Source organism: Sphingomonas sp. DG1-23 (assembly GCF_030730875.1).
Lineage (GTDB): Bacteria > Pseudomonadota > Alphaproteobacteria > Sphingomonadales > Sphingomonadaceae > Sphingomonas.
In genome coordinates, this window is the sequence record NZ_JAVAMA010000005.1 from 169289 (window position 1) to 225489 (window position 56201).

Consider the following 56201-nt stretch of genomic DNA (forward strand, 5'->3'; position numbering starts at 1 on the left):
CGGATGGGCGTGCTCGCCGCGACCGGGCTGATCGTCGGCGAGAGCCTGTTCGGGGTCGCCTTTGCCGGGATCCTCGCCTGGGCCAACCGCAACTCGCCGATCCCGCCGAACGACGCGCCGCTGGCGATCATGGGCGAGGGTTTCGAGAGCGTGGCGATGTGGCTGGCGCCTTTGTTGTTCTTCGGGCTGATCGCGCTGGCTTATGCGGTCACCCGGCGGATGGTGGCGAGCGTGCCGCCGGTGAGCGAACCGCCGGTGGATCAGGACATCGCGAATTATCGGTGATGGCCAAATCCTCCCTCGCTTTAGCGGGGGAGGTGGCACGCGCAGCGTGACGGAGGGGGCTGGGCCGCAAGCGATTAGCTCGCGGATATGCCCCCTCCACCACTTCGTGGTCCCCCTCCCCCGCTTCGCGAGGGAGGATGTAGAACCTCACCCCATCTGCTCGAGCAGGGCTTTGATCGGCACGAAGGCGAAGGCGACCGAGCTGTCGGCCACGCCGTAGGGGATGAACAATTTGTCGCCGTGGCGGATCGCGCCGCAAGTGTAGACCACGTTGGGGACATAGCCCTCGCGGTCCTGATCGGCCGCCGCCAGCAGCGGCTCCTTCGAGCGTGCCAGCACCTTGGTCGGATCGTTCTTGTCGAGCAACGCCGCGCCGATCGAATATTTGCGCATTGCGCCGACGCCGTGGGTGAGCACCAGCCAGCCTTCGTCGACTTCGATCGGCGGGCCGCAATTGCCCATCTGGACGAGCTCCCACGGATAGCACGGCTTGATCAGCAGCTCGCCGCCTTCCCAATGGGTGATGTCGTCCGAAGCGTGGAGGAAGATGTTCTCGCCGTCCTGGCGGCCGAGCATCATATATTGGCCGTTCACCTTTCGCGGGAACAGCGCCATCCCCTTGTTGCGCGAGGCGCCGCCGGTCATCGGGACGAGATCGATCGCGCGCCAGTCGCGCGTGCGCATCAGTTCGGACTGGATCACCGAGCCGTTATAGGCGGTGTAGGTGCCGATCCACTCCTCGCTGCCGTCGTCATGGGTGAAATGGCAGATCCGGAGATCCTCGAGCCCGTTCGACTGCGCCTTGGTGATCGGGAAGATCACCGTGCCCGACAGCGTCGAATCCCGGTGCCGATACACCGTCACCGGGCCTTCGGGGATCTTGTCCTCATCCTCCTCGCGCGCATCGGCCGCAGTGGCGAAGGGGGGTTCGGGAGCGAGGCTGAGTTCGTTCCTGTCGGTGATGATGCCCTCGCGGAACGAGACAGAGGAGATGTGCCCCTCGCCGACCGCGCGCAGCGACATCAGGATGCGCATGCTGCCGCGCGGCATCCCCGACTGATCGTAATGCGGCACCGCGCTGGGATTCATCAGCGCGGCAGCCGCATAGCTGTATTCGTGGCAGAAATAGGCGCCGAGCAACTGGCGCTTCTCGTCGCCGATCGTCGCGCCGTCGAGATTGAGCATTTGCTCGATCTCGTCATAGCGGGTCATGAACACCCGGCGCGTCTGCCAGTGGCGCGCCTCGAAATCCTTGAGCACGATCTCGAGCTGCGCGCTCGCCTCGCCGGGCGACATCGCCAGCACCTCGTTGACGATGCGCTCCGAACGGCTCGGCCCCGAGCCGTTCTGCGCCCAGGCGATATGGAACGGACGAACCACCACGCGCGAGGGATCGGCCCGGAGCCGCAGCGTGTGATTGAACAATTCCTGCATTCGTACCCCGCTGAATCCCTCGCGCCGGCGCGAAGGGTTCACGCGACGGCGGTGCGGCGGGTGCTTGCCACGTTTTCGGCGGGCTTTGAAAGTACGGAAATCGCACAATTGGCCAGTTGGAGCGCCAAAATAGACTCGGCGCCCTGATTCCGGTTCAAACCGTTGGGCATCAGCCCGTCGAAACAGCCGCCGTCCTGCGCCGTCGCGAGCGGAAGCTCGAGGTCGTTCGCGCCGAGATACCAGCGATAGGCTTTCATCGCCTCTCCATACCAGCGCCGGTCGCCGGTGACTTCCCACGCGGCGGCGCAGGCATCGACGGTGGCCTGCGCCTCGAGCGGCTGCTGGTCGAACGGCAGCGGCTCGGCATAGGGCCGGCCGAAGCTCTCGCTGCCGACCGCGCGGAATCGACCCTCGGGCGAAGTCTGGCGGCCGACGATCCAGTCGAGCGTCTCGAGCCCGACATGGATGAAATCCTGGCGACCGAGCGCCTTGCCGGCGCGGAGCAGCGCTTCGGGCAAGCGGGCATTGTCATAAGCGAGGACGATCTCGAACCATTGCCATTCGGGGCGGCGTGCCTGATCGAGCAAGGTGATCAGCTCCTCGCCATAGCGCGTCAGGATCGTGCGCGAGAGCGCATGGCCCGGATGCGCCTCGATCATCGCCGCGGCGCCGAGCATCGCGAAGGCATGGCTGCGCGGCGCCTCGAGCTCGAGCGCGATGGAAGCAGTATTGTCGAACAGCATCGACGCCCAGTCGCGGTGCTTCTGCGCGCGCGCGTCACGCGCGGTGACGCCCAATGCCCAGATCGCGCGGCCGTTCGAATCTTCCGAGCCGACATCCTCGCACCACGTACGATCGAAGTTCATGAAATTGCGGAAGCGGCGCTGATCGGGGTTCCACGCATATTGGACGAACCCGCCATAGATGGTGGTCCACTTGTCGCGAACGCCCTCGTCGATCCCTTCGATCTTGCACATCAGGATCAGCGCGCGGGCATTGTCGTCGATGCAATAGCCGTGGCGGCGATCGGGCACCGAATAGATCGAATGCTGGAGCATCCCGGTCGAGTCGCTCATCCGCTCGACGGCGGCGATATCGGGCTGGAGCGTGGCCAGCTCGGCGGTCGACCGGGCGAAGCGGCGCGGCCGCGCGGCGACGATCGCGGCCAGTTCCGCCATCGCATTTTCGGCGAGGCGCGGCCAGACCATCGTGCGGCCGCGGGCATAAGCGCGCTGCGCCAGCGCCAGCCGGGCCCGATCGTCGCTCAGCAGCCGATCGATCTCGCGCGCAAAGGCGGCGCTGTCGCCGAAATCGACGAGGACGCCATGATCGTCGCCGAGGATCTCGGTCGCATGGACATAGGGCGTCGAGATCACCGGCTTGCCGACGCCGACCGCGTAGGACAGCGTGCCCGAGGTGATCTGCGCCGGATTATTGTACGGCGTGACATAGAGGTCGGCCGCCTGGAGATAGCCGATCAGTTCATCATGCTCGACGAACGCGTCGATGAACTGGACGTGCCCCGCGACGCCCTTTTCCTCGGCGAGCGCCCGCAACCGGTCGCGATAGGCTTCGCCTTCGTGCGCGACGAGATTGGGGTGCGTCGCACCGAGGATCACGTAGAGCGCCCGCGGATGATGCGCGACGACCTGCGGCAGCGCCGAGATCACCGTCTCGAGCCCCTTGTTGGGCGCGAGCAGCCCGAAGGTCAGCACGACTTCGCGGCCTTCCCAGCCGAAATCGGGCTTGAGACTGTCGGGATCGACGAACGGGCGCTCGGGAACGCCGTGCGGGATCATGACGATGCTCTTGTCGTCGGCGCCATGGACGCGCTTGAGAATGTCGCGGCCCTTTTCGGCCATGACGATGATCCGCGACGAGCGGCGCAGCAGCGCCTCCATCACCCGGCGCTCGTCGGCGCTCGGGCGCTCGAGCACGGTGTGGAGCGTGGTGATCACCGGGATCGACAGGCGATCGATCAAGGCGATCAGGAACTCGCCGGCGGGCCCGCCATAAATGCCGTATTCGTGCTGGATCCACAAAGCCTGCGCGCCGCTGGCCTCGATCGCGCGGGCGGTGTCGACATAAGCGGCACGCTCGTGCTGCGGGATCGCGCGGGTGACGGCTTCGGGATAGTCGTACCTGCCGGGATGATCGTCCATCGCGAAGACGTCGACGCGAAGATCGGGATAACGCTGCTTCAGCGCGTTGTAGGTATCGGTCGTGTAGGTCGCGAGGCCGCATTTGCGCGGGAGAAAGTTGCCGATGAGCGCAAGATGCCTGATACCCGGAGCCAACATGAACGGCGCCATTTCTCTTCCTTCGCTACTGCAACAATTGGGTCGTCACGACCCTCTCGAAGCCTCCTCAACTCTTGCAAAGGAATATGGTTTCACTTTTGCTGCAATGCAACGTAGAAGAATCCGACGAACCGTTTCGTAAATCTGGCGTTCAGCCTCGGCCGCGATATCCGGGCACGTCCTGCGCGGGGATCCAGACGCCGGCCGGCGGCTCGCCCGACTGCCAGAAGACGTCGATCGGGATGCCGCCGCGCGGATACCAATAGCCGCCGATCCGCAGCCATTTCGGCTTCATTTCATCGAACAGCCGCTCGCCGATGCCGACGGTGCAATCCTCGTGGAACGCGCCGTGATTGCGGAAGCTGCCGAGGAACAATTTGAGCGACTTGGATTCGACGATCGTTGCGCCGGGGACGTAATCGATCACCAGATGCGCGAAATCGGGCTGGCCGGTGATCGGGCACAGCGACGTGAATTCGGGCGCGGCGAAGCGGATCATGTACCGGCTGCCGGGGCGCGGATTGGCGACGTAATCGAGCTCCGCCTCCCCGGGAGTGGCGGGAAGCGACGAGGTCTGGCCGAGATGCTTGGGTTCCATCGGCGCCATGTAGGTGATCGACGCGGGCTTTGCATCCTTCTAGGACCCGAAAGGATGGACGCACTTGTAACGACAGACTGGCTCGCGGACCAACTCGGCGCCGACGGACTCGTGGTGCTCGACGCCACCTACACCTCGACCTTGCCCGGATCGGCGAGGCAGGATCCACGCGCCGAATATGCCGGCGGGCATATCCCGGGGGCGCTGCTGCTCGATCTCGACACTTTGGTCGATGCGGGAGACCCGCTGCCGTCGATGCTGCCGCCGCGCGACCTGTTCGAGGCGCGGATGGCGGCGTTGGGGATCGATGCGGCAAGCCGGGTGGTGCTGTACGACAACAGCCCGCACCATACGTCGTGCCGGGCGTGGTGGGTGCTCGGGCGCTTCGGCATCGCGGCAAGCCTGCTCGACGGCGGCATTGCCAAATGGAAGGCCGAGGGGCGGCCGCTGGCGCAGGATGCGCCCTCCCCCGCGCGCTCGACCTTCGAGGCGGGAATGCCGCGAACGCAGGTGCGCAGCCTCGCCGAGATGCGGGCGACCGACGAGCAGATCGTCGACGCGCGCTCGGCGGCGCGGTTCACCGGCGAGGAGCCCGACCCGCGCAAGGAATGCTCCCCCGGCCATATTCCGGGGTCGAAGAACATTCCCTATGGCCGCTTCTTCGAAGCCGACGGCAGGTGGAAGCAGCCGGATGCGATCCGCGCGGTGTTCGCGGATGCCGGCCTCGACCCGAGCAAGCCGCTGGTCGCCACCTGCGGATCGGGGATCACCGCGTCGGTGATCGCGTTCGCCGGGCATCTGATCGGCCGCGACGTGCCGGTCTATGACGGTAGCTGGTCCGAATGGGGGGCGCATCCCGATACCGAAAAGGCTTTGGGACCGGCATGAGCGACGAGAAGGACGCGACCAAGGTCGTTCAGGCCGGGCGCCGTGACGAATGGACGCAGGGGGTGGTCAACCCGCCGGTGTGGCGCGCCTCGACGATTCTCTACGACAATGTTGCCGATCTGCGCGCCCGCGGCGCGGCCGATACCCACCACAAGCTCTTCTACGGCCGCCGCGGCACTCCGACGCAATGGTCGCTGGCCGAGGCGCTGACCGAGCTCGAGCCCGGGGCCGAGGCGACCCTGCTCTACCCCTCGGGCGTCGCGGCGATCGCCTCGGCCTTGCTCGCCGTGCTCGCGCCGGGCGACGAATTGCTGCTGGTCGACAATGCCTATGATCCGACGCGCGGGCTGGCGAGCGGGCTGCTCAGGCGGTTCGGAGTCACCACGACCTTCTACGATCCGCTGATCGGCGCGGGGATCGCCGAACTCTGCACCGAGCGGACCAGGGCGATCTTCATGGAGAGCCCGGGCAGCCTGACCTTCGAGGTGCAGGATATCCCCGCGATCGTCGGGGTGGCCAAGGCGCGTGGGATCACCACCTTGCTCGACAATACCTGGGCGACGCCGCTGCTGCTCCCCGCGATCGCGCTGGGGGTCGATTATTCGATCCTCGCCTGCACCAAGTACGTCGTCGGCCATTCGGACGTGATGCTGGGATCGGTGACCGCCGCGGAAGGGCAATATCAGCGGCTGCGCGCGGCGACCTATCAGCTCGGCCAGACCGCGAGCCCCGACGACGCCTGGCTCGGCGCGCGGGGGCTGCGGACGATGGCGGTGCGGCTGGAGCAACATGGCCGCTCGGCGCTCAAGATTGCCGAATGGCTCGAGGACCGGCCCGAAGTGGCGCGGGTGCTCCATCCGGCGCTGCCCGATTGCCCCGGCCACATGACCTTCGCGCGCGACTTTCGCGGGGCATCGGGATTGTTCTCGTTCGTGCTCAACGGCGGCGGCGAGGCGGCGCGCGCGGCGCTGATCGACGGCCTCAGGCATTTCGGCATCGGCTATAGCTGGGGCGGCTATGAGAGCCTCGCGATCCCGGTCGATCCGCAGCGTTATCGCAGCGCGACCAGATGGGAGGCCGAGGGGCCGATGGTGCGGCTGCAGATCGGGCTCGAGGATTGCGACGATCTCATCGCCGATCTCGAGGCCGGGCTCGCCCGCTTCGCCGCGGTGCGCGGGTGATGGAACGACTCGGGGCCTGGCTGGCGGGACATAATCTGCCGGGCGCCCACGAGCTTTCCGAAGCCGCGATCGCCGCCGGGCTGGCGGCGCTCGCGCTCGCTCTCGGCTGGCTGGCGGGGCGCCATATCGGCACCCGGATCGCGGCTGCCTGGGCCGAGCATGTCAACGGCAACGCCGCGCATTTCTCGTTGCGCGTCTGCGCGATCATTCGCTGGGGCACCGCCGCGATCCTGCTCGCGACCGTCGCGGCGAGCTGGCCATGGACCCCGCTGGCGGCGCTGGCGCTCGGGCTGATCGAAGGGTTCGCCGTCGCGATGCTCGCGGTCGGCGTGCTGCGCGGGCTCAATCTGCCGCGCTGGGCGGCGTGGACGCTGGCGGCGCTCGCCTTCACTGCGATCCTCAGCAACGCGATCGGCGGCTTCGCGGTGATCGAGGCGACGCTCGACCGGGTCGGCATCCAGGTCGGGCAACGGCGCCTCTCCTTGCTCTCCGGCCTGACCGTCGGGATCACCGTGCTGTTGCTGTTCGCCGGGGTGCGGCTGGTCAATCGCGTGCTGACCCATTCGATCGGCAGCGCCCGCGGCTTCGACGCGACCCAGAAACTGCTCGTCCAGAAGCTCGCGGCGATCGCCGTGGTGGTGCTGGCCTTCTTCATCGGCGTCGATCTGCTCGAGATCGACCTGACCGCGTTCGCGGTATTCTCGGGCGCGTTCGGTCTCGCGATCGGCTTCGGGCTGCAGAAGACGATCGGCAATCTGATCGCGGGGATCATCCTGCTGATGGACCGTTCGATCAAGCCGGGCGACGTGATCGTCGTCGGCGACAGCTTCGGCTGGGTCAACAAGATCGGCGTGCGCGCAGTCTCGGTGATCACCCGCGACGGCAAGGAGCATCTGATTCCCAACGAGAATCTGATGACGCAGGAAGTGGAGAACTGGTCGTACACCGACCGCAACGTCCGCGTCCGCATCCCGGTGACGGTCGCTTATGATTGCGATCTCAAGCTCGCCCAGGAACTGATGCTGCGCGCCGCCGCCGAAAGCCCGCGGGTGCTCAACAACCCGAAGACCAATGTCTGGCTGATGGCGTTCGGCGAAAAGGGCGTCGAGCACGAGATCCTCGCCTGGATCAGCGATCCCGAGAGCGGCGTCGGCAATGTGCGCAGCGACGTGCTCAACCGGTTGTGGCTGCTGTTCAAGGAGCACGGGATCCACATTCCCTACCCGGTGCGCGACGTGCGGGTGACGCAATGGCCGGGGGCACCCGACGGCCAGAGCAGCATAAGCTAGGAGACTATCGCAATCCTCCCCCGCCAGGGGGAGGTCAGGCGCGGCCCAACGGAGGGGGGAATCACTGGCCGCAGTGAGTTCCTCCGTCGCCTTCGGCGCCACCTCCCCCCGGCGGGGGAAGATAAGTGAAGCCCCCCCTCCCGCTTCGCCGTGACTGCGCCTATCTTGCGGCGGTGCGTTCCCGACCGATTACCGCCCGTATCGCCGATGGCGTCGCCTCGATCCCCTCGGCCGAGTGGGATGCCTGTGCGGGGCCCGGCAATCCGTTCGTCTCGCACCGCTTCCTGTCGATCCTCGAACGCTCGGGTTCGGCGAGTGCGCGGGCCGGCTGGCAGCCGCTGCCGATCATGGTCGCGGGTGCGGAAGGGTGCGCCGCGGCGGTCGCGCCGGCCTATGTCAAATCGCACAGCCAGGGCGAATATGTCTTCGACCATGGCTGGGCCGATGCATGGGAGCAAGCCGGAGGGAGTTATTATCCCAAGCTGCAGGTCGCGGTGCCGTTCACGCCGGTCCCGGGGCCGCGACTGCTGCTGCGCGACGCGACTGCCGCGCCGGCGCTGATCGCCGCGATCGAGGCGGTGACCGACCAGAACGGCCTGTCCTCGGCGCACGTGACCTTCGTGGAGGAAGCCCAATTGCACTGGTTCGAGGCGGCGGGATGGCTGGTCCGCGCGGGCACCCAGTTCCACTGGCAGAACCACTGTTATGCCGGCTTCGACGACTTCCTCGCGGCACTCTCCAGCCGCAAGCGCAAGGCGATCCGCAAGGAGCGCGCGGCGGCGCTGGAGGGCCTGACCGTGCGCCATTTGACCGGGAGCGAGATCAGCGAGGCGCATTGGGACGCTTTCTGGCAATTCTATCAGGACACCGGATCGCGCAAATGGGGCCAGCCCTATCTGACCCGCGCCTTCTTCTCGCTGCTCGGTGCCGAAATGGCCGACGCGACGCTGCTGATCCTCGCCGAGCGCGACGGCGTGCCGATTGCGGGCGCGCTCAATCTGATCGGCGAGGATGCGCTGTACGGACGCTATTGGGGCGCGATCGAGGAAGTGCCGTTCCTCCATTTCGAGCTTTGCTATTACCAGGCGATCGACGCGGCGATCGCACGCGGGCTGGCCAGGGTCGAGGCCGGGGCGCAGGGCGAGCACAAGCTCGCGCGCGGCTATGGCCCGGTGACGACCTGGTCGGCGCATTATATCCCCAATCCGGGCTTCCGGCGCGCAGTGGCCGATTTCCTGCAGCGCGAGCGCGCGGCAGTCGAGCGCGAGCAGGAGTGGCTCGGCGAGATGATGCCGTTCCGGCGCGAGGGGTGAGGTTTCGCGCGAAAGCGCGAAGAAGAGGTTCGCGCAGAGGCGCAGAGGACGCAGAGGAGGGTATGCGCGAAGACCGTCTCGCGCTGCCGGTAGCGTCCGATCTGTTGCTTGCGTGAGTTCCTGCCGCTGCCGCGGCGCGTGATTTCCTCTCCGTCCTCTGCGCCTCTGCGCGAAACTCCATTTGCCTTCGTGTGAACCCGATCAGGGCAAGGGCGAGGGCGAGGCTTCGGGCTCGGGGAGGTTGCTGGTGAACTGGCGGCCGTCGTTCAGGATGATGTCGCGTTCCCATTTCGGCAGCGGCAGCTCGCCCGGACGGATGACCGGCGCGGGGACGTCATGGTCGACGCGGTAGAGCCCGCTATTGCTGTGATCGTCGACATAGACGGGCACGAGCCCCTGCATGAAGCGCTGGGGGAATTCGGGGGGGCGGATCAGCCAGACATAATCGAACGCGTCGCGCGGGAAGCGGGTCAGCGCCCAGGGGACCGGCCGCCACCATTCGCGCGGGCATTGCACGTCGGTGACGATCTGCGACGGATCGTGGGCGAAACGCTTCGCCGCGGCATAGCGCACGGTGAGCAATTGCGCGCCCGGCATCGACCATTGATCGTTGGTGTAGGCAAGCTTGCGCTCGAGCGCGAGCGCGGGGACGTGCTGGAGGCGCGTCATCTTCCATTCGTTATAGCAGGTCTCGCCGACGAAGCTGACCAGCCGCGCGCCTTCGGGCAGATGCTCGAGCGCCTTCAATTCGCGATCGTACGACTTGTCGTAGAGGAAGAAGCTCCACGTCGTCGCGGCGATGCGCGCGGTGAAGAATGCCATGCCGAGTGCCGCGACCAGCGCCGCGCCGCGCATCGACAGGCCGGGCTTGGGCCGGATCGCAATGATCCCGATCGCCATCAGGAAGGGGACCAGCCGCATATCGGCATAGGCCGAGCCGAACACGATCCGCGGCAGCAGGATGTACACCGCGGCGAGGAACAGGAAGGTCAGGCCGAGATTGCGCGAATATTGGAGATTGGGGTCGCGGATCGCCTTGAACAGCAACAGGAACAGCACCCCGACCGAGGCGATGTCGAACAATTGCCAGCGATCGCGGAAGACCTGGACGATCCACAGCATCTTGGCGCGCCAGTTGAACCAGTCCGCGGTCTGGCCGGTGACATGACCGCCGCTGCGCCACATCAGCATCAGCAATGCCGGCGGAGCGAGCGGGAGGCACTGGATCCCGGCATGGAACCACGGCAGCAGCCATGCCCGGACGAAACCCTCGCCGCGATGCCTGTCGTGGCTGCGGACCAATTCGGCCGAGAAAGCGAGCACGCCGAGCACGCCCCAGCCGAAAGTGTGAGTGATCCAGATCAGCACCGAGATCGGCAGGAACACCATCGCGCGGAAGCCGAGCCTGCCGAGCCGGCCCAGCCGCAGCCACCAGCCGAAGCCGAGCAATGCCAGCCCCATCGACAGGGCGAAATTGACGAAGCCGAAATGGAAGGGGAAGGCGTAAGCCAGCGGCAGCGCGAACAAGGCGGTCGCCGGGATGCGGCCATGCACCTCGCGCGCGATCATCAGCAGTCCGGCGACGGTCAGCGCGGGGATCGCGATGACGATCAATTTGACCGCGAACTCGAGCCCGAACAATTTCGACAGGGGAATGACCAACAGGTCGACCCCGAGATTGCCCATCAGGCTCCAGTTGAAATTATACCATTGGTGCAGATGCGGCGCCTGCTCCCAGACCAATTGGACGCGGTAGCGCCCCATATGGCCGGGCAGGTCGACGAGCGGCGGGATGTCGGGCCAGAGCAACGGCACGACGGCCATGAAGGTGGCGAGCGCCACGAACCACCGTGTCTGCCACCAATGCAGCCTTTCGCCCCTGTCCATCGCGCCGCTTTAGTGCGGAGGATTGGTTCCAGACAAGCGATGGTTGTCGATCCGGTACAGCACATCCGAATCGTTGCGCCAGATCGGGGTCATTCCGGCGACGAGCCGCGGATCGAAAGCGGGCGGATCGATCAGCCAGACATAGTCGGCATGTGCGCGCGGCACACGGGCGAGCGCCACGGCGAGCGGCAGATAGCTGGGCTCGGCCGCGCACCAGTCGGCCATCACCATTTGCGAAGGGTCGCCGTCGAAATCGTGGAGGCCGGTCACCACGATCTTGAGCGGCGTGCTGCCGCCGAGACGCCATTGATCGTTGGAGAAAGCGGCGCGGCGCGCCGTCGCCAGGCCGGGCAGGTGACTGGTGCGGCGATCCGACCACGGCTTGGCGCAGTCCTGGCCGACGAAACTGACGAGGCGGCTGCCGCGCGGGACATGGTCGAGCGCGGCGAGATGGCGCTCCCAATTGCGGCCGTGGAGCCACAGGCTTGCCGTGTTGCCGGCGATGCGCGCACCGAAAAAGGCCAGTCCGATCATCGCCATCGCAGATTTTTCGCGGAAGGACATGGTCTCGCCGGCGCCCAGGCTGAGCAACGCCAGCGCGACGAGATAGGGCGCCAGCCGCATATCGGCGAAGGCCGACATGAACAGCATGAAGGGCAGGAGCACGAAGGCGAGGAGCAGCAGCAGGCTGGCCGCGACCAGAGCCGGCGATTTCGCGACCCGATCGCTGCGAAACCCGCGATAGAGCAGGATCGCGATCAACGCCGCCGACGCCATGTCGAATTCGGGCCAGCGATCGCGGAACACCATCGCCAGCCAGCCCGCCTTGAACTGAAAGTCGAAGAAATGGTGGGTGACGCTGTCGCCATGGCTTTCGTTCGATCGCCACAGGATCAGCAGCACGAACGGCAAGGCGAGCGGCAGACAGCCGATTCCTGCATGGAAGATCGCTGCGGGCCAGCCCCGGCCCTGCCCGCGCGCCCGCGCGAGCTCGGCGCCATAGATCATCAGGCACAGCGCACCCCAACCGACGATATGGGCAATCCAGACCAGGACCGCGAGCGGCACGAAGATCGATGCGCGCAGGCGAAACTGCTCCTGCCGGCCGAGCCGCAGCCACAATGCGAAGGCGTTGAGCGCCAGCGCCATCGCGAAGCAATGGTTCACGAAGCCGAAGTGAAAGGCGTAGTTGTAAGCGAGGGGCAGCGCGAGCAGCGCCCAGGGCTGGACCCGGCCATGCGCCTCGCGCGAGATCCACAAGATGCCGCTCGCAGTCAGCCCGACGGTCAGCAGGACCGCGGATTTGACCGCGGGCTCGAGCCCGATCAGCGGGCTGAGCCCCGCGACGATCAGGTCGACTCCGAGATTGCCGACGAACCGCCATTGATAGCTATAAAATTGCGACAGCGCGTCGGCGTCGGTGCCGAGCATCACCCGATAGCGGCCGATATGCCCCGCGAGATCGGTGAGCGGGGGCACCGTCGGCAGCAGCAGCGGGACGAGCGCAAGCAGGATCGCCAGTGCGGCGAACCAGCGCGTCTCCCACCAGACGGTTTCGGTGCGGCTCAAGGGTTGGGCTCCGTGGACGGGGGAACGAACGCGAACACTGCCGGCGCCTCGCCGGGAGGCGAGAGCGGGCGCAGCCATGCCGGCGGACGGCCACTGCGCAACGCGCCGCTCAGCCGGGCGGGATCGGCGACCTGCACGCCGAGCTCGTCGAAATCGCCGGGGCAGAGCGCGACATAATCGACTCGCCATTGCCGGGCGAGCCGCGGGGCATTCTCGATCGGGCCGAGGAAGAAGCGGTACATCGCCATGTTGCCGGCGCCGCCGCGATGATAGGGCGCCGCCACTACGCGATGCGGCGTCGCCGCGAGCGCCCAAGCGCCCATATCGATCGGCGCGATCAGCGTGCCCGGCGGCAAGGCAGCGAGACGCGCGAGCGCGGCGGGGCTGGTGCAATCGCCTGTGGCGGGTCCGGACGCGCCTTCCGGCGCCACGGCGCTCCCGGCGATCGGGTAGAGCAAGCCGGCGGAAACCAGCCAGGCCGGAAGCAAGACGATCACGCCCTTCGCGCGCGCGGCAGTGACCAATGCGGCGAGCGCCGGCGCGGCGAGCAGCGCGCCGGCATAGGCGCCGCGCAGCTGGATCAGGGTCAGGGCGAGCGCACCAAGCTGGAGCGCGAGAAGGACCAGCCAACGCGGGTCCCGCGACCGGCGCCACACCCAGATACCGGCAGCGATGCCCGCCAGCATCAGCCCGGCATAGCCGATCGCATGGCCGAGCGGCGCACCGATCAGCGGTTGCGCTTCGGCGACATTGGCGAGCCACAGCTGCGCGAGCAGCGGATCGACCCGACCATAAGGCTGCACGCAGCCGGGCGCGAGCGCGCACGCGCCGAAGAGGGCAACCGGGGCAAGAATCAGCGCGGCGATCCGTCGGGCGCGTGGCGACTGCATTGCGAAACCGAATGCGGCCAGCGCGAGCGGCGCCAGTGCGGCAAGCTGCGCCGCGCGCCAGAATATTGCAGTGAAGCCGTCGCAGCCCGGCCAGTCCCAGCCGCTGGTGCGCAGCAGTGCCGATGCGGCGGCGAGCGCGAGGACCAGGCCGACGGCATAGCCGGCGAGCCGCGCCTGGCCTTCGCGGCCTCCGGCGATCCAGCGGACGGCGATCGCGGTCCCGCCGATCGCGAGCAACGGCGCAGTCTCGATGCCGATGACCAAAGATGCCGCCGTCGCGAGGCCGGCGGCCGCGCCGGCTGCGAGATTGCCCCGCCCGATCGCAGCGCGCGCGACGATCAGCAGCAGCACCAGCTGGAGCCCGTGATGGTCGATCCGTCCCGGCATGAACAGGCTGGTCGCGGGATAAGCGAGCGCAGCGATCAGCGCGGCCACCGGCCCCGAAGTGCCGAGCGCGCGCGCGATCGCGGCGACCAGCGCCAGCGCGGCGGCGAAGAGCAATGCCGGCCACAGGGTCACGGCGACCAGTTCGGCGGCGTGCGTCCCGAGCAGAGGCGAGAGCAAGAAGATCAGCGCGCCGGGCACCAGATCGGGCAACCGCGACCAATGCATCTCGAGCCCCGGCGGCGACCCGAGCCGGTGCTGGGCGAGATCGCCGAAGCCCTGCCCGCCCAGCCAGTCGCGGATCTGCTGGAGGCGGACCACGTCGTCGGTGTCGGGCAGGCGCAGCGCGAAGAGGCTCGCCCAGACCTGCACGGTCCACGCGCAGGTCAGCAGCCCCGCGAGGAGCAGGGCGACGCCGAGGTCGCGGGCCGGGCGGGAGGGTTCGTCCACGCGGGCCGGCGTAACGCGTCATGGTTAAGCACGGGTTAGGGCATCCGGACGAAAGCCCCGGTCCGTCATCCCGATCTCAGGCGAAGGCGCGATACGGCACGCGATCCCGGCTTTCGCCGGGATGACGATGCGGTGACGGGTCAGCCGTCGCGTCGACCCAGCAGGCGGAGCCGCAGTGCGTTCAGCTTGATGAAGCCCGCCGCATCGCGCTGGTCATAGGCGCCCTGATCGTCCTCGAAGGTGACGACCTTCTCGCTGTACAGGCTGTTGGGCGAGCGGCGGCCGGTGACGATGACATTGCCCTTGTAGAGCTTCAGCCGGACGGTGCCGGTGACCTTGGCCTGGCTGTGGTCGATCGCGGCCTGGAGCATCTCGCGCTCGGGCGCGAACCAGAAGCCATTATAGATCAGTTCGGCATAACGCGGCATCAGCTCGTCCTTGAGATGCGCGGCCCCGCGATCGAGCGTGATCTGCTCGATCCCGCGATGGGCGAGCTGATAGATCGTCCCGCCCGGAGTCTCGTACATGCCGCGCGACTTCATGCCGACGAAGCGGTTCTCGACCAGATCGAGCCGGCCGATGCCGTGTTTGCGGCCGAGTTCGTTGAGCGCGGTCAGCAGAGTCGCCGGCGACATCGCCTCGCCGTTCAATGCGACGCCGTCGCCGCGCTCGAAATCGATCGTGATGCTTTCCGGCGCGTCGGGCGCGTCCTCGGGATTGACCGTGCGCGAATAGACGTAATCGGGGACTTCCTCCCACGGATCCTCGAGCACCTTGCCCTCGGACGAGGTGTGGAGAAGGTTGGCGTCGGTCGAGAAGGGCGCCTCGCCGCGCTTGTCGCGCGCGATCGGGATCTGGTGCGCCTCGGCGAACTCGATCAGCCGCTCGCGGCTGGTCAGATCCCATTCGCGCCATGGCGCGATCACCTTGATGTCGGGATTGAGCGCGTAATAGCCGAGCTCGAAGCGGACCTGATCATTGCCCTTGCCGGTGGCGCCGTGGCTCACCGCATCGGCATTGACCTGGCGGGCGATCTCGATCTGGCGCCTGGCGATCAGCGGGCGCGCGATCGAGGTGCCGAGCAGGTACAGCCCCTCATATTGCGCATTGGCGCGCATCATCGGGAAGACGAAGTCGCGGACGAATTCCTCGCGCAGATCGTCGATGAAGATGTGCTCGGGCTTGACCCCGGCCATCTCGGCCTTGCCGCGCACCGGGCCGAGCTCCTCGCCCTGGCCGAGATCGGCAGTGAAGGTCACCACCTCGCACTGATATTCCTGCTGGAGCCACTTCAGGATCACGCTCGTGTCCAGCCCGCCCGAATAAGCGAGAACGACTCGGTTGATCTTGTCGGACATGAGGCAGGCGACTCCTGAAGATGCGCGGGAAAACCGGGGGCGCTCTAGGGTCCCTGCACTCGCGGCGCAACTCTGCTAGACTGCGCGGCGGAGGACAGCATGGCCGAGATCAAGACCAAAGCCACGCCGGCGAGCGTCGATGGCTTCATCGAGGCCGTGGCGAATCCGCGCCGGCGCGAGGATGCGAAGGCGGTGCGCGCGATGATGGAGCGCGTGTCGGGCGATCCGGCGCAGATGTGGGGGCCTTCGATCATCGGCTTCGGCAGCTATCATTACCGCTACGACAGCGGGCACGAAGGCGACATGTGCCGGATCGGCTTCTCGCCGCGCGCGGCGCAGCTGGTTTTCTATGTCGGCGGCTTCGAGGGATATGAGGCTCTGCTCGCCCGGCTGGGCAAGCACAAGACGAGCAAGGCGTGCCTCTACGTCAACAAGCTCGCCGATGTGGATGTGGGCGTGCTCGAAGAGATCGTGCGGGAGAGCTGGACGAAAGGCGATGCGGCCTGCGGCTGAGTGCACGCTTTTTCACGCGCAGGGTGGAAAGATTGGTTCGCGCAGGAGGCGCAGGAGACCCAGAGATCGCTCGCTGCGTCCCATCGCTTCCCAGGGGAGCAAACCGATATCCTTATCAGAAAGCGGCGTTCCGCCGCCATCCAGACGTGCGATTGTCCAGAGCAACTGCCCGTTGGGATGCGGTCCCTGCGTCCTCTGCGCCTCTGCGCGAATAAGCCTTCGCGTGTCCGCGTTAATCTCTTGCGCAAGGCGCCCTACCCGGCCTCGCGCATCGCCTCGGGAGCGTCCGCGCGCAGCGCCGTTTCGGCCTCGGCCATGTAATCCCGCGTGATCGGCAGGCTGTCACGCGAACGCGACATCTGGAGCTGGTAATTGACCAGCCCGCCGTTGAGGAACGCGACGTATGAACCCGCGAGGTAGAAGGTCCACATCCGGAAGAAGCGTTCGTCGTAGAGCGCGACGATCTCGTCATGCGCCGCGACGGTGCGGTCGTACCACGCCTTGAGCGTATGCGCATAATGGAGCCGCAGCACTTCGATATCGGTCGGGAACATGCGCAGCCCCTCATAGCCGCGCGCGATCTCGGACAGCGCCGGAATATAGCCGCCGGGGAAGATGTATTTGAGCGTGAAGGCATCGGTGACCCCGGGCGCGCCTGCCCGGCCGATGGTGTGGAGCAGCATCACGCCTTCCGGAGTCAGCAGCTCACGGCATTTGCGGAAGAAGGTGCGATATTGCGGCGTGCCGACATGCTCGAACATGCCGACCGAGACGATCCGGTCGAACTGGCCGGTCATCGCGCGATAGTCGACCAGCTCGAAGCGCACCTTGCCGTGGACGCCGCGCTCGGCGGCGCGCTCGCGGGCGACTTTTAGCTGCTCCTCCGAAAGCGTGATGCCGACGACTTCGGCGCCGGTCTTCTCGTGGATGTAGAGCGCCATCCCGCCCCAGCCGCAGCCGATGTCGAGCACGCGCATCCCCGGCTGAATCGCCAATTTGGCGACGATATGGGCCTTCTTGTCGGCCTGGGCCTGTTCGAGGCTGTTCGCCGGATCGGTGAAATAGGCGCAGCTATATTGGCGGTCGGCATCGAGGAAGAGATCGTAGAGCCGCCGCGACAGATCGTAGTGATGCGCGACGTTGCGCTTCGCCTGCCGCGCCATGTTGTAGCGGCCGATCCGGTGCATGATGGTGTTGACCAGCCGGCTGAGCGGCTTCGGGTCGAGCGCGGCGGTGGCGTCCTCCCAGCGATTATTGCCGGTCATCAGCACCAACAGATCGAGAATGTCGCCCTGCTCGATCGTCAGCCGGCCGTCCATGAAACATTCGGCCGCGCCCAGCGACGGATTGCGGACGATCGCCGCGGCGGCGCCGGGGCCGAAGCGCAGCGTCACCGGCCGGATGGCCGCATCGGGTGCACCGAAGCTGCGGCTGGTGCCATCGGCGTGAAAGACAGTGAGTTGCCCGCGCTTGACTGCGCGTTCGAAGAAGCGATCGATCAACGCCATAGCCGTCCTACATCACAGCCCCCGCCGCGATGTTAAATTAGGTGCGTAACGACTTTCTGCAATGCGGAAAATTCCCGTCATCCCGGCGAAAGCCGGGACCTCGGCGGCGAGCGAGCGGCGGGTGGCACGAGATCCCGGCGCTCGCCGGGATGACGGTCTAGATCCCCGCATACCATTCGTAACCGTTCGAATCCTCCCAATAGCCGCCCTTGCCCGCACCGATCGCGGCGAGGCTCGCCACTGCCTCGATCCGCATGATGTATTTGGCCTGCTTGTAGCCGAGCTGGCGCTCGACCCGGAGGCGGAGCGGCGCGCCATGGCCGACCGACAGAGTGGCGTCGTTCATCGCCCAGGCGAGCAGGGTCTGCGGATGGAAGGCGTCGATCAGATCGATCGATTCGTAATAAGGCGTGCTGCCGAAGCGATCGGCGCAGTGGAGAACGATATAGCGCGCGGTGTCGCGAATCCCTGCCAGCTGCAACACGGTCTCGAGCCGCGGCCCCTGCCATTTGCCGATCGCGCTCCACCCCTCGACGCAATCGTGCCGGGTGATCTGCGCGCGCTGGGGAAGCGACTGGATCTGGGCGAGACTGAGGCTCAGCGGCCGCGCCACCAGCCCGTCGACGCGCAGCCGCCAGTCGGCGAAACGGTTCGCCGCCAATGCGTTGTATTCGGGCGTATCGGGATTGGCGGTGCCGTTGACCCGGAAGATCGGGCTGCGCTGCTCGGGGCGGAACTGGCGGGCGAGCGCGGCGCGGCCGGTGATCGAGCGCTGGAGGAAACGGTGCGCGTCCTCGGCGCTGAGCAAAGCAGGATTGTCGGTGAACGAATCGCAGCCGGCGAGCAAAGTCGCGCCGGTGCCGGCGAGGAGCGTGCGGCGGGTGATCACGCCTCGTCCTCGGGCACGCGCCATTTTCCGGTGACCATCGCGCGGACCTCGTTGATCGGGCCGGCGAGGATCACCAGCGTGAGGTGCACCACGACGAACAAGGTCATCGCCGCCATTGCGAGGAAATGAACCGACCGCGCCGATTGGCGCCCGCCGAACAGATCGGCGAGCCAGGGCCACATGCCGGGCGAGATCGCCAGCCCAGAGACGATCAGCAGCGGGATCAGCCCGAAGATCACTCCGGCATAGCTGAGCTTCTGAAAGATATTGTACGCGCTCGGATCGGCGGGATCGTGGAAGCGCAGCGCGAGGTGCGCCTTGAAGTCGGCGAGCAGGTGGCGCGGCGCCAGCTCGGCGCGGCGGATGCGCAAATCGCGCTGGATGTGCCGGTTGGTCAGCCCGATCACAAGGTGCGCGAGCAGCCCGAAGCCGAGCACCAGAGCGAAGAACAGATGCCAGTGACGCGCGCCCGCGAGGCTGTAATGGCTGGGGATCGTCGCCCAGCCGGGGAAGCGCGGCAATTCGAGCCAGGCCGGATCGAAATTGGCGCCGTAATGCCCCCAATAGAGCCGCGGATGCGCGTTGAAGATCATCAGCCCGCTGGGGATCAGGATCAGGATCGCGAGCGCGTTGATCCAGTGCCAGATGCGGGTGAACAGCCGGTGCCGATGGATGCGCTTGGTCACGCGCAGGTTATGCCGCGACGGCGGGACGAGCGCCAGTCTCTCCAATCCTCCCCCTTGCGGAGGAGGATTGAACTCAGCCGTACGCGCGCGCGAAGAAGACGAGGGTGGTCGCGCCGGTGACGATCAGCGTCCAGGCGCGCACCATGCCGGGTGAGAGTCGCTTGCCGATCAGCGCGCCGAGCCAGCCGCCGAGGATCGAACCGAGCAGCATCGGCAGGCATGCCCACCACCACACCATCGCGAAGCCGATGAAGACGAACGCCGCGGCGAGGTTGGCGACGGCGAGCATCAGGGTGCGGATCGCGAACAATTCGCGCGGGCGGATATTGGCGAGCAGGCCGTAGACCGCCGTGGTGATCAGCCCGACCCCGCCGCCGAAATAGCCGCCATAGATGCCGAGAAACGCCTGCGCGACCAGCAGGGTCGGCCGGCCGATGGTGACGCGGGCATGGAGCCAGTCGGCGGCGCGCTTGCCGAACACCATCACCGCGAAGGCGAACAGCAGCAGCCACGGGATCAGCACGTCGAACACTTCGCTGGGGGTGAGGACGAGCAACAGGCTGCCGACCAGCCCGAAACCGAACGTGATCGCGGCGAGCAATTTGACCGACATGCCGGCGACCGGGGCGAGCTCGTCGCGATAGGCCCATGCGCTGGTTCCCGCGCCGGGAAGCAGCGCGACGTTCGAGGTGGCGTTTGCGATGTTGGCCGGGAGCCCGAGCGCGATCAGTGCCGGCAGGGTCGCGAACGTGCCGCCGCCGGCGAGCGCGTTCATCGCCCCGCCGAGCACGCCTGCGCCGGCGGCGAGCGCCGCGGATGAAAAATCGAGAACCAGCCTGAACTCCCGTTCGCCCTGAGCTTGTCGAAGGGCCGTACTTGTTTTTCCACCGTTGGAAAGAACAGAACGGTGCTTCGACAAGCTCAGCACGAACGGTAAAGGTGTCGTATGAACGATGTGGTGGCAGACTATGCCGCGGCGGCGACGCCCGAATTGATCGCCGGCTATGACGCGCTCTCGCCCGAGCAGATCTATGCGCCGGTACGCGATTTTCTGCCGCGCGAACCCGCCCGGATCGCCGATATCGGCGCGGGTACCGGTCGCGACGCCGCCTGGCTCGCCGGGCAGGGCCATCGCGTGCTCGCGGTCGAGCCGGTGGCGGCGTTTCGCGATGCCGGGGCGGCGCTCCATGGCGAGCGGATCGAATGGCTCGACGATCAGCTTCCCGAGCTTGCCCGACTCCGGCAGTGCGCGCCGTTCGACCTCGTGCTGCTGTGCGCCGTCTGGCACCATCTCGACCCCGCGGGCCGCGCGGTCGCGATGCCCGGCCTCGCATCGGCCACGGCAACGGGCGGGCGGCTGATCCTCTCGCTCCGTCACGATCCGGATGCGCCGGGGCGCGGTACCTGGCCGGCCCCGCCACGAGAGTCGATCGGCCTCGCGCGTGCCGCGGGCTTCGATCTGACCCACCAGGCCGAAACGGGATCGGTGCACCCCGAAAGCCGGGCGCGGGGCGTTCGCTGGACGTGGCTCGTCCTGACGAAAGACGGACGCCCCTAGCCCAGAGCCGCCTGCTTCTCCTCGGCGAGCCGATCGAGTTCGGCGCGGCTCTTTTTCTCCGACGCGGTCTTGAGCTGGCCGCAGGCGGCATCGATGTCGCGGCCGCGCGGGGTGCGCACCGGCGCCGAATAGCCCGCCTCGAAGATGATCGTCGAGAAAGCGCGGATCCGCTCGGGCGTCGAGCATTCGTAGGGCGCGCCCGGCCACGGATTGAACGGGATGAGGTTCACCTTGGCCGGCAATTTGTACTTCTTGATCAGCCGGACCAGCTCGTGCGCGTCGGCATCGCTGTCATTCTTGTCCCTGAGCATGACATATTCGAAGGTGATCCGCCGGGCATTGTTGGCGCCGGGATAATCGGCGCACGCCTGAAGCAGTTCCTCGATCCCGTATTTCCGGTTGATCGGCACGATCTCGTCGCGGACTTCCTTGGTCACCGCGTGGAGCGAGACCGCGAGATTGACGCCGATCTCCTCGCCGGCGCGCGCCATCATCGGGACGACGCCCGAGGTGCTCAGCGTGATCCGACGCTTGGAGAGCGCGAGGCCGTCGCCGTCCATCACCAGCTTCAACGCGTCGCGGACATGCTCGAAATTGTAGAGCGGCTCGCCCATCCCCATCATCACGATGTTGGTGAGCATCCGGCCTTCGGGCTGTGACGGCCATTCGCCGAGCGCGTCGCGCGCGAGCATCACCTGGCCGACGATCTCGCCCGGCAGCAGATTGCGCACCAGCCGCATCGTGCCGGTGTGGCAGAAGCGGCAATTGAGCGTGCAGCCGACCTGCGACGAGACGCACAGCGTGCCGCGGTCCGCATCGGGGATGAACACCATCTCATAATCCTGGCCGTCATCCGAGCGGAGGAGCCATTTGCGCGTCCCGTCGGTCGACACCTGCGCCTCGACGACTTCGGGGCGCGAGATCACGAAGCGCTGCTCGAGCCAAGGCTGCATCGCCTTCGAGATGTCGGTCATCAGCGAAAATTCGGTGACGCCGCGATTGTACATCCAGTGAAAGATCTGCTTGGCGCGCAATTTGGCCTGTTTCGGCTCGAGCTGGGCGGTCTCCAGCGCCATCCGCAGGTCGAGCTTGGACAGGCCGAGCAAGTCGATGCGGCCATCGGCGCGCGGCTGGAATGCGCGGGGTACGGGCACGGGATCGATGTGCCCCGGAATGGGCATGAGGGCGGCCGACTCTGTCTGCATGCGCGCCATGTAGGCGATTTCGCGCCGCTTTTCCACTCCCCGGCGCGCTCCCGGTCTCGCGCCGAAAACCGGGGCCGGCGGTGCCCTTGTCCCGCGAATCGAACGATGCACCGCGGAACGGGTTGCCTCGCAGGACCCGGCCTGCCCAGCTTGCGTTCAACGGGGGCCTAACTGGAGTGACCTATGAAGTTTCGCAATTCGATGCTGATCCCCGCCGTGGCGCTGTTCGCGACGCCGGCGGCCTTCGCCCAGACCACCGAGTCGCCGGCGCAGACCAGCCCGGCACCGGCCGAAGCGCCCCCGGCGGCCGCACCCGGCACTTCGGGTTCCGGCACTGCCGCGGCTGCGCCGGTGACCGAGGCCGAAGTGACCCAGTTCGCCACCGCGGCGCTCGCCATCGGCAAGATCCGTCAGGACGCGGCGGTTCCCGAAGCCGACAAAAACACCAAGTCGGTAGCGGCGATCACCGCGACCGGCCTCACCGCGGTGCGCTTCAACGAAATCGCCCAGACGATGCAAGGCGATCCGGCGCTCAACAAGCGGATTCAGGACGCCGCTGCCAAGCAGCAGCCGGCAGGCGCGGCCGCTCCGGCCCAGCGCTGAGGTCCTCCGGGCGGCGGTGCGGTCGCCGCCCGGGCCTCCCGTGACGGTCTCAGGCCGTCACGCCAGCGCGGCGAAGCTCGTCGCCAGCGCTTCGAGCGGCGTATGCGGCTTCCTCCCTCCGAAAATTATCAGATTGCGATCGTCGCGCGCATCGCCAGGGTGATCGGCGCGATCCGAGGATCAGCGCCCCGCGCACCCCAATGCCGCCGCGTCGATCGCCGTGGCGGCGCCCTTGAGCGCATAGGTGTCGGCGAAGGGCGTGCCGGTGGTCGCGATCGTCTCCACGCTCATGCTGCGGCCGTCGCGGATCGCGGCGACCACGGCGACGTCGGTGCGGGCGTCGGGTGCCCAGGCGTCCGAATCGCCGGCGCGCAGTTCGAAGCGGCGCTCGCCGATCGCCAGGGTCACCCGGGCATTGGGCGAACGCGGCCGGCTGAGGCGGATGTGGAGCTGGCCGCGCAGCCCCTGCCCCGGCCAGTTTGCGATGCTGGCGAAAGGCTGGGCATCGCGACTGCGGGCGACCGGCCGCGCGATCGCGAAGCAGCGCAGCGGCGACGGATCGCGAAACGCCCCCCAGCTGCCCCAGGTGCCGAGCGCGTCGCGCGGGAGCATCGCGAGAAGCAAGGCAAGCGCGATCATGCCGGCGCGGCGCCGCGGCCGGTGCCGAGATGGACGATCTGCTCGACGCCCTGCTCGATCAGCACGATGGAGCCCTGCGGCAGATCGGGCGCCACCGGAGCGTCGAATTGCGGCATCGCGTCGACGCCGGTCATCACCCCGCGCAGCACGCGGCTCGACATGCCATGCATGATCACCAGCCGGTCGCCGGGATCCTGATCGGTATCGGCGAGCCAGCCCGAGACGCGCGCGGCGATCGAATCATACCATTCGCCGCCTTCGGGAGGCCTTGTGTAGAGCCCGTGCTCGAGATCAAGGAAGCTGCCGACCTCTTCCTGCAGATCGGCATAATAGCGCCCGCTCCAGCTTCCCATGCCGATCTCGACGAGGCGGTCGTCGGTCTTCACCTGATGCCAGTCGAGCTCGAGATGCTCGGCGATCACCGCCAGCGTCTGGAGCGCGCGGCCCGCACTCGACGACCACAAGGTCAGCTCCGGCTTCGGACCGAGCAATGCGCGCAGCGCCGCGCCCATCGCGTCGGCCTGCGCGAAGCCGGCGCGGGTGAGCGGAGTATGCGGATGATCGCCCTGCATCCGGCGCGCGATGTTGAACACGGTCTCGCCGTGACGGGCGATGAAATCGCGGCCCTTGCGGTTGCTGGCTGGCATGACGCCCTCCTCAGCGCCTCCGCGCGGCAAAGGCAATGGCGGAAATGCGGCGTGCCGCGATTCTGCCTCGTTTCGTTCAGGCAACGAACAGGTGGCTTACTCCATCAGCACACTAGCTCCGCTTCGGAGCCCGTATGCGTAATGGGAGTATCTTATGCGTAAGCTCGTTCGCGGCTCTGGCCGCATCCGCCCCCGCCCCGCCTTCGCACGGACCGTCGCCCCGGCTGTTGCTCTAAGGTCACGGTTTTCCTTGTTTATCTGAGGTTCATGCAACCTCGGACTCGCCTCCCCAGTTATGCCCCGGCTCGCCCACCAGGTGGGCCGATTACCCAAGGAGTAGTTATGCGTAAGCTTGTTTTCGTCGCCGCCCTCGTCGCCTCGTCGGCGCTGGCCGCCCCCGCCTTCGCGCAGGATGCGGCCCCCGGCGGCTTCCGCGTCGGCGTGATCGGCGGCCTCGACATCGTCCGTCCGGGCGACAGTGAAGATTCCCGCGTCCGTGGCGACGATCAGAGCATCGAGGGCGCCCTGTACGGCGTTGAAGCGGGCTATGACATCCCGCTCGGCGGCGTGGTGGTCGGCGTCGAGGGCGAATTGAGCGGTTCGACCGCCAAGGTCACCACCGACACCAGCGATCCCAATTTCTTCGGCTATGGCCGGGTCAAGGCGGGCCGCGACATCTATGTCGGCGCGCGCGTCGGCGTTCCCGTAGGCACGGGCACCTTGCTCTATGCCAAGGGCGGCTACACCAATGCCCGTCTGAACGTGACCGCCGACAACGGCACCACCACGACCGACGAGAATTTCCAGCTCGATGGCTGGCGCCTCGGCGCGGGGGTCGAGAAGTCGATCGGCAGCAACACCTATGCCAAGCTCGAATATCGCTACTCGAACTACACCAACGCGGACTTCCAGTTCGCCAACGGCACGGTGACCGATACGTTCGACGTCGACACCGATCGCCATCAGATCGTCGCGGGCGTCGGCTTCCGCTTCTGAGCCAAATCGCAGCTTTTTGCTGTGCACGAGAGGGTCGGGGCGCTTGCCCCGGCCCTTTTTGCCGTTAGACACTAGGTTCGAGCCAATTCGCCAGCGCCCGGATTCGTGCGCGGCACCGGGGGTTTTGAGTGATGAAGGCGACGATCGAACGCGCAACTCTGTTGAGGGGCCTCAGCCACGTCCAGTCGGTGGTCGAGCGGCGCAACACGATCCCGATCTTGTCCAACGTGCTGATTGAGGCGCAGGGCGGCGGCACGATGCGGCTGATGGCGACCGATCTCGACCTGCAGATCGACGAGACGATCGCCGCCGCGGTCGACCAGCCGGGCGCGATCACTGTCTCGGCGCACACTTTGTTCGACATCGTCCGCAAGCTTCCCGAAGGCTCGCAGGTCGAGCTCGCCGCGGCGGAAGGGCGGATCACGGTCAATGCCGGCCGCGCCAAGTTCACGCTGGCGACCTTGCCGCGCGACGATTTCCCGATGATCGCCGAGGGCGAATTGCCGACGACGTTCGAGCTTCCCGCCGAGACGCTCAAGCAGATCATCGACAAGACCCGCTTCGCGATCTCGACCGAAGAGACGCGCTATTATCTCAACGGCATCTTCCTCCACGTCACCGACGAGGCGACGCCGATGCTCAAGGCCGCGGCGACCGACGGCCACCGTCTCGCCCGGGTCACCGTCGCGCGCCCCGACGGGGCCGACGGCATGCCCGACGTGATCGTGCCGCGTAAGTGCGTCGCCGAGCTGCGGAAGCTGCTCGACGAAGTCGACGGTTCGGTCGGCGTATCGCTGTCGGGATCGAAGATCCGCTTCGATCTCGGCCAGGCGATCCTGACCTCGAAGCTGATCGACGGTACCTTCCCCGATTACAGCCGGGTGATCCCGACCGCGAACGACAAGATCCTCAAGATCGACCCGAAGAGCTTCATGCAGGGCGTCGACCGCGTCTCGACGATCGCCACCGAAAAGACCCGCGCGGTGAAGATGGCGCTCGATCGCGACAAGATCATCCTGTCGGTGACCAGCCCCGAAAACGGCGCAGCCGCCGAGGAAGTGCCGGGCGATTACGCCGCGATGCCGTTCGAGATCGGCTTCAACAGCCGCTATCTGATGGACATTCTCGGCCAGATCGAAGGCGACCTCGTCGAGGTTCACCTCGCCGACGCCGCGGCGCCGACCCTGATCCGCGAGAATGACACCTCGCCGGCACTGTACGTGCTGATGCCGATGCGTGTCTGAATCGCGACGAATCGTGCCCACTTATCCACGTATTTCCGCGAGTCGCATCAATACGTAGGATTTTGTTCGGGCATGACGTGGTACAGCGCCGCCCATGCACGGACTGGAAGCCTTGGTAGCCTTCAACGACCGCCGCGCGAGCGAAGAGCGCGAACGGGCGGAGCGTGCCGCCAATTCGCGCGACCGCGCACTGCACCTCGAGATGGCATCGATCTTCGAGCGCCGCGCCGACATCCGCAAGCGGCTGCTCCAATAATCGCTGCGCCTGGCGGGCGCCCCAAATTACTGCGCCTTGAGCGCGCTCACATCGGCGCGCGCGCGATCGCGGACGGCGCGCATCCGCGCCTCGGCATGCCGCTCGACGATCCTCGCGTCCTTGCGCAGCGCCTCGGCGCGAGTCCGCAATCGCTCGGCCTCGAAGCCGTTGGCGATCGCGGCCTGGCCCGAAAGCGTGTCGGCCTCGGCGCGGATCTGCCCGATCTGGTTCTTCGAGGCCGATTCGATCGCTTCGGCCTCGGCCGCGGCGGCATCCTGAATATTGGCGATCGCCGCCTGTTCGGGGCTCTGCGGGCCGCATGCCGCGAGCATCAGGCCCAGCAAGGCGGCGGGCGCGGTCCAGCTTCGCATCGGTCTTCCTCCCTCTTCGCTTCCCCAACAGGGTAGCGCCGCCTTAAGTTGCGCGCGACAGGATTGAACTTTCGCGCGCTTGCTGCTATTTACACTAGTGTCAGTAGAACGAGCAGGCAGATCATGGCGACGCAGATACAAGAGCCGTTCAATCCCGGCATCCCGATGAAGCGCGAATGGGGCACTGCGCTTTCGGCGCTGCGCCGGCTGCTCGCCAATGGCGACGATACCGAGCAGGTGTTCCGCATCATGCGCGCGCTGAACGGCGACGTCACGCAGAAGAATTACCGCAAATTGCTGACCGTGCCCGGCGGCGGCAAGCTCGCCTATCGTCGGCTCGAGCTCGCCGAGCGGCTCTCGGATCGCCGCTGGGTCGACGGTTTCGCGTCGGACACGGTCGGCGGGACCTATCGCAGCTTCCTCGACGCCACCGGCTATTCGGCCAAGGGGCTCGCCGAAGTGAGCGTCAATGCGATCGGCGATCAGGCGCTCGAGATCGAGCATCCCTATGCGTGGATGGGCCGCCGCGAGCGCGACATCCACGATCTTTGGCACGTGCTCACCGGCTACAAGGCCGACGAGCATCTCGGCGAGGCGTGCCTCGTCGCTTTCTCCTACGCGCAGACCGGCGGGCTCGGCTGGGCGTTCATCGCCGCCGGCGCAGCGCTCAAGAGCATCCGCATCACCGGCAAGCTCGATTTCTTCCGCGCGGTGATCGAGGGCTATCGCCGCGGCAGGCAGGCGGGCTGGCTGCACGGCGAGGATTACGAGGCCCTGCTCGCCGAGCCGCTCGACGTCGCGCGCCGCCGGCTCAACATCGCCGAGCCCAAAGCCTATCGCGTCGCGCAGGCGAGCCTCGATGCCGCGGGATTGAGCGGGATCTAGGGCAACGGCGGGGCTTCGGGGACTTCGTCCGCGTCCGCCGGTTCGGAGCGCTTCGACATCGCCTGATCGAAAGCCGCGGAATCCATCACCGGCCCCGGCAGCGCGAACCGCGCCGCATCGATCTGGGCGGCGCTGACCGAACGGAGCTGCACTTCCTCTCCCAGGCTGAGGCGCAAAGGTGCGCCCTTGGCCATCACCTCGCGCAGCGCCTCGCCGAAATTCGACGCGGGGAGCATCGCGCCGAACGTCTCCAGCCCGGCATCGAGGACGTTCATGAACACCATGCCGACGGGCGCGAGATCGCGGTCGGCGCTCATCACCGCCCGAATCGAATTTCCGTCGCTATCCGCCACCCGGATGGACCAGGAGGTCCCACGGCGGCCGGCGACGACTTCCTCGCCGGCGCTGCCGATCCGCACATCGCGGCGTTCCCCGGAAGGGGGAAATGTCCCCGCCACCATGTTCTTCGCCAGCTTCAGAAACGCCTGCCGCTCGACGACCAGCGGCACGGCGCCCTGAAAGATCACGACATAGTCCGTGCCGGCCCGGCGCAGCAGCATGACCTTGCCGGCGACTTCGGCACGATAGTCGCCATTGTCGTCGACTTCGACCGACAGCGTATCGCGGCCCACCGCATAATGTGCGGTGACGTCGGCCGCCGCCGGCAGCGGCGCGAGCGTCAGTGCGATCGCAAGCACCGCTGTCCGGCGCATCACTTGGCCTTGGGCGCCGGAGCGGGTGCCGGCGCAGGCGCAGGCGCGGCCGTCGGCGCGCCATCGGCCGAAGGCTGGACCGGCATCGGCGGCTGGGCCGCCTTGGCGGCGTCGCGCGCAGCGGTCAGGCGCGCCTTGAGCGCGGCTTTGTCGAGCACCGTCGGCAGCGCGAAGACCTTGGCGTCGATCGGCGCCTTCTCGACCTTGTCGAGCTTGAGCGAATTGTCGAAGCGCAGCACCATGCCCTTGCCGAGCATCTCCTCGATGCGCTTTTCGAGATTGCCCGCGCCGCCCTGCAGCTTCTGCATCCCGGCACCCAGCTTGGTCTGCATCGCCAATGCCTTGCCGACATGGGCATAAGCAGGATCGCTGCTGATCACTGCCTCGACGGTCTCGCCCGCCGGGCCCTTGGCCGGATCCTTGGGGGTGACCTTCCAGATGTCGCCCTTGATCCCGGCCAAGGTGTCGGTGCCGGTCTTGGCCAGCTCATACTCGCTCTGCGGCGGGGTCGGGGCGGGCTTCATCCCGTCGGCGCGCATCATCTCGCCGATCACCGCGAGGAAATCGTCCATCTTCGCGGCGAAGGCGCCCTTGGGATCGGTGATCAGCATGTAATCGGTGTCGCCCTTGTGGACGAGCGCCTGCTGGCCGCTCTCGACGCGCGCGTCGCCATTGGCCGCGGCCTGGACGGTGACCGATCCCGAGCCGCCGCCGAGCGTATAGCGGGCAGTGACGTCCTCGGGTGCCTTCGAGCAGGCGGAAAGAGCGAGTGCCGCGACGGCGGCGAGACAGATACGGATCATGGAATCTCCTTTTGCGCCTTCATCGGCGAAGCGCTGTCCGGCGGCAAGTGGCTGCGCTAGAGCATGGATAAATGACCGTCACGCGACTTGTCCTCACTGATTTTCGCAACCATGCCGACGCGAGCCTCGCCGCCGGCGCCGGCTTCGTCGTGCTCACCGGCGAAAATGGCGCGGGCAAGACCAACGTGCTCGAGGCGGTATCGCTGCTCGCACCCGGGCGCGGCCTGCGCCGCGCGCCGCTCGGCGAGATGGCGCGGCAGGGCGCGGCCGGCGGCTTCGGCGTGGCGGCCGCGCTCGGCGATGTCGAGATCGGCACCGGCACCCAGCCCGACGCGCCCGAGCGCCGGCTGGTGCGGATCAACGGCGCCGCCGCCGCGGCGGCGACGCTCGCCGAATGGGTGACCGTCTTGTGGCTCACGCCGGCGATGGACCGGCTGTTCGTCGAAGGTCCCGGCGAGCGCCGTCGTTTCCTCGATCGGCTCACGCTCGCGCTCGCGCCCGGCCACGCCCAGCATGCGACGCGCTACGAGGCCGCGATGCGCCAGCGCAACCGGTTGCTCGCCGACGAGGCGCCCGCCGATCCCGAATGGCTGTCTGCACTCGAGGCGCGGATGGCCGAGCATGGCGCGGCGATCGATGCGGCGCGCCGCGACATGGTGACGACGCTGGCCGCGCAGATCGAGCACCAGCCCGAAAGCGTCTTCGCGCGCGCGGGCATCACGATCGACGGATGGGGGGGCGATGCGCATGCGCTGGCCCGCGAATTGCGCGACGGCCGCCGCCGCGACGCCGCCGCCGGACGCACCCTGGCCGGTCCGCACCGCGCCGATCTGCTCGTCACCCATCTCGGCAAGGCCCAGCCCGCGCATCTCTGCTCGACCGGCGAGCAAAAGGCGCTGCTGCTCGGCCTCGTCCTCGCGCATGCCGAGCTTGTCGCCGACCGCGTCGGCCGCGCGCCGATCCTGCTGCTCGACGAAGTCGCCGCGCACCTCGATCCGGGCCGGCGCGCGGCCTTGTTCGAGCGGCTGGCAGGCAAGGGCCAGGTGTGGATGACGGGCACCGAACCCGAATTGTTCGACGCCGTCCCCGGCGGCGCGACGCGCTACGTCGTTGCCAATGGAACGGTCGAAACCAGCAATTAGCACAGACGACACCTTCCGCCCCGTTCCCTGCCATTCCCGGCATGAACAGCATTTCCCGGTTGCGGACGTTCACCCAGCGTGAGACTCTGCCATATGCAGGTCAGCGTATACGAAGGTGAAATGCTAGTCGGAACCGCTGTTCTAGAGCATTTGGATCCGCCGATGGGCGTGGCTTTCGGTCCATTCTCACCTTCTAGTTACTACAACTTCACCGCATACGCGAATACGGTTGAGGGGAATTATGTAGGCGACCGGGGCCAATCACTGTCTACCACCGCCGTTCAGCACGGCACGCTCGCTACGGCGGCAATCGCTATCGCTGACTGGTCTGCCTCTAACCTCGGCATGGAGCTAACGCTGTTTTTGAAGGACGGGGAAGACTTCGCCGCGCTATTTGCCGGGCACCCGGATTACGGGGCGTATTATCCGCACCTCGACGAGGGCAGCTAAGCGCCACCCCCGCGCCAAAAGCCGCCGGACCGCTTTCCACCAATCCCGGCCGTCGGCGAGGCCCAAGCCGGTACCAGAAGCGGAATGGCAGGAAACGCCCCGATTGGGGACCTGATCAGACCTGTGGGAGGGTCCAGCGGGCCGTAGGCTCTGCCGGGGTCAGGACATCGAACGATCCGTCGTCCGAAACCACGCGATAGTGCTTATAGGGTCGGTCGGGGGTCCATAGATTTTCGCGATGTGACGAGAGCCAACTGGAGTTCATCACTTCCATCATCGGCCAGAGGTATCTGGCGAAGGGGTGGTTTTTCAGCCTCGGATAATCATCGGCAACCGTGACGAGAGGGGAGGCGAGTTCACTGAAGCAGCCGAATATCTCGGCCTCAAGAAAATCAATCTGGAGGTCGCGCTCATGGCCGTAAAACGAGTAGATGGCCCTTAGCGTCACACGTTCAGGACCGCCTGCCACGTCGATGCCACAGGGAAGCTGGGGCAAGTCCGGCAACGGCGACCAAGGCCTGATGAGATTGTCCATCGTCGTACTGCTACTAGATCCAATCGGCCCGCGCCAATGACGGCTTCCCACCCACGTCGGCCATTCAGCGGAGAGACGACCGCCCCAAGAGCTGCCAGGCTGCAATCGCCCCGATTCCTGCCGGTCGCGGATTATGAACCTGCTGCAGATGCGGTCGTCTTCGTACTCTCGGAACATCCGGTGCGGCTCGCGGGGTAGCCGGGACGCAAGAACTGGACGAGAGCACCGAGCGCCCCGGCGTCTCATTGGAGACGCCCGTGAAGTACACGGTCTTCAAGATTCGACCAGGTCTTTTCGGGCCGTATCGACTCTGTTCATCGAAATCGGCCCAAGGCCGGTCGTCGCCCCGGCAACGGACAGCAATTCGCGCCGGGGCGACTACCGCCAGCGAGCAATCGCTGCGGAAGGCGACAGCCCGTCCAAGCCATCGACAATTGGTATAACAGCGCAGGGGGTGGAAGAGCGGCGACGTCCGGTCACCCGTTGCCGTGACGCAGTTGCGGGTCGAAGATAGGGACGTTCGGCAGCGCGGGAGGGAGCCCATAACTGGTACTATCATATTGCTATAAAGCGATATTTTCTGAAACCGCTTCTACGGTCCCCACATTTTTCCCCACACCTGGAGCGAGATTTCGTGGGGCGATACGCCATCCGTTGAGACGATGGCGTCGAGTCGAGCGTCTGCTTCGCGCCCCACTTGCAGTCGTTCGAGGCTCCTGGGCATATTCCCGAAAGCTGCCATCCACCCAACCTCCTGGCGACTCAAGGCTCGCGATTGTGTGCTTGTCGAAGGAGCCACTTTCCCCAGCGGAACATGCCAAACCCGATTGCGAATGGAATGCCACCAACCAAGAGCGGCAGGAGCAAAACGGATGGTTCCTCGAACACCATCCCGGCGCCCATCGCGACCACGGCCAGCGAGCATAGCCCGCTGCAGGTCATGATCAGGATGCCCACACCCAGCAGCAGGCCGCCGAAAAGCTGGCTCATCGGATCGCCCTCGCGCGTGCCAGCACTGCCGCGCCCTCCGCGCCCGGCCGGTAGAAGGTATTGTACGTATCGAAGGGAATGATCCGGCCGTCGGGCGTGGTGAAGTGCACGCAGCTGCGCTTCACTGTCGCCAGGTCGAAATTATATCGATCGAGGAACTGGAGGATCACCACGCGGAAGCTGTTGGCGTAATTCAGATCCTCCGGGACCAGCGCCTGAGGCAGGCAGCACAGGACCCCAGCGAGCTTCTCCTCGGTGTTGCACTGCGTCGTGGCGAGGCTGAGAAGATCGAGGATCGCCTGGCGTAGCGCGGGATAGGCCTCGTAGCTGATTGTGTTCGGCCCTTGCAGGATCAACTCGCGCGGCAGCAGCGAAGTGATCGGCGTCACCGTGCGCCCATCGCGCAAGCCGTAGCCGATACAAATCTGGTCGGGATTGCAAGGCAACGGGATCATGTCCTCCGCATCGAACACGCCGGCCTTCACGACCTCCCGGCGGATCTGGCTGAGCAGCATGCGATTGGATTTGGCATCGAAACCATCATTGCGTCCGGCATCCTGCACCGGCTGGAAGGTCACGCCGCGCACGCACGACCATTCGAGCGCGTGATTTACGATGGCAGCGATCTCGCAGTCATTGACGCCCCGTTTCACGACCGCCACCAGCGTGGTCGACAGGCCCACGCGCTCCAGCGCCTCCAGCGCCGCGCGGCGGATCCGCGACAGGCGGGCACCGCGCAGATTGACCAGCGCCTCGTCGTCCAGGCTGTCGAACTGAAGATAGACTTCGAGCCGCGGCGCGTAGCTGGCCAATCGATCGACGAACGTTGCGTCCTGCGCGATCCGGACGCCGTTGGTGTTGATCATGACGTGACGGATCGGGCGACGCTTCACCGCATCGAGTATCTCAAAGAATTGCGGATGCAGCGTGGGCTCGCCTCCAGAGAGCTGGACTAGATCCGGCTCGCCCTCGCTCTCCACGAGCGCATCGAGCATGCCTTCGACGACCTCGAGCGGCAAATGGCCACCATGCATATCCTCGGCATCGGCGAAGCAGACGGGACAGGCCAGATTGCATGCGGAATTGATCTCGACGATCGCGAGACAACTATGCTGCTCGTGATCAGGGCAGAGGCCGCAATCGAACGGGCAGCCGGCCTCCGTCCGTGTCTGGGTGTGAAGCGGGCGGTCCCCCGGCTTGAGCCAGTCCTTCTGCGAGCGCCAATATGCAAGGTCGTCGCTGATCAGCGTTTTCTGAACTCCGTGCACGCGGCAGCGCTTGAGATAGTAGACCCGCTCGTCTTCGATGATGACCTTGGCGGGCACCGTCTCCAGGCAGGTCTCGCACAGGCTCGTGGTCTGCCCATGGAAGATGTAGGGCGCCGCCTTGCGGTCAGGCGAAGGCAGGACGGGCGCGTCCGCGAGTGATCCAGAGGAATGCATAGACGCTGAGTCCGATCATCACGAAGTGGAAGACGTTGAACGGGCCGATGAGTGTTGGATAGGGCTTGAGAAATTCCCAGGCAAATCGCTGGACGGCGTAGAACAGCACGAAAGCATGGAAGCCATATTGCGTCGCCCATGCGCGCTCCCGCAAAAGTGCGTGCCAATAGACCCCGAGGAATGCTGCCATCGCCAGCGATTCATATGCCTGGACGGGGTGTCGGCCGATCCCGTCGCCGAGATCCACGCTCCAGGCCAGCGACGTCGGGATCCCATGAGTCTGGTCGGCGAGGCCGGCGAACAGGCATCCCAGGCGTCCGACGATGATCCCGAGCGCTAGCGGGATGACGAATGGCCCGCCGGTCGAACCGCGCACGCCGCGCGCCCATTTCCAAAGCTCGACAGCGACGATCGCACCGGCAAGCGCGCCGGCGATCGAGTGCGAGAGGGCCGGATGCGTGTCTCTGAGTGTGTTGAGTGATCCCAGCAGCCAGGCCCCGAGCGCGGCGCCCAGGGCAAGGCTTACGAAATAGCCGGGCGCCGTCTGCCGTCCCAGGCCTTCGACGCTGGCGCGACGGCGCCGATACACCCATCGCGCTCCGAGGAATGCGGCGAACCACGCCGCGAGGTCTCCGACATAATGATACGAGGGAGCAGCGGCGATGTGGATCACAGGGTTGGCTACCATAGGGTGTGCGCGCTGCGGAAGCCGTCGATCCAGGTTCGGGACACATTCGTAATTCTTCGATTACTCTCGAAGTATGTGGACAGCCGGGGCACTCTTCGATAATTCTCGAAGAATGTTGACTCCATCCAATGCTGTCGAATCCCTGGCCGCCCTGGCCCAAGAACACCGGCTCGCTGCCTATCGCTTGCTCATCCAGGCCGGTGAGCCCGGGCTCTCGGCTGGCGCTATCGCCAAACGGCTTGACCTGCCCCCGAGCTCGCTGTCCTTCCATTTGACCCACCTGGCGCGCGCCAAGCTGATCGAGCAGCGGCGCCAGGGACGCTCACAGATCTACCGGGCCAACTATGTCGCGATGACCGGCCTGATCGATTTCCTGACCGAGAATTGCTGCGGTGGCGCATCGTGCGGCCCGCGCGTTGCCTGCGCGACCATAGCTCGGGAGGATGCGGCGTGAGCGAGGTCACCATCTGGCACAACCCCGCGTGCGGCACCTCGCGGAACACGCTGGCGATGATCCGGGCGACTGGCGTGGAGCCGGCCGTTATCGCGTATCTAGAGACCCCTCCGTCGCGCGCCAGGCTCGAAGGGCTGATCGCCGCGGCTGGGCTGACGACGCGCGCGCTGTTGCGGCAGAAGGGTACGCCCTATGGCGAGCTGGGGCTCGACGATGCGAGCCTGAGCGACGCGGCGCTGCTCGACGCGATGCTCGCGCACCCGATCCTGATCAATCGTCCTCTGGTGGAGACTCGGCTCGGCACCCGCCTGTGCCGCCCGTCCGAGCTGGTACTCGAGATTCTGCCGGGTCCACTGCCCGCCGACTTCGTCAAGGAAGACGGCGAGGTCGTGCGCGCATGATCGTCCGCGACGCACGCTCGGACAACGCGCCCCGAATCGCCGCGATCTACGCGCACCATGTACTCCATGGCACCGCAACCTTTGATACCGAGGCCCCGTCGGTCGATACCTGGAGGGCAAAGATCCTCGACATATCCGCCCGGGGGTGGCCGATGCTCGTGAGCGAGCGCGGTGGCGTCGTCACGGGCTATGCCTATGCCACGCAATTCCGCGACCGCCCCGCCTATGCGGCGACCTGCGAGAACAGCATCTATGTGGCACCCGATGCGCTCGGCGGCGGGATCGGTTCCGCGCTGCTGCGCGAGTTGCTGGCCCGCGCCAGCCAGGCGGGCTTCGAGCAGATGATCGCGGTGATCGGCGGAGGCGAACCGGCCTCCGTCGCGCTCCATGCCAAGCTGGGGTTTGCCCATGCCGGTCGGATGCGCGACGTCGGTCGCAAGTTCGGGCGGCTCCTCGACACCGTCTATATGCAACGCACGCTGAGCGGGGGCGTCGGCATATGAGCGCGCTGCCAAACGTCGATCCAACGTTTTTCGACGAGGCGCTGACGCAGATGCTCGACGCACCCAGCACCGCGTCCCATCCGCCCCGTGTCCTGCTGCTCTACGGGTCGTTGCGCCAGCGCTCTTACAGCAAGCTGCTGACGCTGGAGGCGGAACGGCTGTTGCAGGCCTTCGGGTGCGAGACGCGCGTGTTCGATCCAGCCGGCCTTCCGCTTCCCGACAGCGTCGCGAGCGACCATCCCAAGGTGGCCGAGCTGCGCGCGCTGTCGCTCTGGTCCGAGGGACAGGTCTGGTGCTCGCCCGAGCGGCACGGCGCGATCACCGCCATCCTCAAGGCGCAGATCGACTGGCTGCCGCTCGAGGACCGCGGAATCCGCCCCACCCAAGGTCGCACGCTCGCGGTAATGCAGGTTTCCGGCGGGAGCCAATCGTTCAACGCGGTCAACACGCTGCGCCTACTCGGCCGCTGGATGCGGATGATCACCATTCCCAACCAGTCGAGCGTGCCCAAGGCCTATGCCGAGTTCGAGGACGACGGCCGCATGAAGCCCGGGCCGCTGTACGACCGCGTGGTCGATGTGATGGAGGAACTGGTCAAGTTCACCCTGCTGACGCGCGGCCGCAGCGCGTATCTGACCGATCGCTATTCGGAGCGCCGCACAGAAGGTCGTTCTCCGGCGGGGGCCGAGCATCTTGCCGCCCTTTCCGAACCGGCGGCGGCGGCCGAGTGACCGAGCCGCTCGGGCGCCGCCTGCTGGCCGAAGGTATCGGCTCGGCGATGCTCTTCGCTGCGGTGGTCGGATCGGGGATCATGGCGGAGCGCCTGGCAGACGGCAACCTCGCCATCGCGCTCCTGGCCAACAGCGTGGCGACCGGGGCCATTCTGTTTGTGCTGATCGCAATTCTGGGTCCGATTTCCGGCGCGCACCTCAACCCTGCCGTTTCTTTGGTCATGGCCTTTCGCGGCGAGCTGATCTGGCGCGATGCCGCGCCCTATGTGCTGATTCAGCTGTTGTGCGGCATCGCCGGCGCATGGCTGACGCACCTTATGTTCGACGCCCCATTACTTCAGATCTCAACTCACTCGCGGGCCGGGCCGGGACAATGGATCGGTGAAACTGTCGCGACGTTTGGACTTGTCCTCACCATCTTGGGTACCGAGCGACAGCGCCCGTCCCTGGTGCCTTCCGCCGTCGCGCTGTACATCACTTCTGCCTATTGGTTCACCTCGTCGACCAGCTTCGCCAATCCCGCGATCACTGTCGCGCGTAGCCTGACTAACAGCTTCTCCGGCATCGCTCCGCGCGACGTGCCGATGTTCATTCTCTTCCAGCTCGCTGGCGCGCTTTTTGGGCGCGCTGACAGTGAATGGGTTACTTCCGAAATCGTTCGCAAAAGCAGTTGAGCGGCCGCTATGTACGAGCCCGCTCCCAGAAGCGGACTGACCGCTCACGGCCCATTCCTGCCGTTTGGTTTTCATAGGGGTCACCATCGTCAAGCGGAAATCGGTAGATTTCCGCCACTTTCGACGATGAAGGCGAATTGACCTCCACATCTCGTCCCACAATTATTCCCGGCTTTGATGGAACGCCGTGGCATGCCCTGGCGCCTGCAGTCGCGCTCATCGGTATGTAGGTTGATTACGCCGCCCGTTTAGGTCGGCTTTGGGCCGCAAGCGGACCGGCAGCTCTCAGGCTGGAAGATGCCGAAAGCTGCCATTCGTTCATAGGCTCGTGCTGTCAGGCACAGCGTAGAGCTCGTCCTCGGACATTCGACCATCATGCCAAGTCCGGGATACGGCCTTTGCCACACGCCACCCACTCGCCCCGCCCGCTCTTCACAAGGCCGCAGGCGGAAACGTCACTTGCTCGGCGGCAGCGCTGTCAGGTCGATTTCAGAAAATCTGACGGTTCCTCCGTAGCGCTCGTCGTTTGGTCGGATGCTGATCTTGGCCTTTCCGCTGACGGTCAACGCTCCGCTCATGGCTCTTTGCTTTTTGATGAGCTCTACAAAATACGGCTTGTAGGATTCATCTTTGGAAATATTGGAATCATATTCGATCCAGAAGACAACTTTCGGACAGCTCGGAAATTTGCCGATATCTCCATGCGGGGTTGAAGTGATATCGAGGGAAACCGATCGGATTTCCTCAGGAGACACGTTCTTCTCCAGGCAGGTAAACCGCGTCGCCTCTTGCGGTCGCGCCATGCAGCCGCCCGAAGGCGACACTGCCAGCGCAGCGGAAAGAAGTTTGATTATCTGCATGACGGATGCCTCGGATTGGCCCTGCACGCAGCCGAGACGGAACCTTCGGCCGCGCTTTCGATCTGCTCAGGGGTGAGCGGGTTTTCCCTGCGTCCTGCGAGACGATTGAAGCCCTGACGCGCAGCGTCTCCGGTCGTGAATCCGCTCCGCTCGTTTGCGAGCCGTTCTGCTCCCGTGGTCGGCGGCTTCATGTGCTCAGGGTCGGTTTCGTGCGCGATCGTCTCGCCCAGATACTCGTCGACGGTCAGGCCGAAGCTGGCGTGCAGATCAACTGCATCCGAGTAGACGGTCAATGTGTCGTTGCCGATACTCGCAGCGACCGAGCGGCCCCCTGTCTGATGGACCTTGTCGCCGGCAATTTTCAGCGTGCCGGTCCCGGGCTCGCCGATCACGGCTAGCGCCTGATCGATCCTCTTATATTGCGTCGAATCCGTCGAGAAGGAATCGCGCGCGCGGATCAGCGCCTGGCGCGCCGATTCGAATTGCTTGCAGTTAGCGCTTGCAAGGCACGTATAAGCGCCGGACGGGTCGCGATTGTTGAGGGGATCATTTCCGACATAGGCATAGAGATTCATCTGATCCTCGTAGCCGATCGGATCGGTCTGCAAGAACCTTCCCAGGGTCGGGGAATATACGCGCGCCTTGTAATGATACATGCCGAGCTCGGGGATCCAGGCCTGGCCGGTATATTGGAAGCGTCCTGCATTGGTCGCGTTGGGAATACCGTATTCGTCATAGGCATTGACGTGAGTCACGTTGCCGGTTCCATCCGTGACGGTGGTCACCGATCCTTGATGGTCCGCGTAAAGATAACCGGGCGAGGAGACCCCCGAACCTTCGTACCAGACCAGCGGATCATCTTCATCGTCGCTGTGGGCATAACGCCTAAGCAGCGTGCCCGTGCCATCATATTCCGCCACGAGCGCGTCGCCGTCGTAAAGGAACCGGGTCGTGCCGGCGTTGCCCGCAGTCTGGAACAGGCGCCCGAGAGGATCGTAGGTCAGCGTTACTCCCGACGAGGTGGTGAGCAGGCGGTTCTCGGCGTCATAGGTGTAGCTTCTGGTGCCGTCCCCGGTCAGATTGCCATTGGCGTCATAGCTGAAAGTCGCGGGGCCGGCAGACGTATATTGGTTTAGCCCGTTCACGCCATAGGTGCGGTTGGCATTCAACTGATCGGTGAACCGGTAAGCGTCATTGTCGCGCGTGCGCGACACGATCTGGCTGGCAGGATTATAGGCAAGCGTGGCGGTGACGCCATAGGAAGTGCCGGGATGAACGTTCGCGATCGAGCTGAGCCGGGAAGCGCCGTCATACCCGAAGTCCGAGTAATTGTTCCAGCCGCCGCTGACCCATCGATAGAGAATGTCGACCCGGCCCGCCGCATCATAAGGCGGGTAGAAAAGCGGCGTCGTGGCATTCAGCGCGGCGTAATAGACCCGCCCCATGCCATCTCGATAATATTCAATGAAGTTGCCGTCGGGATAGGTGAGCCGCGTCCGCGCGCCGTCCGCGTTGTGAAGATAGGTCAAGGTGCGGGCGACGCCGCCCATGTCGTTCGTGTTCGAGATCTGCTGGCCGAACCCGTCATAGGCATTGGTTATCCCCTGTCCTGACGCCGAGCCGAACCGCGCATAGGTCTGCAATCCGCGCAGGTCATAGCCGTAATAGACGTCCTGGCCGGTCGGCAGATCTTTCAGCGTCATGCGATCGAGGGCGTCGAAGCTGTAGGCGATGACCTGGCCATCGCGTTTCCTCAGGCTCGTCCGGTTTCCGTTCGCGTCGTAGCCATAGGCTTCATAGTCGTTCGAGGAAACGGTCCCGACCGTGCTCGGCGAGGGAAAGTTCCACCGGACCCGCCGATCATGCCCGTCATAGGTGAAACTCGCCTTGTTCCCGTTGGCGTCGGTGACGCTCGTCTGCTTTCCGTTCGCCGAGTAGGTGTAGGTTGCATAATCCTGTTGGAGCGAGGTGCCATAGGCTTTCTGCACGGTCAGCAACTGGCCTGCAGCATCGTAGAGGCTACGCGTGATCCGATCCGGGCCATAGGTCCCTTCGGCACCGGGAGTACAGGCGCTGGCAGGGAGTGTGGCGAACGCGGCGGAGTTCATGCGCACCGCCGTGCACTCGAGCAGGCCATGCGTGTCGTAACTATATTGAACGACACCATAAACGGTACCGCCGCCCGATACGCGCTCGACCGTTTTGCGGTTCAGCGAGTCATATTCGGTATCGACCTGGCCGGTGACATTGAAGCCGGTCCAGTTGGCCGGCATCACGCTCTCGCCCTGCCACGTTGCCAACTCACCCTTTTCCACGCGTACCAGCCGACCGGAAGCGTCAAACGTGTTGCGCACCGCCTGATAGCGCAGCCCACCCCCGCCATCGGGATCCGGCGCGATCGTGCCTACGACACGGCGCCCGGCATCGTAGCGGGTGGCATAGGTATAATCGGACGGATTTTGCTGCGCCGAGGCAACCGGCGCCGCAAGCACGCTCGTCGGCATCAGAATCATCTTGACCAGTTTCACCAGTGCGCTCCTTGCCAGGATGTCGTGCAATTAGTTGCTTGGGCAGCTGACCAGACCGGCCCCGGGCTTCGTCTCGCGAATGCGGTTGCCTCTCGCGTCATATCCGTAGCAGGTTCGACGGACGGCGCCGTCGGCACTGACGGCTACGCTGCGGAGCAGCAGATTTTCGTCATAATCATAGGTTGTGGTGATTTCCTCGGCCGTGCCGGCACAAGCCGCGACTGAACGGCACTCCTTCATCCAGACCCGCTTCCAGATCGGACTGCCGGCCATCATCTGGCCGTCCGACCCCATGTAGGTCGCGGAGAGCTGTTGATATCCGTATCGGCGCACGGCACGTATCCCGGCCGAATCCGCGGGCAGCGCTTCGGTAAGGATGCCGCCGTGCGACGCGTCATAAGTGAAGTCGGTGCGTCCGCCGTTTGCATCGATTATATAATCCGGCTTGTTGCAGACCCTGAAATTGGCCGGCAGACAGGCGTCCGGATAGCTTGCGGACCAGGTCAGGGTCGGCAGCCCCGATCCGGGTTTCGGCACCTTCTGGACCGAGCGGATGTTCGAGCGGGAATCGCGCCCATATATCAGCTTGTTGCCTTCGGGATAGGTAACTACGCCGACGTTCTTGTTGACGTATCTGTAGAAATTCCCCGCGCGGAACGTCGATCCTCCATATTGATACGTCGTCGGCCTCGATAGCTTGTCGGTGATGGTCACCGTTGAAGACCCGATAGTGGACGTATATATCTCGCCGGCGGGATCTGTAACCGAGATCTGGCTGTTGCCGGTATAGGTGTAATTCCACGCGCCTCGTGGCGTCTCGACTTTTTTAACCCGATCGCAATATTGGGGGGTCTGTCCCTGCGATCCTGATATATTGATGTATCCGCTCAAGAATGTGGAACAGACGGCGCTTTCGACTGTGTAACGAATGAACTCGCCGCTGGCATAATGGACCCCGTTGGCCAACGTGAAGTTGCGCCCTCCGGCGACGGTGACCTGTCTGGAATTGTTGACGATCGGACCATACGTCACCGCCGGCCAAGACGCGTCTGCCGCAGGGCAGGTGTTCGCACCGTTGCTGCAGTTTATGTATCGCCTGTTCGTCAGTATTGCATCACCGTCGTTGACCTGATTGAGCTGAAATCCGTCGCTTGAGGTGATGGATACAACGGACTTCATTGTGGTTGTCATATTTGCAGCGAATGGCGAGTAGTTATACACCAAACGCCTTCCATCTGATTCGCGGATTTCAGTCAGATAATGCGTCGGCGCGTCCAGACCATTTCCGAGATAGGGATATTTGGAAAATATCCATTCACGTCCGTCCGTGTCGTAAACATGGTATTGTTGCGCACTGGAATCGTAACTGAATATGGATCCGTCAGTGAGCGGGCTCGTCTGACCATATTCTACTCTGTTGCCGAGATTGAAAGTCATGAAGCTCGACTGACAAGAGCCATATTCTCCTGGGACGCATATCGTCCTGACTTCGCCGCCAAGCTCCGTGCCGTAGGGCTTGTATGACGCCGTATGCGTAAGGCTGGGGCTATCCGGATCGCCGATCGACAGAGTCACGTAACTATCCGTTCTCGCACCGCTCGTCAGATCGACCGAGACCTCGTCGATCAGGCTCACCGGCATAACCGGCATCTTGTCGTTCGACCCGCCGAATTGCGCGAGGCACGTCGGCGCTCCGATCAACAGGCATGCGCCGGTTGCGAGCGCGGTCGAAAATTTAATCGACTCAATACTCACGATTCTCTCCTGCCAGGTCGATGTTCGAGCCTATGGGAACTGGTAGAACGCCATCTCTGGCGCTTCGGCGGAATTGATGTTTATAGCCTCGCACCTCGGCGCGACGTTCTTCATGACCGGGCAGTCGCGCCGCGGCCGGGCGCACGTCGCACTCGCCCCCGCACTGTCTTAATCTTTATGCCGCGCAGGCGATTTGACGGACCGCATCCGTCGGTCATGAATATTTGGATACTAACTCCCCCCATCATTTCCGATGCTGCGCGCCTGACCTGAGCCGGAATTCTAGTTCTTCTATAAGTCATAACGGCCGTCAAGGCCGAAGTCGGGCGGAAGCTGCGGTATAAGTATTGGCTTTCAATCACTTCTCTTCGGTCATGGCAGAACCGCATGCCACTAGTGGGTGCGACGCGCAGCACCGTGAACAAACGGCAGCTTTAGGGAATATGCTCAGGAGCCTAGAACGACCGACTCTGGGGCGCTTAGCGGCAGCTATAGCCGCTCGGTCCCCGGAAGCAGACAGGTGGCTTTCCACCATTAGCAGACGCCCCCTCCACGCGCCGAATTCGCTGGCAATGTAGGATTTGATCCGCTTTTGTTCCGGAATGCGCGACTCTCGACCCTCCCGTCCGGCGCGGCCCTTTCGCCGCCCTCCGCTTGACTCGCACACACGCGAACGAGTCAAGCAGGCGTCAAGCCGCACCCCTGCCGAAACCGCCACGAACGGCGGAAATCCGCCATCTCCGAACCCAACCGAAAGGTTGGATCCGGCGCGTTTCGCCGCTTTCGCCAACCTGATGGTTGGCTATCGGCTCGATACGGTTTTCCACGCGCTCGCCGACCCCACCCGCCGCGCGATGCTCGCGCGGCTCGCCGGGGGCGAGAAGCCGGTCGCCGAGCTGATCCGCGGCTTCCCGATGAGCGATGCCGGCGCCGCCAAGCACCTCGCCGTGCTCGAATCCGCCGGGCTCGTCGGGGGGCGGCGCGAAGGCCGTCGCCGGCTCTGCGCGCTGGACACCGACCCGCTCGGCGAGGCCGCATTGTGGCTCCGGCGCTGGCAACTGCCGGAGAGCCCGCGCATCGCCCGGCTCCGCGGGATGCTCGATGCCGCCGAACGTCTCGCGTGACGCCGCGAGGCAACCCGCCGCCAGGCTGCGCGAAACCCGCGCCGCGCCGCCCATTTCGCTTTCGTTTCACGCGCCCCGACCCTATATGCTCGGCATGGCAAATACCGACGACCAGACTCCCGAAAATCTCCCCAACGCGAACGCCTACGGCGCCGACAGCATCAAGGTCCTCAAGGGCCTCGACGCGGTGCGCAAACGCCCCGGCATGTATATCGGCGACACCGATGACGGCTCGGGCCTCCATCACATGGTGTTCGAGGTTTCGGACAATGCGATCGACGAGGCGCTGGCCGGGCATTGCGACAAGATCATCATCCAGCTGAACGCCGACGGATCGGTCTCGGTCGAGGATAATGGCCGCGGCATCCCGACGGGGATCCACAGCGAGGAGGGCGTGTCGGCCGCCGAGGTCATCATGACCCAGCTCCACGCCGGCGGAAAGTTCGAGAACACGTCGGACGACAACGCATACAAGGTCTCGGGCGGCCTCCACGGCGTCGGCGTCTCGGTGGTCAACGCGCTCAGCGAATGGCTCGATCTCAACATCTGGCGCGACGGCGAAGAGCATTACATGCGCTTCGCTTATGGTGACGCCACCGCCCCGCTCAAGGTGATCGGCACTGCCCCGGAGGGCAAGAAGGGCACCCGCGTCACCTTCCTCGCTTCGACCGAGAAGACCCCCGGCGACGGCGGCACCTTCAAGAACCAGATCGAATATGATTTCGAGAAGCTCGAGCATCGCTATCGCGAGCTGGCGTTCCTCAACTCGGGCGTCCGGCTGTTCCTGCGCGACGCGCGGCACGAGGAAGTCAAGGAAGTCGAGCTCTATTATGAAGGCGGCATCGCCGCGTTCGTCAAGTGGCTCGATCGCAACAAGACTCCGCTGATGCCCGATCCGGTGGCAATCGCCGGCACGCGCGACGACGTGACGATCGACGTCGCGCTCGAGTGGAACGACTCTTATTACGAGAACGTCCTCTGCTTCACCAACAACATCCCGCAGCGTGACGGCGGCACCCATCTCGCGGCGTTCCGCGCGGCGCTGACCCGCACGATCAACAATTATGCCGACAAGTCGGGCGCGCTGAAGAAGGAGAAGGTCACCCTGACCGGCGACGACATGCGCGAGGGGCTCACTGCGATCGTCTCGGTCAAATTGCCCGATCCGAAGTTCAGCTCGCAGACCAAGGACAAGCTCGTCTCGTCCGAGGTTCGCCAGCCGCTCGAAAGCCTGATGGCCGACAAGCTCGCCGAATATCTCGAGGAGAACCCGCAGAACGCCCGGATGATCATCCAGAAGGTGATCGACGCCGCCGCCGCGCGCGAAGCCGCCAAGAAGGCGCGCGAGCTCACCCGCCGCAAGGGCGTGATGGACATCGCCTCGCTGCCCGGCAAGCTCGCCGACTGCCAGGAACGCGATCCCGCCAAGTCCGAACTGTTCCTCGTCGAGGGCGACTCGGCCGGCGGCTCGGCCAAGCAGGGCCGCGACCGCCACTTCCAGGCGATCCTTCCCCTGCGCGGCAAGATCCTCAACGTCGAGCGCGCGCGCTTCGATCGCATGCTCTCCAGTCGCGAGATCGGCACGCTTATCCAGGCGATGGGCACCGGCATCGGCCGGGACGACTTCAACCTCGAGAAATTGCGCTACCACAAGATCGTCATCATGACCGACGCCGACGTCGACGGCGCGCACATCCGCACCTTGCTGCTGACCTTCTTCTATCGCCAGATGCCCGAGATCATCGAGGCGGGGCACCTCTACATCGCCCAGCCGCCGCTCTACAAAGCGAGCAAGGGCCGCAGCGAAGTCTATCTCAAGGACGATTCGGCGCTCGACCAATATCTGGTCGATGCCGGGGTCGGCGGGAACGTGCTCGAAACCGCGGGCGGCGCGCGCAGCGGCCAGGATCTGCGCGACCTGGTCGAACATGCCCGGCGGATGCGCACGCTGATGCGCTACGTACCGCGGCGCTATTCGTCCGACATCATCGAGGCGCTGGCGCTCGGCAATGCGCTCGATCCCGCCGCGACCCGCGAAGCGCGTGGCGAGAGCCTCAAGACCGTCGTCACGCGGCTCGACGCAGCCGACATGGATGCGCGCTGGTCGGCGCGCGTGACCGACGATGGCGGCTATCATTTCGAGCGGCTGTGGCGCGGCGTGACCGATCACCACATCGTCGAGGCGGCGTTCCTCGTCTCGGCCGAGGCGCGCAAGCTCCACGCGCTGGCGAGCGAGCAGGCGGCGAGCTATCTCACGCCCTCCAAGCTGGTGCCGTCCAGGGCGGTCCCCGCCACCGAGATCGAGGCCGCGGCCGCGCTCGAAGGCGAGGAGGCCGACGAGCCGGTGACCGTCGCCAAGGGCGAGGCCCTGGTCTCGCGCCCGAGCCAGTTGCTCGATGCGATCCTCGCCGCGGGGCGCAAGGGCCTGTCGATCCAGCGCTACAAGGGCCTTGGCGAGATGAATGCCGAGCAGCTCTGGGAAACCACGCTCGATCCGACCAACCGCTCGATGCTGGTGGTGCAGGTCGATCAGGCCGACGTCGCCGACGCGATCTTCACCCAGCTGATGGGCGACGTGGTCGAGCCGCGCCGCGAATTCATCCAGGAGAATGCGCTGAGCGTCGCCAATCTCGACGTCTGATTGCCGCGCCTGGCGGATCTGGTCGGCCCCCCAGAGGCTGTATCCGAACGGGTCGCGCCGCGATCGGCTCGCGCCCGAAGGCGCTCCAGTCATGCGCGAACCGCATCGGTAGTTTATGCAGAGTCGACAAAGGACGACCGACTATTGAACAGAGGCAGGCATGATCCCCGATTTCACCGAGAACGGATACCTGCCAGCGGGCAACTACAAGGCCAAAGCCACCGATTTTATAGCGCGATTCACCGATTACCAAGGGCGCCGACACTTTTCCGACCTGCTTCTTGGACTAATCGACTATGCCCGCGCCGCGCATGCGAGTGCGATACTCTTCGGCGGTTCGTTCATCACCAATAATCCCCGGCCAAATGACATCGATTGCGTCATTTTGTTCGGGAAAGCGGACATGATCCCGACGGTCCGCCCTACCCTCATTCAGGGTGGCGGCTCGGTGGACATCTATTTCGCGTCCGCCGACAACCCCGACATCGTATCAAGCTTCCGGAAGCTTTTCTCGACTTCGAAGAGCGGAGAGAATGTCGGCACCATCGAGATCGAGCTGAGCGGCGCGACTTCTTTCGAGATGTTTTCGGAGGCGAGCGCAGAGATGCTTGCGCTCGCAATGCACTTCTACGGGCATCGACACGCGGTCCACACCCCTCAACCTCGCAAAGTCCTGATCCCGATCCATGGGATCCTTACGCATGCCGAATGGTATACCGATGTTTCTCTGCTGGGCAGCTTGAGCGGCTGGGTCGTCGCTCCGTTTCTGTATGGCTTCCAGCAGCCTACGGTATTCCTCGATGTCAAAAAGCGCAGGCAGATAGTCACGTTGTTCCGCGATCATCTGATCGACGTCTGCCAGTTGTGCGAAACCAGCTCCGTCTCCGTAATCGCGCATTCTTTCGGCACCTATGTCGCCATGAACTATATTCTGGGCTTCGATGACCCCCCGACCAGATTTGACACGCTCATCCTGACGGGCGCGATCATCGACGAAAATCTGGAACTTGAAAGGCTCAACGGCAAAATTGGCCACATGCTCAACGAAATTGCACCCAACGATGAGTGGGTGGATTTGGCAAAGCGGGCGAATTTTTCTCGAGACGAACTGTTCGGCAGAGCCGGGACCGTGGGTTTCAGCCAATCCAGCGAGCGCCTCATCCAGCACCGATCGGAAATATTCTCGCATACCAACGTGATCAAGCGCGACATCATAAAGTCACGTTGGTTACCGACGCTTGAAGCGAATCTGGGGTCGGTCGACCGTGATCGTCGATGATCGACCTCGAGGTCCATCGAGCAGGTGCCGGGTCGGACTCCGCCCGTGCTCGACGAGGCAGCGGAACCTTCGCCGCCGGCGCGGGCCGGCTGTCAGCAATGCCGGTCGGGACCTCGCGGCGCGTACAGGTTGAGCGCCAGAAACACGATGCCGGCCCCCAGCATCAGCACGCCGGCCCATAATATCGGGCCGAACACCGCGCCGCTCGCCAGCACGGCAAACGGAAAGGCCGCGGCGACCAGCAGCCACCCGGCGATCCGCATCTGCCGCCGCAATCCCGGATCGGGGCGTCGGCCGAAGCGGCGCTGGTGATGTTCGTCGGTGGCGAGCCCGAACGACAGGAAGGCAGCGACCGCGCAGAGCAAGGAAAGCAGGCTCATTCCGCGGGCTCCAGCACGGCGGGCGAAGGTGCCGACGTCCGGCCGCGCGGCTTGCGTTGGACCGGCCGATGCCGTGCGACCCGCGACGCCGTCGCGACGAACGCGATGCCGAAGACGAACATCGCGGCGTCGGTCCCCGCCAGCAGCCAGTCCCCCTGCGCGATCGTCGCGACAATGCCCCGCGGGGTGGCGACGAGATTGTAGAAGGGCAGCGCCGCCAACAGGATTCCGGTGGTGCCGAGCAGGATCGTCCACGCGATTTGCGGCCGCCGGACCAGCGCGAGGAGCAAGGCCGCCAGCCAGGCGAGGAACAGGATATGGGCCTCCCAATCCCCGCGCCCCTTCATCGCCACCGGGAGCAGCCGATTGGCCCAGAACATCGCGGCGATCCCGAGCGGGAAGCCGGCGATCACTGCGACATTGAGCCGCTCGACCAGGCGGAAGCCGAAATGGGGTCTCGCGGGATCGGGCAATTTCTCGCGCCTTTTCACCGTCCACAGCACCAGCCCGCTCGCCACCATCACGCTGCCGGCGACGCCGCACAGGAAATAGAGCCAGCGCAGGCCATAATCGGCGAAGCGCCCGGCGTGCAGCCCCACCATTGCACCCGCAGTCTCCGCCGCACCGCCCGGCGCTGGCGACTGCCAGATCAATTTGCCGGTCGCGCCTTCATAGGTCAGGCTCGGCGTGCGCGCGGAAAGCATCGAGGAGGGTGCGCGGCTGATCTTCACGCGCGCCGCCGCGTCGCCTGGCATGCGCACGTCGATGAAGCCCACCGGCGCACCCAGCCGGCGCTCGGCATCCTGCACGATGCTGGCCAACGGGACGAGCGGCACGCGTTGCCCCGATCGCTCGACTTCGGGCGCTTCGGGAAACAAGGTCTCGAACATCTTGGCATCGTCGCTGTAATTGGCGACCACCGCCCACGGCATCAGCATCGCCATCAGCGTGACCAGCCCGGTATAGGTAATCATCAGATGGAAAGGCAGCGCGAGCACCGCAGTGGCGTTGTGCCCGTCGAGCCAGCTGCGCTGCCCCCTGGCGCGGCGCAGCGTGAAGAAGTCCTTGAAGATCTTCTTGTGGGTGACGATCCCGCTCAGGATCGCGACCAGCATCATCATCGTCGCGAGCCCGACCAGCCAGCGCGCCCAGAGCACCGGCATGTAGTAAAGGTCGAAATGGAAGCGATAGAAGAACTCGCCGCCGCGCGTCTCGCGCGCCGTGGCCGGTTCGCCATCGGCGCCGATCAGCGCCTGGTTGTTGCGCCGTCCGCGCCGCCGCGGCGGCTCGCCCTTCTTCGGCTCGGGCTGCCAGAAGAGTTGCGCGCCGGGGCTGCGTGCGCTCGGCATCGAGATCAGCCAGCTCTTCGCGTCGGGCGCCTTCCTGTCGAGGAAGCGCTGCGCCCCGGCCAGCACCTGCATCGGCGCCTCGACCCGGGCGAGCTCGGGCCGCATCCAGCGGTTGAGCCCCTCACGCCAGAACGCCATCGTCCCGGCGACGAATATCGCGAACAGCAGCCAGCCGAGCAGCAGCCCCGACCAGGTGTGGAGGAACGCCTGCGATTGGCGAAAACCCTTGTTCATAGCCGCCCCGTCGCTCCGATCGACGCCCATGCGATCGCCCCCGCGACCGCGCCGAGCACTGCCAGCGTCCACACCGCCCGCCAGCCGCTGCGCGCGGCGAACGCCCACATCGCCGCCACCGCGCAGATCACGAACGCCACCAAGGTCGCGATGATCGTCGCCTCCGAGCGCGCGCCGGGGATCACCCGCGCGAGCGCCATCGCCCACAGGCTCGCCACGCCATAGCCCAGAGGGATCGCGGCGAGCACGCGCAGCACCAGGTCGCCGCGCTTTGCCCAGGGATTGCCGGAGAGGCGACCGGCGTCGCTCATTCGAAGGTGAGCCGGATCGTGCCGAACACGCTGCGCGGCGTGCCGTAATAATTGCCGCGCCCGGTTGCCGAGATGCGCGAATAATAAGTGCGGTCGAGCAGGTTGTTGGCGTTGACCGAGAGCGCGATCCGCTCGCTCACTTTATAGCCCGCGCGCAGATCGACCACGGCATAGCTGCCCTGGCGCACGATCGTCGAGATCACGCGCTGGCCGTTCACCGGATTGATGTAGGACGGGTTGCCGCCATAGGTCGCGTCGAACCAGGTGATGCCGCCGCCGAGGCTGAACCCGCGCAGCGCGCCGTCGACCGGCGCATAGTTGGTGAACAGCTTCACCATATGCTCGGGGATGATCGGCGTGAGCGGGATGCCCTCGAACGCAGTGTTGGCGTCCTCCAGATATTTGGTCTTGGTATAGCTGTAGCCGCCGTTGATGCGCCAGCCCGGCAGGATCTCGCCGCCGATCTCCGCTTCGATGCCGCGCGCGCGGACCTTGCCGACCTGCAGATAGACGGTGGCGTCGTCGGGGTCGTTGAACAGGCGATTGGTCTGCTCGATCTGATAGGCGGCGAGCGAGAGCAAAAGCCTGTCGTTCATCAGCGACAATTTGGTGCCGCCCTCGAACTGCGCACCGACCAGCGGCAGCACGTCCGAGCCGTCGGGCTTGCGACGGCCGCTGGGCGCCGCCTGCGGCGAGAAGCTGTCGGCATAGCTGGCATAGAAATTGAGGTTGTCGGTCGCGTCCCAGACGATGCCGGCATAGGGGGTGAACCGGCCCTCGATCCCCTGCCGGGTGCGGTTGCCGCGGGTCGGCAGCAGCACCTGGTTGCTGCTCTCCCACCAGGCCAGGCGGCCACCGCCGGTGATCGTCAGCCCCGCGACCGGCGACAGGCGGAGCTGACCGTACAGGCCATATTGCTCGACCACCGTATTGGTCGCGCCATAGACCTGGAGCACGCAATTGACGGGCGCAGGCACGATCGGCGTGCTGGTCGCCGGGCACGTCGCCCCGCTTCCTTGCACCGGGTAATAAGGCAGCGGCCCATAGGGGTTGAGCGGCGGCTCGGTCGGCGACACCGGATCGAACACGTTGATCCGCGCATAATTGGACAGGCGGGTATAATAGCTGTCGTAATCCTGCGCCTGATAATCGGCGCCGAGGATCAGCGTCTGGTCGCGGCCGAACAATGGGAAGCTGCCGATGCCGTTGAAGTCGAATGCAGTGGTCTTGGCGAAGCTGTCGCCGCGATAGGCGATGTGATTGGTCAGGCCGTTATTGGGTGCGCCGGTGGCCGGCGGGTTCGCCGGCGTGGTGATCGCCTGGCTGCCGATATAGCTGTAGACGTCGATCCGCTCGACATCGCTGTAGAGGCCGCTGGCGCGCAGCGTCCAACGATCGCTGATCCGGTGCGTCAGATCGGCATAAGCGGTCCAGCTGTCCGAGCGGAAGCGATTCCAGTCGGCGCCGAGATAAGTCGAGCGGTCGACATCGAGCAGCCGCCCCTCTCCGCCGCTGGTCGTTCCGGCATAGCCGGGCAGGCCCGACTGGATCGCGGGCTCGTAACGATCATAATTGCCGCCGACGGTGAAAGTCGTGTCGGGACCGAGCTCGACCGACAGCGTGCCGAAGCCGGCGAGGCGGAAGCGGTGCGCGGTGTCGAAGAACTGGTCCTGATCCTGCACCATCGCGCCGGCGCGGACGGCGACCCCGCCGCCGAGCGGCGCCGAGACGTCGAGTTCGCCGCGGAAATTGTTCCAGCTGCCATAGCCCGCCGATGCCTGCAGCCTGAAGCCGTCGAGCGGGCGCTTGCGCACCAGATTGATGCTGCCCGCCGGATTGCCCGATCCGCTGAACAGCCCGGCCGGGCCGCGCAGCACTTCGAGCCGGTCGTAGAAGAACAGGTCGGGCACGACCGAGGGGAAGTTGAAGGCGAGCGTCGAGACGCCGTCGACCAGATAATTGTTGATCGCGAAGCCGCGCGACATGAACGAGGGGTCTTCGCTGCCGACCCCGGTCACGGTGATGCCGTTGGCGGCGGTGAGCGCGTCCTCGAGCGACAACAGGTTCTGCGCCTCGATCTGCGCGCGATCGATCACCGTGATCGTGTTGGGAACGTCCTTGAGCGGCGTGACGGTCTTGCCGACTTCCTGGCCATAGCTCTTGCCGACGACGAGAATTTCCTCGGCGCGCTGCGCCGTAACATCAGGATCGGCTGCGGGATCTTCCTTTGCGCAAGCGGGAAAGGCCACGCCGATCACCGCGACACTGGCAAGCAAGACATTCACGATACGCAACGCAGCGACCCCTTTTCTATTGATTCGCTGCGGCGCAATAGCGTTGATGTTTTTGCGAGTCACTATCAATAACGCATCCGAGAATGCGCAGATGTGAGGGTTGCGTTAGCCGCCTATCGCAGCTCCATCACATGCTCACCGCCGGACTGCTGGACGAAGACCGGCCGGCGCCCGAGGAAGCGACCGATGATGTCGGCCGCGGTCAGGCTGTGCTGGCTCGGTTTCACCGTGGTGAAGCGACCTCCTCCCGCGAGTGCGAAGGGCAGCAGCAACTGGTCCGCCAGATAGGGTCCGGCGAACGCATCCGAAGCGAGGAACCCGGCCATGCGTTGGGCCGCGGTTTTCGCCAGCGATTCCGCCGAAAGCCCCAGCCTGCCGAAGCCAGTGACGATCTCGGTCGCGTGCTCGAACTCGGCCTCGAGCAACAGCGCGTTGCCCGGCCCCTGTTCCTCGGGAAGCTGGCGCACCGAAAACGCCGCTTCCGGCCAATCGGGCAGGAGCTGCCGTGCGGTCTTCAGTTCGCGCTCGGCGATGTCGAACGGCAGCCCGGCGAACAAGGCCGTCGCCGAAACCGACCGAAGCGCGCCGCGATCGAGGCAGTCGATCGGCTCCAGCTTGCCCGGCACCACATCCACTTCGATCCGCCCGCCGCCGCGCGGGTAGAAGCCGTGGCGCACCAGCCGCAGCTCGATCCCGGCCCCCATGCGCCGGAGCACCGGCACGAATGCCTTCGCGATGAAATCGAACGGCGGCGCCAGCATGTTATGGGTGCCGCCCTCGAGCACGAGACGCGACGGGCCGCCGGCGAGCAGCAACGGCATCAGCACGGTCTGAAAGACCAGTCCGGTGCTGCCCGCGGTCCCGACCGCGAAATGATAGTCGCCCGGCACGACGCGTCCCGGCGTGAAGGCGATTTCGGACGAGCCGACCGACACGCCTTCGCAGGTTGCACCGCCGATCCTGCACGCCGCCTCGATCGCGGTGACGTGCTGGCGCATCAGCCCCGGCTTTTCGCGCTTGCCGCGCACATTGGTGATCCGAAAGGGCTTTCCGGTGACCAGCGACAGCGCGCAGGCATTGCGCACCACCTGCCCGCCGCCCTCGCCTTCCGATCCATCGATGATGATCATGAATTCACCAGTTCCACAAAGAGTTCGCTCGCCAGAGCTTCGGCATCGGCGCGCATCGGCGCCGCCTGCAATTCGGTCACCCGCGCCAGTTCCTCGGCGATGAACCGATCGATTTCGGGCACGCGCGTTCCGTTCGACCTTTCGTTCGTCCGGCTTTTCGCCTCGACCAGTTCGGCGATCCGATCGGCGAGCGAAGCCGGCAGATCGGTCACCGCCACCAAAGCCTGCAGGTTCATCGGCGGCCGCACCGTCGGCGCGAGCCGCAATGCCCGCACCGCCAGCGCGGGCCGCAGCGCGTAGAAATATTTCTTCACCGGCACCTCGCCGGAGCGATCGAGCCAGCGGTTCGACTGCGATCGCCCGAGATTGGCATAATGATGCGCCAGCGCGCGCGGATCGAGCAATGCGTCCGCGAGCGTCGCCAGCCGGCCGATGAAGCGATCGTCGGGCCGATAGCGGATCGGCGACTGCATCCACTCGCTGACCACGGCATTGGATTTGAGCAGAAGGCCGAGCGTCTTGCGTACGTCCCAGCCGTTGAGATCGATCTCGTCGACGATCGGATGCTCGATCACGTCGCGGCCGGGCACCAGCGACAGATACCAGTCGCGAGGCCGCACATAGACGAAGCGCACGTCATAATCGCTGTCCGGCGACGGAAAGCCCCATGCCCGCGAGCCGGACTCGACCGCCATCAACAGGCGTACGCCCGTCGCTTCGACCGCGTCGAGCCGTTGCTCGATCTCGCGCCGGACGGCGGGATCGATGGGATCGATGGGATCGATGGGATCGATGGGATCGATGGGATCGATGGGATCGATGGGATCGTGAACCTGTACAGTCATGGGAAATACCAGAAAGGGGTGGCGGTGCGCGTCAAGGACTCAGCCCTTGACGCACACCACCTGCTTCAGCGTGTGGACGATCTCGACCAGATCGGCCTGGGCGGCCATCACTGCCTCGATCGGCTTATAGGCCTTGGGCGTCTCGTCGATCACGCCCGCATCCTTGCGGCATTCGACGCCCGCCGTATCGGCGATGTGCTCGTCGAGCGTCACCAGCTTCTTCGCCGCGGTTCGCGACATCACCCGCCCCGCGCCATGGCTGCAGCTATCGAACGATTCCGGATTGCCCAGCCCGCGCACGATGAACGACTTCGCGCCCATCGAACCCGGGATGATGCCCATCACGCCCTTGGCGGCGCGCACCGCGCCCTTGCGGGTGACGAGGACATTCTCGCCGAAATGATTCTCGCGCTGGACGTAATTATGGTGGCAATTGACCGCCTCCATCTCCGCGTCGAACGGCTTGGCAATCTGGCCCCGCAGCGCGCGGATGACGTTGGTCATCATCATCCGCCGGTTGAGCGCCGCAAAGTCCTGCGCCCAGCCGACCGCCTCGACATAATCGTCGAAATGGTCGGTCCCTTCCGGGAAGTATGCCAGATCCTGATCGGGCAGATTGAGGTGCCATTTGCGCATGTCCTGCTTCGCCAGCTCGATGAAGAAGCTGCCGATCGCATTGCCGACGCCGCGCGATCCCGAATGGAGCATCACCCACACCCGCTGTTCTTCATCGAGGCAAAGCTCGATGAAGTGGTTGCCGGTGCCCAGCGTGCCGAGATGCACGAGGTTGTTGGTGTTCTTCAGCCGCGGATATTTGTCGGCGATCCGCTGGAAGCGCGCGGCGAGCGTCGCCCACGCCTCGACGATCGCCGGCGGCGGGCTGCCCCACGAACCGGTGTCGCGCTTGCCGCGACCGACCGACCGGCCGTGCGGCACCGCCTGTTCGATCGCGCTGCGGATGTTCTCGAGATTGTCGGGCAGGTCGCTCGCCATCAGCGAGGTCCGCGCCGCCATCATCCCGCACCCGATATCGACGCCGACCGCAGCAGGGATCACTGCACCCTTGGTCGGGATCACCGAGCCCACGGTCGCGCCGATGCCGACATGGACGTCGGGCATCGCCGCGACGTGCTTGAACACGAACGGCATCTGCGCCGCGCGCGCCAGCTGGGCACGCGCCTCGGCCTCGACCGGCACGCCGCGAGTCCACATCTTGATCGGCACGCCGCCCTCGACGTGCTGGTAATCGTACATTGCGGTCATCGCGACCTCCTTCGTCCTTCGTATCAGCCGGTCTGCGCAACCTGCGCTACGCCCCGTGAAATCCTTGGGGGCAGCCGGCCCATTCCGGCCGCCCCGCGCTGCTGCTCGCCGGAAGAAGTGTTCGACTGCTCCGTCCGGCGCCATTCCTCATCGCAGGACACGTGCCAATTTTCGGATGCGTCCCGCAAGTACCGTGCAAAGCATTGGTTTTATGGACTATAAATCGGAAAACCCGCAACGCGGCATAGCAGCGTACGCCGGGGCGTTCGCAGGTTTTCTATCGCATTCGCTAGGATATTATCCTAACATATAAATATGAAACCGCTCGTCGTCATCGGATTCCTCGGCTCGACGCTGGACGCCGGCAAGTTCGGACCTTCGCGCTGGAACAAGTGGCGGCCGACCGTGGGCCTGACGATGCACGAGGATCTGCGCGTCGACCGGCTGATCCTGATCCACGGCACCGCGCACCGCAGGCTGGCGGAATATGTCGCCGAGGACGTCATTTCGGTCTCGCCCGAGACCGAGGTCGAGATGCGGCTGCTCGACTTCCGCGACCCCTGGGACTTCGAGGAAGTCTATGGCAAGTTGCTCGACTTCGCCCGGGCCGAGCCGTTCGACCCCGAGGCCGAGGACTATCTGGTCCACATCACCACCGGCACCCATGTCGCCCAGATCTGTCTCTTCCTGCTGACCGAGGCGCGCTATCTGCCGGGCCGCCTGCTCCAGACCCAGCCCCAGCGCGGATCGCCGAACCCCGCCGGCATCTGGAACACGATCGATCTCGATCTCTCGCGCTATGACAGCATCGCCACGCGCTTCGCGGTCGCCAGCGCGGAGAGCGCGTCGTTCCTCA

Annotated in this window: 54 protein-coding genes (2 of these 54 running past the window's edge); 23 read left to right on the forward strand and 31 right to left on the reverse strand. The window is 65.4% G+C overall.

Going from position 1 to position 56201, the window contains the following annotated elements:
• Positions 1 to 285, forward strand: partial view of an OPT family oligopeptide transporter gene (locus Q9Q95_RS10380; protein WP_306096686.1) — the final stretch only. The gene continues 1737 nt to the left of window position 1, outside the view; 285 of the gene's 2022 nt are visible here — the last part of the coding sequence; its start codon lies off the left edge, out of view; its stop codon occupies positions 283 to 285.
• A gap of 147 nt (positions 286 to 432) precedes the next feature.
• On the opposite strand, the gene Q9Q95_RS10385 is transcribed toward Q9Q95_RS10380, so the two are convergent.
• The 3 genes from Q9Q95_RS10385 to queF form a co-directional block, all read right to left on the reverse strand.
• Positions 433 to 1719 carry a glycoside hydrolase family 130 protein gene (locus Q9Q95_RS10385; RefSeq protein WP_306096688.1) on the reverse strand — a complete coding sequence of 429 codons (1287 nt, stop codon included), beginning with the start codon at positions 1717 to 1719 and terminating at the stop codon, positions 433 to 435.
• Positions 1720 to 1757: 38 nt separating this feature from the next.
• Positions 1758 to 4031 (reverse strand): glycosyltransferase family 4 protein, encoded by a 2274-nt coding sequence (locus Q9Q95_RS10390; protein WP_306096690.1) that lies wholly within the window; start codon positions 4029 to 4031, stop codon positions 1758 to 1760.
• Between the two features lie 139 nt (positions 4032 to 4170).
• Positions 4171 to 4617 (reverse strand): preQ(1) synthase, encoded by a 447-nt coding sequence (queF, locus tag Q9Q95_RS10395; protein ID WP_306096943.1) that lies wholly within the window; start codon positions 4615 to 4617, stop codon positions 4171 to 4173.
• 54 nt (positions 4618 to 4671) lie between these two features.
• Between queF and Q9Q95_RS10400 the strand changes: the two genes are divergently transcribed.
• The 4 genes from Q9Q95_RS10400 to Q9Q95_RS10415 all read left to right on the forward strand — a co-directional run bounded on the left by Q9Q95_RS10400 (position 4672) and on the right by Q9Q95_RS10415 (position 9288).
• Positions 4672 to 5505 (forward strand): sulfurtransferase, encoded by an 834-nt coding sequence (locus tag Q9Q95_RS10400; protein ID WP_306096692.1) that lies wholly within the window; start codon positions 4672 to 4674, stop codon positions 5503 to 5505.
• Positions 5502 to 6686, forward strand: coding sequence for a cystathionine beta-lyase (metC, locus tag Q9Q95_RS10405; protein WP_306096693.1), 1185 nt, complete (start codon positions 5502 to 5504; stop codon positions 6684 to 6686). Before Q9Q95_RS10400 ends, metC begins: the two co-directional genes overlap by 4 nt.
• Positions 6686 to 7975 (forward strand): mechanosensitive ion channel family protein, encoded by a 1290-nt coding sequence (locus Q9Q95_RS10410; RefSeq protein WP_306096695.1) that lies wholly within the window; start codon positions 6686 to 6688, stop codon positions 7973 to 7975. The genes metC and Q9Q95_RS10410 overlap by 1 nt, the downstream gene beginning before the upstream one ends.
• 173 nt (positions 7976 to 8148) lie before the next feature.
• On the forward strand, positions 8149 to 9288 hold the full coding sequence (locus tag Q9Q95_RS10415; protein WP_306096945.1) for a GNAT family N-acetyltransferase: 1140 nt from the start codon (positions 8149 to 8151) through the stop codon (positions 9286 to 9288).
• A gap of 201 nt (positions 9289 to 9489) precedes the next feature.
• On the opposite strand, the gene Q9Q95_RS10420 is transcribed toward Q9Q95_RS10415, so the two are convergent.
• The 4 genes from Q9Q95_RS10420 to Q9Q95_RS10435 form a co-directional block, all read right to left on the reverse strand.
• Positions 9490 to 11175 carry a hypothetical protein gene (locus tag Q9Q95_RS10420; RefSeq protein ID WP_306096697.1) on the reverse strand — a complete coding sequence of 562 codons (1686 nt, stop codon included), beginning with the start codon at positions 11173 to 11175 and terminating at the stop codon, positions 9490 to 9492.
• A 9-nt stretch (positions 11176 to 11184) separates the two neighbouring features.
• Positions 11185 to 12744, reverse strand: a complete 1560-nt coding sequence (locus Q9Q95_RS10425) for a hypothetical protein (protein WP_306096703.1) — start codon at positions 12742 to 12744, stop codon at positions 11185 to 11187.
• Positions 12741 to 14468: a hypothetical protein gene (locus Q9Q95_RS10430; RefSeq protein ID WP_306096705.1), complete on the reverse strand. Its 1728-nt coding sequence runs from the start codon at positions 14466 to 14468 to the stop codon at positions 12741 to 12743. The genes Q9Q95_RS10425 and Q9Q95_RS10430 overlap by 4 nt, the downstream gene beginning before the upstream one ends.
• A gap of 140 nt (positions 14469 to 14608) precedes the next feature.
• Positions 14609 to 15826 carry an argininosuccinate synthase gene (locus tag Q9Q95_RS10435; protein ID WP_306096707.1) on the reverse strand — a complete coding sequence of 406 codons (1218 nt, stop codon included), beginning with the start codon at positions 15824 to 15826 and terminating at the stop codon, positions 14609 to 14611.
• A 99-nt stretch (positions 15827 to 15925) separates the two neighbouring features.
• Between Q9Q95_RS10435 and Q9Q95_RS10440 the strand changes: the two genes are divergently transcribed.
• The gene (locus tag Q9Q95_RS10440; protein WP_306096709.1) at positions 15926 to 16339 is read left to right on the forward strand and encodes a DUF1801 domain-containing protein; all 414 of its coding nucleotides are present in this window, start codon (positions 15926 to 15928) and stop codon (positions 16337 to 16339) included.
• Between the two features lie 254 nt (positions 16340 to 16593).
• Here Q9Q95_RS10440 and Q9Q95_RS10445 read toward each other — a convergent pair whose 3' ends face one another.
• The 4 genes from Q9Q95_RS10445 to Q9Q95_RS10460 form a co-directional block, all read right to left on the reverse strand.
• Positions 16594 to 17847: a cyclopropane-fatty-acyl-phospholipid synthase family protein gene (locus tag Q9Q95_RS10445; RefSeq protein ID WP_306096710.1), complete on the reverse strand. Its 1254-nt coding sequence runs from the start codon at positions 17845 to 17847 to the stop codon at positions 16594 to 16596.
• A gap of 157 nt (positions 17848 to 18004) precedes the next feature.
• Positions 18005 to 18760, reverse strand: coding sequence for a molybdopterin-binding protein (locus tag Q9Q95_RS10450; RefSeq protein ID WP_371876734.1), 756 nt, complete (start codon positions 18758 to 18760; stop codon positions 18005 to 18007).
• On the reverse strand, positions 18733 to 19458 hold the full coding sequence (locus tag Q9Q95_RS10455; RefSeq protein ID WP_371876739.1) for a cytochrome b/b6 domain-containing protein: 726 nt from the start codon (positions 19456 to 19458) through the stop codon (positions 18733 to 18735). Before Q9Q95_RS10455 ends, Q9Q95_RS10450 begins: the two co-directional genes overlap by 28 nt.
• Positions 19459 to 19495: 37 nt before the next feature.
• Entirely contained in the window at positions 19496 to 20350 is an 855-nt protein-coding gene (locus Q9Q95_RS10460; RefSeq protein ID WP_371876735.1) for a sulfite exporter TauE/SafE family protein, read from the reverse strand.
• Positions 20351 to 20368: 18 nt separating this feature from the next.
• Here Q9Q95_RS10460 and Q9Q95_RS10465 point away from each other — a divergent pair, with 18 nt between their 5' ends.
• Positions 20369 to 20980: a bifunctional 2-polyprenyl-6-hydroxyphenol methylase/3-demethylubiquinol 3-O-methyltransferase UbiG gene (locus Q9Q95_RS10465; protein ID WP_306096718.1), complete on the forward strand. Its 612-nt coding sequence runs from the start codon at positions 20369 to 20371 to the stop codon at positions 20978 to 20980.
• Here the strand turns inward: Q9Q95_RS10465 and rlmN are convergent.
• Positions 20977 to 22161 (reverse strand): 23S rRNA (adenine(2503)-C(2))-methyltransferase RlmN, encoded by a 1185-nt coding sequence (gene rlmN / locus Q9Q95_RS10470; RefSeq protein WP_306096720.1) that lies wholly within the window; start codon positions 22159 to 22161, stop codon positions 20977 to 20979. The genes Q9Q95_RS10465 and rlmN overlap by 4 nt on opposite strands.
• Positions 22162 to 22368: 207 nt before the next feature.
• On the opposite strand from rlmN, the gene Q9Q95_RS10475 reads away from it, so the two are divergent.
• Positions 22369 to 22788, forward strand: coding sequence for a DUF4168 domain-containing protein (locus Q9Q95_RS10475; RefSeq protein WP_306096722.1), 420 nt, complete (start codon positions 22369 to 22371; stop codon positions 22786 to 22788).
• 180 nt (positions 22789 to 22968) lie between these two features.
• Here the strand turns inward: Q9Q95_RS10475 and Q9Q95_RS10480 are convergent, their stop codons facing one another.
• Positions 22969 to 23427 (reverse strand): hypothetical protein, encoded by a 459-nt coding sequence (locus Q9Q95_RS10480; RefSeq protein WP_306096724.1) that lies wholly within the window; start codon positions 23425 to 23427, stop codon positions 22969 to 22971.
• Positions 23424 to 24074 carry a histidine phosphatase family protein gene (locus Q9Q95_RS10485; RefSeq protein ID WP_306096725.1) on the reverse strand — a complete coding sequence of 217 codons (651 nt, stop codon included), beginning with the start codon at positions 24072 to 24074 and terminating at the stop codon, positions 23424 to 23426. Before Q9Q95_RS10485 ends, Q9Q95_RS10480 begins: the two co-directional genes overlap by 4 nt.
• Positions 24075 to 24416: 342 nt before the next feature.
• Between Q9Q95_RS10485 and Q9Q95_RS10490 the strand changes: the two genes are divergently transcribed.
• The 3 genes from Q9Q95_RS10490 to Q9Q95_RS10500 all read left to right on the forward strand — a co-directional run bounded on the left by Q9Q95_RS10490 (position 24417) and on the right by Q9Q95_RS10500 (position 26570).
• Positions 24417 to 25070 (forward strand): outer membrane protein, encoded by a 654-nt coding sequence (locus Q9Q95_RS10490; protein WP_306096727.1) that lies wholly within the window; start codon positions 24417 to 24419, stop codon positions 25068 to 25070.
• A gap of 131 nt (positions 25071 to 25201) precedes the next feature.
• The gene (gene dnaN / locus Q9Q95_RS10495; RefSeq protein ID WP_306096729.1) at positions 25202 to 26314 is read left to right on the forward strand and encodes a DNA polymerase III subunit beta; all 1113 of its coding nucleotides are present in this window, start codon (positions 25202 to 25204) and stop codon (positions 26312 to 26314) included.
• A 94-nt stretch (positions 26315 to 26408) separates the two neighbouring features.
• A complete protein-coding gene (locus Q9Q95_RS10500) occupies positions 26409 to 26570 on the forward strand; it encodes a hypothetical protein (RefSeq protein ID WP_306096731.1) in 162 nt (53 codons plus the stop codon).
• Positions 26571 to 26596: 26 nt separating this feature from the next.
• On the opposite strand, the gene Q9Q95_RS10505 is transcribed toward Q9Q95_RS10500, so the two are convergent.
• Entirely contained in the window at positions 26597 to 26941 is a 345-nt protein-coding gene (locus Q9Q95_RS10505) for a hypothetical protein (RefSeq protein WP_306096733.1), read from the reverse strand.
• Positions 26942 to 27064: 123 nt separating this feature from the next.
• Here Q9Q95_RS10505 and Q9Q95_RS10510 point away from each other — a divergent pair, with 123 nt between their 5' ends.
• Complete coding sequence (locus tag Q9Q95_RS10510) at positions 27065 to 27826, forward strand: Coq4 family protein (protein ID WP_306096734.1); 762 nt, start codon at positions 27065 to 27067, stop codon at positions 27824 to 27826.
• Here the strand turns inward: Q9Q95_RS10510 and Q9Q95_RS10515 are convergent.
• Positions 27823 to 28539, reverse strand: coding sequence for a hypothetical protein (locus Q9Q95_RS10515; protein WP_306096735.1), 717 nt, complete (start codon positions 28537 to 28539; stop codon positions 27823 to 27825). The two genes, Q9Q95_RS10510 and Q9Q95_RS10515, sit on opposite strands and share 4 nt — an antisense overlap.
• Positions 28539 to 29342 carry a hypothetical protein gene (locus Q9Q95_RS10520; RefSeq protein WP_306096737.1) on the reverse strand — a complete coding sequence of 268 codons (804 nt, stop codon included), beginning with the start codon at positions 29340 to 29342 and terminating at the stop codon, positions 28539 to 28541. The genes Q9Q95_RS10515 and Q9Q95_RS10520 overlap by 1 nt, the downstream gene beginning before the upstream one ends.
• Before the next feature lie 71 nt (positions 29343 to 29413).
• Here Q9Q95_RS10520 and recF point away from each other — a divergent pair, with 71 nt between their 5' ends.
• Together recF and Q9Q95_RS10530 are read left to right on the forward strand one after the other, a co-directional pair.
• Positions 29414 to 30484, forward strand: coding sequence for a DNA replication/repair protein RecF (gene recF, locus Q9Q95_RS10525; protein ID WP_306096739.1), 1071 nt, complete (start codon positions 29414 to 29416; stop codon positions 30482 to 30484).
• 93 nt (positions 30485 to 30577) lie between these two features.
• Positions 30578 to 30934: a hypothetical protein gene (locus Q9Q95_RS10530; RefSeq protein ID WP_306096741.1), complete on the forward strand. Its 357-nt coding sequence runs from the start codon at positions 30578 to 30580 to the stop codon at positions 30932 to 30934.
• 115 nt (positions 30935 to 31049) lie between these two features.
• Here the strand turns inward: Q9Q95_RS10530 and Q9Q95_RS10535 are convergent, their stop codons facing one another.
• The 4 genes from Q9Q95_RS10535 to Q9Q95_RS10550 all read right to left on the reverse strand — a co-directional run bounded on the left by Q9Q95_RS10535 (position 31050) and on the right by Q9Q95_RS10550 (position 34574).
• Entirely contained in the window at positions 31050 to 31469 is a 420-nt protein-coding gene (locus Q9Q95_RS10535) for a hypothetical protein (RefSeq protein ID WP_306096744.1), read from the reverse strand.
• Between the two features lie 762 nt (positions 31470 to 32231).
• Positions 32232 to 32459, reverse strand: coding sequence for a hypothetical protein (locus Q9Q95_RS10540; RefSeq protein WP_306096746.1), 228 nt, complete (start codon positions 32457 to 32459; stop codon positions 32232 to 32234).
• Positions 32456 to 33784: a radical SAM protein gene (locus Q9Q95_RS10545; RefSeq protein ID WP_306096749.1), complete on the reverse strand. Its 1329-nt coding sequence runs from the start codon at positions 33782 to 33784 to the stop codon at positions 32456 to 32458. The genes Q9Q95_RS10540 and Q9Q95_RS10545 overlap by 4 nt, the downstream gene beginning before the upstream one ends.
• Positions 33785 to 33851: 67 nt before the next feature.
• Positions 33852 to 34574, reverse strand: a complete 723-nt coding sequence (locus Q9Q95_RS10550) for a prolipoprotein diacylglyceryl transferase family protein (protein ID WP_306096751.1) — start codon at positions 34572 to 34574, stop codon at positions 33852 to 33854.
• Between the two features lie 127 nt (positions 34575 to 34701).
• Between Q9Q95_RS10550 and Q9Q95_RS10555 the strand changes: the two genes are divergently transcribed.
• From Q9Q95_RS10555 to Q9Q95_RS10575, 5 genes are read left to right on the forward strand one after another with little or no spacing between them, the layout of a single operon-like run.
• A complete protein-coding gene (locus tag Q9Q95_RS10555; RefSeq protein WP_371876737.1) occupies positions 34702 to 35043 on the forward strand; it encodes an ArsR/SmtB family transcription factor in 342 nt (113 codons plus the stop codon).
• Positions 35040 to 35444, forward strand: a complete 405-nt coding sequence (gene arsC / locus Q9Q95_RS10560; RefSeq protein WP_306096753.1) for an arsenate reductase (glutaredoxin) — start codon at positions 35040 to 35042, stop codon at positions 35442 to 35444. The genes Q9Q95_RS10555 and arsC overlap by 4 nt, the downstream gene beginning before the upstream one ends.
• Positions 35441 to 35947 carry a GNAT family N-acetyltransferase gene (locus Q9Q95_RS10565; RefSeq protein ID WP_306096755.1) on the forward strand — a complete coding sequence of 169 codons (507 nt, stop codon included), beginning with the start codon at positions 35441 to 35443 and terminating at the stop codon, positions 35945 to 35947. Before arsC ends, Q9Q95_RS10565 begins: the two co-directional genes overlap by 4 nt.
• Entirely contained in the window at positions 35944 to 36678 is a 735-nt protein-coding gene (gene arsH / locus Q9Q95_RS10570; RefSeq protein ID WP_306096757.1) for an arsenical resistance protein ArsH, read from the forward strand. Before Q9Q95_RS10565 ends, arsH begins: the two co-directional genes overlap by 4 nt.
• On the forward strand, positions 36675 to 37352 hold the full coding sequence (locus Q9Q95_RS10575; protein ID WP_371876738.1) for an aquaporin: 678 nt from the start codon (positions 36675 to 36677) through the stop codon (positions 37350 to 37352). The genes arsH and Q9Q95_RS10575 overlap by 4 nt, the downstream gene beginning before the upstream one ends.
• Positions 37353 to 37807: 455 nt before the next feature.
• On the opposite strand, the gene Q9Q95_RS10580 is transcribed toward Q9Q95_RS10575, so the two are convergent.
• The 3 genes from Q9Q95_RS10580 to Q9Q95_RS10590 are packed head-to-tail and all read right to left on the reverse strand — an operon-like array spanning position 37808 to position 42495.
• Positions 37808 to 38212, reverse strand: coding sequence for a hypothetical protein (locus tag Q9Q95_RS10580; RefSeq protein ID WP_306096759.1), 405 nt, complete (start codon positions 38210 to 38212; stop codon positions 37808 to 37810).
• On the reverse strand, positions 38203 to 40740 hold the full coding sequence (locus Q9Q95_RS10585) for an RHS repeat-associated core domain-containing protein (protein WP_306096761.1): 2538 nt from the start codon (positions 40738 to 40740) through the stop codon (positions 38203 to 38205). Before Q9Q95_RS10585 ends, Q9Q95_RS10580 begins: the two co-directional genes overlap by 10 nt.
• A 30-nt stretch (positions 40741 to 40770) precedes the next feature.
• Positions 40771 to 42495: a hypothetical protein gene (locus Q9Q95_RS10590; protein ID WP_306096762.1), complete on the reverse strand. Its 1725-nt coding sequence runs from the start codon at positions 42493 to 42495 to the stop codon at positions 40771 to 40773.
• 758 nt (positions 42496 to 43253) lie between these two features.
• Between Q9Q95_RS10590 and Q9Q95_RS10595 the strand changes: the two genes are divergently transcribed.
• The 3 genes from Q9Q95_RS10595 to Q9Q95_RS10605 all read left to right on the forward strand — a co-directional run bounded on the left by Q9Q95_RS10595 (position 43254) and on the right by Q9Q95_RS10605 (position 47539).
• A complete protein-coding gene (locus tag Q9Q95_RS10595; protein ID WP_306096763.1) occupies positions 43254 to 43619 on the forward strand; it encodes a helix-turn-helix transcriptional regulator in 366 nt (121 codons plus the stop codon).
• A gap of 85 nt (positions 43620 to 43704) precedes the next feature.
• Positions 43705 to 46260: a DNA topoisomerase (ATP-hydrolyzing) subunit B gene (gyrB, locus tag Q9Q95_RS10600; protein WP_306096950.1), complete on the forward strand. Its 2556-nt coding sequence runs from the start codon at positions 43705 to 43707 to the stop codon at positions 46258 to 46260.
• Between the two features lie 160 nt (positions 46261 to 46420).
• Positions 46421 to 47539 (forward strand): alpha/beta fold hydrolase, encoded by a 1119-nt coding sequence (locus Q9Q95_RS10605; protein WP_306096765.1) that lies wholly within the window; start codon positions 46421 to 46423, stop codon positions 47537 to 47539.
• 92 nt (positions 47540 to 47631) lie between these two features.
• Here Q9Q95_RS10605 and Q9Q95_RS10610 read toward each other — a convergent pair whose 3' ends face one another.
• The 7 genes from Q9Q95_RS10610 to Q9Q95_RS10640 all read right to left on the reverse strand — a co-directional run bounded on the left by Q9Q95_RS10610 (position 47632) and on the right by Q9Q95_RS10640 (position 55345).
• A complete protein-coding gene (locus tag Q9Q95_RS10610) occupies positions 47632 to 47919 on the reverse strand; it encodes a DUF3325 domain-containing protein (protein WP_306096766.1) in 288 nt (95 codons plus the stop codon).
• Positions 47916 to 49502: a PepSY domain-containing protein gene (locus tag Q9Q95_RS10615; protein ID WP_306096767.1), complete on the reverse strand. Its 1587-nt coding sequence runs from the start codon at positions 49500 to 49502 to the stop codon at positions 47916 to 47918. Before Q9Q95_RS10615 ends, Q9Q95_RS10610 begins: the two co-directional genes overlap by 4 nt.
• Complete coding sequence (locus Q9Q95_RS10620) at positions 49499 to 49813, reverse strand: hypothetical protein (protein ID WP_306096768.1); 315 nt, start codon at positions 49811 to 49813, stop codon at positions 49499 to 49501. The genes Q9Q95_RS10615 and Q9Q95_RS10620 overlap by 4 nt, the downstream gene beginning before the upstream one ends.
• The gene (locus Q9Q95_RS10625) at positions 49810 to 52098 is read right to left on the reverse strand and encodes a TonB-dependent siderophore receptor (RefSeq protein ID WP_306096952.1); all 2289 of its coding nucleotides are present in this window, start codon (positions 52096 to 52098) and stop codon (positions 49810 to 49812) included. The genes Q9Q95_RS10620 and Q9Q95_RS10625 overlap by 4 nt, the downstream gene beginning before the upstream one ends.
• Before the next feature lie 122 nt (positions 52099 to 52220).
• Positions 52221 to 53237 (reverse strand): RNA 3'-terminal phosphate cyclase, encoded by a 1017-nt coding sequence (gene rtcA, locus Q9Q95_RS10630; protein WP_306096769.1) that lies wholly within the window; start codon positions 53235 to 53237, stop codon positions 52221 to 52223.
• Positions 53234 to 54082: a nucleotidyltransferase domain-containing protein gene (locus Q9Q95_RS10635; RefSeq protein WP_306096771.1), complete on the reverse strand. Its 849-nt coding sequence runs from the start codon at positions 54080 to 54082 to the stop codon at positions 53234 to 53236. The genes rtcA and Q9Q95_RS10635 overlap by 4 nt, the downstream gene beginning before the upstream one ends.
• Before the next feature lie 39 nt (positions 54083 to 54121).
• The gene (locus tag Q9Q95_RS10640) at positions 54122 to 55345 is read right to left on the reverse strand and encodes an RtcB family protein (RefSeq protein WP_306096772.1); all 1224 of its coding nucleotides are present in this window, start codon (positions 55343 to 55345) and stop codon (positions 54122 to 54124) included.
• Positions 55346 to 55660: 315 nt separating this feature from the next.
• Between Q9Q95_RS10640 and rtcR the strand changes: the two genes are divergently transcribed.
• Positions 55661 to 56201 carry the beginning of an RNA repair transcriptional activator RtcR gene (gene rtcR, locus Q9Q95_RS10645; RefSeq protein ID WP_306096775.1) on the forward strand. It continues 1052 nt past the right edge of the window, so only the first 541 of its 1593 coding nucleotides appear in the window; the start codon lies at positions 55661 to 55663; its stop codon lies beyond the right edge, outside the window.

Excerpts from the sequence above, each read along its gene's own strand:
- recF (WP_306096739.1), top strand. The coding sequence starts at position 29,414 with ATGACCGTCACGCGACTTGTCCTCACTGATTTTCGCAACCATGCCGAC.
- Q9Q95_RS10605 (WP_306096765.1), top strand. The coding sequence starts at position 46,421 with ATGATCCCCGATTTCACCGAGAACGGATACCTGCCAGCGGGCAACTAC.
- Q9Q95_RS10555 (WP_371876737.1), top strand. The coding sequence starts at position 34,702 with ATGTTGACTCCATCCAATGCTGTCGAATCCCTGGCCGCCCTGGCCCAA.
- Q9Q95_RS10530 (WP_306096741.1), top strand. The coding sequence starts at position 30,578 with ATGCAGGTCAGCGTATACGAAGGTGAAATGCTAGTCGGAACCGCTGTT.
- Q9Q95_RS10500 (WP_306096731.1), top strand. The coding sequence starts at position 26,409 with ATGCACGGACTGGAAGCCTTGGTAGCCTTCAACGACCGCCGCGCGAGC.
- Q9Q95_RS10390 (WP_306096690.1), bottom strand. The coding sequence starts at position 4,031 with ATGGCGCCGTTCATGTTGGCTCCGGGTATCAGGCATCTTGCGCTCATC.
- Q9Q95_RS10505 (WP_306096733.1), bottom strand. The coding sequence starts at position 26,941 with ATGCGAAGCTGGACCGCGCCCGCCGCCTTGCTGGGCCTGATGCTCGCG.
- dnaN (WP_306096729.1), top strand. The coding sequence starts at position 25,202 with ATGAAGGCGACGATCGAACGCGCAACTCTGTTGAGGGGCCTCAGCCAC.
- Q9Q95_RS10485 (WP_306096725.1), bottom strand. The coding sequence starts at position 24,074 with ATGCCAGCCAGCAACCGCAAGGGCCGCGATTTCATCGCCCGTCACGGC.
- Q9Q95_RS10420 (WP_306096697.1), bottom strand. The coding sequence starts at position 11,175 with ATGGACAGGGGCGAAAGGCTGCATTGGTGGCAGACACGGTGGTTCGTG.
- Q9Q95_RS10610 (WP_306096766.1), bottom strand. The coding sequence starts at position 47,919 with ATGAGCCTGCTTTCCTTGCTCTGCGCGGTCGCTGCCTTCCTGTCGTTC.
- Q9Q95_RS10450 (WP_371876734.1), bottom strand. The coding sequence starts at position 18,760 with ATGGCGCGTGCCCGAGGACGAGGCGTGATCACCCGCCGCACGCTCCTC.
- Q9Q95_RS10635 (WP_306096771.1), bottom strand. The coding sequence starts at position 54,082 with ATGACTGTACAGGTTCACGATCCCATCGATCCCATCGATCCCATCGAT.
- queF (WP_306096943.1), bottom strand. The coding sequence starts at position 4,617 with ATGGAACCCAAGCATCTCGGCCAGACCTCGTCGCTTCCCGCCACTCCC.
- Q9Q95_RS10515 (WP_306096735.1), bottom strand. The coding sequence starts at position 28,539 with ATGCGCCGGACAGCGGTGCTTGCGATCGCACTGACGCTCGCGCCGCTG.
- metC (WP_306096693.1), top strand. The coding sequence starts at position 5,502 with ATGAGCGACGAGAAGGACGCGACCAAGGTCGTTCAGGCCGGGCGCCGT.
- Q9Q95_RS10535 (WP_306096744.1), bottom strand. The coding sequence starts at position 31,469 with ATGGACAATCTCATCAGGCCTTGGTCGCCGTTGCCGGACTTGCCCCAG.
- Q9Q95_RS10465 (WP_306096718.1), top strand. The coding sequence starts at position 20,369 with ATGAACGATGTGGTGGCAGACTATGCCGCGGCGGCGACGCCCGAATTG.
- Q9Q95_RS10490 (WP_306096727.1), top strand. The coding sequence starts at position 24,417 with ATGCGTAAGCTTGTTTTCGTCGCCGCCCTCGTCGCCTCGTCGGCGCTG.
- Q9Q95_RS10580 (WP_306096759.1), bottom strand. The coding sequence starts at position 38,212 with ATGCAGATAATCAAACTTCTTTCCGCTGCGCTGGCAGTGTCGCCTTCG.
- Q9Q95_RS10510 (WP_306096734.1), top strand. The coding sequence starts at position 27,065 with ATGGCGACGCAGATACAAGAGCCGTTCAATCCCGGCATCCCGATGAAG.
- Q9Q95_RS10400 (WP_306096692.1), top strand. The coding sequence starts at position 4,672 with ATGGACGCACTTGTAACGACAGACTGGCTCGCGGACCAACTCGGCGCC.
- Q9Q95_RS10410 (WP_306096695.1), top strand. The coding sequence starts at position 6,686 with ATGGAACGACTCGGGGCCTGGCTGGCGGGACATAATCTGCCGGGCGCC.
- Q9Q95_RS10615 (WP_306096767.1), bottom strand. The coding sequence starts at position 49,502 with ATGAACAAGGGTTTTCGCCAATCGCAGGCGTTCCTCCACACCTGGTCG.
- Q9Q95_RS10620 (WP_306096768.1), bottom strand. The coding sequence starts at position 49,813 with ATGAGCGACGCCGGTCGCCTCTCCGGCAATCCCTGGGCAAAGCGCGGC.
- Q9Q95_RS10520 (WP_306096737.1), bottom strand. The coding sequence starts at position 29,342 with ATGATCCGTATCTGTCTCGCCGCCGTCGCGGCACTCGCTCTTTCCGCC.
- arsH (WP_306096757.1), top strand. The coding sequence starts at position 35,944 with ATGAGCGCGCTGCCAAACGTCGATCCAACGTTTTTCGACGAGGCGCTG.
- Q9Q95_RS10445 (WP_306096710.1), bottom strand. The coding sequence starts at position 17,847 with ATGGCGTTGATCGATCGCTTCTTCGAACGCGCAGTCAAGCGCGGGCAA.
- Q9Q95_RS10565 (WP_306096755.1), top strand. The coding sequence starts at position 35,441 with ATGATCGTCCGCGACGCACGCTCGGACAACGCGCCCCGAATCGCCGCG.
- Q9Q95_RS10385 (WP_306096688.1), bottom strand. The coding sequence starts at position 1,719 with ATGCAGGAATTGTTCAATCACACGCTGCGGCTCCGGGCCGATCCCTCG.
- rtcA (WP_306096769.1), bottom strand. The coding sequence starts at position 53,237 with ATGATCATCATCGATGGATCGGAAGGCGAGGGCGGCGGGCAGGTGGTG.
- Q9Q95_RS10640 (WP_306096772.1), bottom strand. The coding sequence starts at position 55,345 with ATGACCGCAATGTACGATTACCAGCACGTCGAGGGCGGCGTGCCGATC.
- Q9Q95_RS10435 (WP_306096707.1), bottom strand. The coding sequence starts at position 15,826 with ATGTCCGACAAGATCAACCGAGTCGTTCTCGCTTATTCGGGCGGGCTG.
- Q9Q95_RS10480 (WP_306096724.1), bottom strand. The coding sequence starts at position 23,427 with ATGATCGCGCTTGCCTTGCTTCTCGCGATGCTCCCGCGCGACGCGCTC.
- Q9Q95_RS10540 (WP_306096746.1), bottom strand. The coding sequence starts at position 32,459 with ATGAGCCAGCTTTTCGGCGGCCTGCTGCTGGGTGTGGGCATCCTGATC.
- gyrB (WP_306096950.1), top strand. The coding sequence starts at position 43,705 with ATGCTCGGCATGGCAAATACCGACGACCAGACTCCCGAAAATCTCCCC.
- Q9Q95_RS10440 (WP_306096709.1), top strand. The coding sequence starts at position 15,926 with ATGGCCGAGATCAAGACCAAAGCCACGCCGGCGAGCGTCGATGGCTTC.
- rlmN (WP_306096720.1), bottom strand. The coding sequence starts at position 22,161 with ATGCCCATTCCGGGGCACATCGATCCCGTGCCCGTACCCCGCGCATTC.
- Q9Q95_RS10475 (WP_306096722.1), top strand. The coding sequence starts at position 22,369 with ATGAAGTTTCGCAATTCGATGCTGATCCCCGCCGTGGCGCTGTTCGCG.